The following is a 57,671-nucleotide window of genomic DNA, read 5'->3' on the forward strand; positions in this document are numbered from 1 at the left end:
CCCTTTCGTTCGCTTGATATATGCCAATACATTCCCCGTTCATTGCAGTTATCCTGCTAGCAAGCAGCTAAATGATTCTCCCTCACTCTGAGTTAGTAGCTTGAACACAAATAAGCCCCCGACGAATCGAGGGCTTACACACACATCTATCAATTCCTACAGCTCTACCTTCTTCATCAACCCGTCTTCGCCGAAGAACAACTCGCCGAGGCAAGTCTCGCGGTGGAACCCTTTGCCTTCCGTGAACCGCGTGAGCGGTGTAACGAAACGGTGATAAGCGATCCAATATTGATCGCGTCCTGGCTCGCGCATAATGGAGTGGTGGGCGGTGCCGAGCATGTCTTTGTCTTTATTTTTCTCAAGAACCGTGTAGTGGTAGTTAACCGGCCCGTACAGACTCTCCGACGTACCGTAATTCACATGGTAGTTCTCGCTGCCCGTATCATCGCACGACCAAGTGAAGTGATATAAGCCACCGCGCTTGAGCACCGTCACGGCTTCGCGGAAATCGTGCAGGCCATCAATGTTCGCCATCGTATCTTCGATTACGCTCACCATGTCATCACCTAGTTGAACGATCGCGCCATCGCCATTGCCGAACAGCATATATGCCGTACCGTCCTCCTCGATGTAAATGGAAGGATCAATGGTCTGGCCCATCTTGATGCCCAGACGCTTCATCATCGTCATCGTGATAAGCGGCTCCGGCTCTGCACGGAACGGTCCAATCGGCGTATCCGCAACCGCAACGCCAATTGCGCTTACACCGCTTTTCTCTTTGCCGCAGAAGTAGTAATAGTATTTGCCGTTGCGCGTCGCGATCGCGGGTGCCCATGCGCTGCCAATCGCCCATGGAACATCGTCGGTTGCGAGATCCAGAATGAGACCTTCATCCTTCCAGAGGCGGCGGTCATCGGAGGAGAATACATGGAACTGCGTGCCCGACCAGCCGTTGAAGCCGTCCTTCGTCGGGTAGATGTAGTATTTGTCGCCGAACTTCGCGATGTCCGGATCCGCGAATTGTCCGGGCAGAATCTGGTGTCCATCGCCGAATGCCGCAATTAGACGCGCGCACTCTTCCGCCGTAATCGGCATGACGCCGCCGTGGCGTTTCTTCGATTTGCCCAGATCGAACTGTCCGTCTTCCAGCACGCGGAAGTCGCCGCTTGCAAGATCAGACGTAACGAGCGGCAGGTAGCCCTTGCCCTCTGCGAAGCGGTCCACGATGAGGCACCATTCTTCGCGATCATTGAACTTGAAGATCTGTGGACCTTCCACGCCAAGCAGCGCTTCCAGAACGGGAGCGTTCACGTTCGTGAAAGCCTCTTTATCCAGAGAAGTGCCTCGTTCAACGCGAATGTTCTTCGTCGTTTCATCTTTGGAATAACGATAGTACGCGCCATTGCTCTCAATGATCGTCGTATCAATGATATGATTGTCGCGCACGATATAACGTTCAGCAGGACTGAAGCTGCGGAAGTCTTTCGTTCTCGAGCTGTAGATCTTATGCTTGCGCTCGCTCTCGCCGAGATCCGTCGTTGCCGAAGCCCAGAATACGAGGAACTCGTCCGCCGCTTCATCATAAACCGTCTCAGGCGCCCACAGACAGCCAGCGCCCGGAATCGCAAGCGTAACCGACCATGGAGACGACCAATTCACCAGATCCGACGATTCCCAGACGATCATGTCGCGGCTTCCCTCGTTTACTGCGTTTCCCCAGCCTTTGCCGCTCGCAATGCGAAGATCGGTTGCGATCAGATAAAACTTGCCGTCCTTAGGCGAACGCACAACGAATGGATCCCGTACGCCTTGCTCACCTAATTCCGAACGTAGGACCGGCAGACCTGCATTGAGGTCCTTCCAGAAGAGACCGTCCTCGGAATAGGAGAAATAAACCTGCTCTCCGTCTGGCTGTTCACCGATAAAATGAACGAGAAGATATCCAGTATATGCGCTTTCATGATTGGTCAAGTAAAGTCCTCCTCAAGCGTGTTGAATGTATAACATGATCATCAGTCTATTAGGATATAGCAAAAACAATAAACAAATCTATTATATACTTCCAGCATCGCTGCAAAATATAACATTCCGTTTCCCCAATATAATAAAAAGACATATAAAACGGTTTCGAACGGACAAATAAAAACCCATCGCGGTTTATCACCGGATGGGTCTCGCAATCGATGAGAATGGACAGCTAGTACAGCGGATACTTCTGACGCAGATCCTCGCGATGTAGAACGTTGGAATCCTCGCGGATATAATGACACACATACGACCGTCGCCAGCGATCCTTGCTGCGATTTTTCCTGGAAGAATGGATAAGCAGTTCACTGAAGAATAGAATATCGCCCTTCTTCATGACGATCGGAATCTGACGACTCGTGTCCACGCCTTCCGTCTCATCCGTCCACGCTTCATGCTCCTCGATATCCTTCACCGCGCCATGCGGCAGCAATCCGAGCTTATGCGTTCCCGGCATGACCCAGAGGCAGCCCGTTTCTTCATCGATCAGATCTTCCATCGCCGTCCATGCAGCAATCATGGTCATCGGATCATTCTCAATATAATAGTAGTCTTGATGAGAGGCTTGACCTGGCGAACCCGGCTCCTTGTAAAAGTACATGCTCTGTACGCATACCGCTTCTATTCAGCCACCGAATGGATTCGCACGCACTACGCCGATGAGATCACCTTGCCCGACATCGCGGCGAAAGCAGGCGTCTCTCCCGAGCATCTGCTCCGCCTTTTCAAGAAACATGAAGGCCCGACTCCCATTCAATATGTATGGAAATACCGAATCGACCGAGCCATCGAATTGCTGATTCATACCGGTCTGAACGTGACCGAAGTGTCCGAACGCTGCGGCTTCAAGACGACTCATCATTTTGCTCGCATGATCAAACAAGAAACAGGTCGAACCGCTTCAGAGATTCGTCGCCTATCTTGGGCTGAATTGACGAAGACATGAAGAAGCTCCGATAGGTAATCTACCGGAGCTTTGCGTCTCGATGTTTGCCGTTTATATTACCACTGATTCAACAGCATGCTGCTGCCGGTATTCGAGTGGCGTGATCCCATAACGACGTTTGAAGACCTGATACAGATAGTTCGTGTTCGCGAATCCATTGCGAGTCGCGATAGATTCCACTGTATTCGTTGTTCCCGCCAGTTCGTCGCAGATCCGTTGGATTCGATATTGTTCCAAATAACCGCTGAAGGAATCTATTCCGTATTTCTTAAGAATACGCTGCAGCTGCCTGCTGCTGATCTGGATGCGATCGGCAACCTCCTGCAGCGTAAGCAGACTGCTGTAATTGGCATGGATATATTGAATCGCCATTTCATACCGATGCTCTTGAATATCTCGAGACGGCATAAGCTGCTGTCCTTTGGAATTTACAGTAGCCTTCGCAGCTCGGATCAGAATCTGGATCAAACATTGACGTATGGTCGTATACGCACCCAATTCACCGGACTGCCATGCGAGATAGGCTTGAAGAAAGCAGGGCATCGCTTCGTACTGATCCAGCATAGGCCGATGCGGAAAATCGATAAGCGTCTGTACGCAGGCCTCCGCTTCTTTCCTCTCCCACTCCGAACTGCCGCCCGACATGCTCGCGGCTTCTGAATCAACCAGCCGCAGGATCTCCACGCGCAAGCTCAGCTCATCCATACCATGCCGTGCATCTGCTGTCTGTTGATGGACAACGCCTGGCCCGGTCAGGTAGAACATGCCAGTACTTAACTTAAACGTCTGATCGACAATCGTTACCGTGCCTTTGCCCCGCGGGACAAAATGAAACTCGAATTCCGCATGCTTATGGAATTTGATGAACAGCCCTGGCTTAAATGTCGCCAGATGCCAGTTCAATACGCGGATCTCATAACATCCCCACGTAAAATGCAAATCGAGCAGTTCAAGCGCATTCATCTTCTCGGCCATAATCGCATACGGATAGGGCTGCGACACTGGATTTGGACTAGCTGAGTTCATCGATTCGAACAGCTCTGCTGCCGGCGACGGAACGATTCGATGCTTCCATCAGCATGGTCAGTTCTCTTGCCATCTGGATGTTCGCCTCTCCGATCGTATCGTTCTGAATATGCTGTATCCATTGCTGAAAAGCAGAGATATGATCCGCTTCCTTCTCCGCTTCCGCCCACGCTAGATCGCCCGTTTTATTGCTCCGATACACAATTCGATCATCCGGCGTGCCATACAAAAGCGAGCCTTCCGTTCCATGCACTTCTATTGTGAACGGAGAATGAGCATTGATGAATCCTGCCTCCACGATCCCAATCCCGCCGTCAGCCGTAGTCAGAACAGCCACCGCATTGTCCTCTACTTCCTTGCCGGTCACATAGCCGTATGCGGCTTGTACCTGTACCGGCATGCCGAGGAACAACCTTGCCAAGTACATCGGATGACAGCCAAGATCGATCAGCGCTCCTCCGCCGCATTGCTCCTTGTTATAGAAATGCGCAGGGAGCCAGTCGGCTGTAGCGCCATTATGGGATAAGCGGGTACGCACCTGTGTAACCTGACCAAGCAGTCCGTCACGAACAATGCGTTCGATTGCAGTCGTATAGCCATGATTCAATCTTGGCAGCGATACGATCAGTTTGACGCCTGCTTGCTCGACGGCAGCAATAATCTCATCGGCTTCTTGCGTCGTAAGCGCTAACACTTTTTCCGTAAAAATATGCTTACCCGCCTTAGCCGCCTTAATAATGATCCGATGATGTTCGTTCGTAGGCGTATCCACAACTACGCCATCGATATCCGCTCTAGCAAGCAGCTCATCTAAGTTTGCGATAAAAGGAACGCCCAGCTTCGCTGCTGCTTCTTCCCCTCTCGCCGGCTGCTCGTCCCACACAGCGACGACTTCAGTATCCGGATGCTGCTGCACTTCCTTCGTATAATCCCAAGCATGAACATGCCAATAGCTGAGCATTGCGACTCTGATCATGGACCTGCACTCCCCATTCTATTATCACTATAGATTTAAGACTTGTTTTTACGTTAGCACACCAAACGATTGACGAACACTAGAACATCAGGACATCGATCCTATAATATTACGACATTCCGCATAACATTTCAGTCTACATATTGACGCGTCACAACAGTCAAACCTATATTATGGACAGAATGATAACTTCTATAATAAAGGAGAACAATCATGACCGAAACGTTGCGAATCGGAATTATCGGCTGCGGCGGAATTGCCAACGGCAAGCATCTGCCGGCACTGAGCAAGAACAAATATGTTGAGCTTGTCGCTTTCTGCGACATCATTGAAGAGCGCGCGGAGGAAGCGAAACAGAAGTACGGCAGCGAAGACGCTAAAGTGTATACCGATTATCGCAAACTGATCCAAGATGCCTCGATTGATGTCGTGCATGTGCTGACGCCTAACGACTCGCATTCTTACATATCGATCGATTCTCTTGAAGCAGGCAAACATGTCATGTGCGAGAAGCCAATGGCGAAGACCGCTGCCGAGGGCAGGGCAATGTTGGAAGCGGCTAAGCGTACGGGACTAAAGCTGTCCATCGGCTATAATAACCGCTTCCGCCCCGACAGCCAATATCTCAAACAAGTATGCGTGCAAGGTGAGCTGGGTGAAATCTATTATGCAAAGGCGCATGCCATTCGCCGACGCGCGGTTCCGACTTGGGGCGTATTCCTCGATGAAGAGAAGCAAGGCGGCGGACCGCTCATCGATATCGGCACGCATGCGCTGGACTTGACGTTGTGGATGATGGACAACTACAAGCCTGTGTCTGTTACGGGTTCCGTCTTCCATAAGCTTGGTTCCAAGGCAAATTCGGCGAATGCATGGGGACCTTGGGACCCAGCCAAATTCACGGTTGAGGATTCGGCTGTAGGTTTCATCAAGATGGCGAACGGCGCAACGATTACGCTTGAAGCAAGCTGGGCGCTCAATTCGCTTGAAGTAGATGAAGCCAAGTGTACGCTCTGCGGCACCGAAGGCGGCGCAGATATGAAGAACGGACTTAGAATCAACGGCGAGATCAACAGCCGGTTGTTCGTGAAGGAAATCGACCTCTCGGCAGGTGGCGTCGCATTCTATGACGGCGCGTCGGAACGCGATATTGACGTCGAGTGTGCCGCTTGGATCAACGCGGTGCGCAATGATACGGAGCTGGTCGTCAAACCCGAACAAGCGCTTGTCGTTACGGAAATTCTCGAAGCCATCTACCAATCTGCACGCACTGGCGAAACGGTCTATTTCGATCGTTAGTTTCTTTAATCGAAAGAACCTCAACTACGACTGCAAAGTCGAGTTGAGGTTCTTTCGTTAGGAACCGCTCGGTTCAAAGCCATTCCTAACCTCTGCTTCCACTCATTGCGTATATCCAGGTATATCCTGCAAGAAATTATCGGAGGTCATGCCGTCACGGAATATCTCCGCCTTCACCTTAACGGTAACGTCCGCCTTGACGAACTCATCGTCCCAATGCGACCTAACTTTCTTGAAAGTCTGATAATGGTTCCTCTTCAACTGTTCGCCGAAACCGAATATATCGACGCCATAATTTTTCTGCACCTTCGCAATCGTTTCTTCAACCTGGGATTTGATTTCTTTCTCGGTCAGCTTGCGAACTTGATCGTAGCCGGAGAGCTTGCTCAGACGAATGGTTGAGCATTGATTCTCGCTTATTTTGCCATCTACATCAATCTGAATGGTAACCTTCGGACGATTATTGGCATATTCGACGTTTAGACGCGTCTTCGATCGATCGATACGCACTTGAACAAAATGTTCCTTCTGGCATGGTATACTGAGCGAGGTGTGTTTGATCTTATCTTCGACCCACTTCATATTCCGGGTTTCTTCTGTATCCAGAAAACCGATAAGCCTCCCTCTTCTCAAGACGGCCGTTCCATCCGTCACGATCTCCGTCTGCGTATCGACACTCTTGCCGACCTCTACCGTATGCGATTTCTTTGACGGTTGATCGATTGTAATGGAAGACATCACAGGCTGTCGGCCTTCCGACGTAATATCTCCAATGAATTGCTTCAGCGTTGTGTCGGGAGACTCTCCCCAATTATTGTCTACCGAATCGATAGCGAAGCGAATCTTGACAGCAGATACTTGGGTGTCAGGAAAATACAGCTTGGCAAATTCCGAAGCCGGAACCTTGTGAGCCGCCACTAGCTGAATATCGTTCCGAATATCCTTCATCGTTTCGAGAAATTCAATAAACAAAAGGCCATGATCCGTTGCAAGCAGCTTCGAATCCATAATAAGCAGCATCATATGACTCAGCTCAAGTTCGCGAGAAGTTTTCTGCTCGATACGACTGAACACCTCGTCCATCGTGTTTCCTTCTGCATCGAAGGTAAGGGTTGGCGCATTCCCTTTCCCTTTGCTGGACGTGAATTCGAGCGAATTAATGACCTGCAGATAGACGTGATAGTTCGCATGTTCGCCGGTTGTCACCGACATGCTGCTAACGATCACGTATTGGCTCGCCGAACGCATATCCCAGCACCCCGTCAAGACCAAGCCAATCGCGCCAAGCCATAGCGCAATACCCCACAATCGTACAGCGCGGCTGATCATTTCGAAGACCCCTTGCTGATGTGCGAAGTTCGCACCAGCATATCTTGTTGCCCTTTCAATCGAAACGGAGCAAACGGCGTAAGGTACGGGATGCCGAACGAATTCAAATTTACCAGATGGATGACAAGCACAGCCGTGCCCAAGAAAACGCCATAAATACCCAAAGTTAATCCGGCCAGCATAAATCCAAAGCGGATCAGCCTGACAGATGCGCTAAACTCAAAATGCGGGACAACTAACCCGCATAATTCCGAAGCAGCCACAATGATCAAAATGATGCTGGACACGATTCCCGCTTCGACTGCCGCTTGCCCTAGAATGATCGCGCCAGCAAGGGGAACGGCTTGGCCGATATTTCTCGGCACGCGAGCGCCTGCTTCCCTCAACACTTCGAATACAAGCGACATCGCGATGAGCATGAATCCCGTCGGAAACGGCGAACCTTGCTCTTGTCCGCTTATTGAATAGAGCAGGCTGGTCGGAATCATCTCCGCATGATAATTGATGACGCACAGATAATAAGCCGGCAAGTATAAGGACACCATGAACGCAAAGTGTCTCAATATCCGCAACGCAGTCGAAAGCAGCGACGGGAAGTAGTAATCGCCGGCAGATATAAAAAACTGTCCATATACAGCCGGTCCGACAAGAACGAACGGACTTCCGTTCACAAAGACCAAACAGCTGCCACCCACCAACATTGATGCTGCAGTGTCGGGTCTCTCGACATCCAGTATCGTCGGAAAAAACCAAGAGCCTTTATCTTTAATGGCGTCTTTGATATTGCCAGAGTCAAATACCCCTTTGATCCGAACGTTGGACAAGCGCGATCGGAACGTTGAGACAAGCGAAGGCTTAGCCGCATTGTCCAAATAAACCAAATAAATCTGCGTACCTGTCTCAGCGCCCGCTGTAAAGGTTTCCACACGGAGAAGCGGATTACGCAGACGCCGGCGAATCAACGATAGATTCGTCTCTATCGCTTCGGTGAACGCGTCATCGGAACCGCGATTGACTCGCTGCGTCTTCGCCTCTTCGAGCGATCGGACCGCCATTCCCCCAATTTCAATGCACAGCACTTGATCAACGCCATCCGCAATAAGGAGCGCGTCTCCGGTCAGCAGCCGTTCGACGGCTTCTAGCAGCGTAGTCGCATAGACGAACGGCAGCACGCCAAGCCTTTCTTGTCGCAGTTGCTCCAGCTGGTCTCGCGTAATGGATCCAGCTTCCGCTGTCATCTCTTCCGTAAGCGGAAGAAGCAGCTTCTCTGCCATCGTCTTCGTATCTGCCATTGTTGTGAGCGTGCATACTATTCCGCTAGCAATGCCGATACGAAGCGACGTAAACTGCAGATCAACCGAGTTGCCGAACAGCTCGCGCAATTGTAACAGCGTTTGCTCCGGATCTGTACTTAGTGTGGAATTAAACCGACTCTCTTGCTTGCGTTCATGCCATTCTGTTTTACTCATGTGAGCCTCCTTCTTACCGCTGTCGAGCACTTTTCACGCCGAGAATCACCAACATGACGAGCGGGATGCCAAGCTGCATGGGAAGATGTACGACATACGGCGATAGCTCCAGCCCTTCAATGCTATGCTCCGCGAACGAAGTCGCGATTCTGATCGACAGAATCGCTACAAGGCATGCGACAGGAAATACAGATTCGCGATATGGAATTCGAACCAGATGCTCCACTCCCTTAAGCGCCCCGAATAGGAATAGAGAAGCTTTCACAAGAATAGTGATGAACATGACGAACACAACCATCATTTCCATCCGTTCGAAGAAATAGCCGAAAGCAATGTCCCTTATCGTAAGCAAGTAAGGAAAATTCGTTCGCTCCTTCATTTTCTCGCCTAATGTGATCGTCTCGAGAACGGCTGTGCCTACCAGAATCATTCCGGACAATCCGATAGCACCCATGGACATGAAACCCACTCGTTTAGCTGGCGCTGCATACCGAATGAATACGAGAATGACGATCAATTCGCCGAATGGAAACGTAAGCAGCGTCGGGAAGATCGATGTGACGACCGGTTCTATGCCGTCCCCTAGAATAGGCTTTAAATTGTTGAATTCATAATCGCGGTCTATCAACAGCAGCACGCATAGCACGAAGAGAATACCCATAATAATCGGGAATAATAGCTCTGCCGTGCGAACAATGGTGCTTAAGCCAAGTCCGATCATATAAGCGGAGACCAACATAAATGAGAATGCAAGCACTTCGATCGGTGTGTGATCCAGCACGGCACTTGCTAATAACTCAAGGAAATCGCGTAATACGCGTGCAGCAACGTAGAGGAAATAGATAACATACAGAAGAATGACGACGCTCCCGAGCCAGCGTCCGAACGACAATTGGACAAGCTCGAATAGATCGGACTCCGGCCGTCTTGCTTGCAGCAGCCGATATATAGCGAATATGCCCATTCCGAATATAGTGGCTGCAGCGATCGAGATCCAGGCATCCTGCTTCGCCGAATGTCCGACATTCATTACGATGGCGCTTCCCAGTTCGAACAACACAATAAGGGCGAATAACTGCCATGGAGAGATGGTTAACTTTGTTTTCATTCCCCTGCCTCCGCGCGAGTATGAACCCGATTCGTCCGCGTGCGCCAATCCTTCCAAATGCAATAAGCCAAGCCGATGCCATAAATGCCTATTTGAAAATAAGTGTTGCTGATATTCAACACTGCGAAGTCTTTCTTCCCGAGGCCAATAAAATCGATCAGAAAGATGAACGCGAACATTGCGCAAGTTAATGATAAGAAAACAGCCGTAAACATTTCGTTTGCCCACCTCCAAGCGAAAAAATGATGTTTGTGACAGTGTTCCACTCCAGATCCTAAAATATGTATAAATAGAATGTTGTTCCACTTGCCGTTCTGTGCCCCAAACAAAAAAAGAAGCATCCACCTTCGAATGCTTCTTGCTAGTTAATTGCGTACTATCTTATCCAATGCATCAGCTATGCACATCAGTAGCAATGCATCTGAATTACTTATTGACCTTTACAACCATTATTGAGCTTTCCGTCACACCGGCTTCGTTAATAAGCTCAACACGATATTCGTAAGTGCCCTTCGCGCGGCCCGTAATAACGGTTGCTGCGGTTTGTGCTGCAGGCGTCTTCGCCGTCAGCGATTGCGTATCAATGAGTACGCCGTTCTCATACAGCTTGTAGCTCGTGGCGTTTGTTCCCCACCACATGTTAGTCGTTACTGTATAATCACCGTTTCCATCCCAGTTGTCATTGGAAAGCGCCGGTTTGCCTGGCGATGCGTCCTTCACTGTAACCGTCAATGGTGAACACGCTGTCGTTCCCCATGAGTTAATCAGCTCGCAAGTATACGTATACTTGCCGTTCGCCTTGCCGCTAACGGATGCAACCGCAGTCTGGGCTGTCGGCGAATTGTCCGTCAGCTTCTTCGTATCGATGAGTACACCGTTCTCGTACAGCTTATAAGTGGAACCATTATAGCCGTACCACATATTCATCGTAATATTGTAGCTTCCGTCCAAGAGGCCCGTATCATAGCCGTTGTCGCTCGAGAGCACTGGTTTGCCAGGAGCACCCATCGCTTTCTCTTCCGCTTGCGCAGCCGTATATTGAATGCGCGGTGCAGAAGGAAGCGTCATGCCTGCTCCGAGGTAGAAACTTGTATGCGGCGGTTGATTATAACCGCTGTTCTGCCATGCAACTCCCAAGCGATATACCGGATCTTGCATCAGTGTACGAATCCGATAATCCGTCCTATCCGCTGTCGTATAGACTCGCATTTCGGAGCTGTCCGCCGAACGCCAGATGACTTCTTCGCGCCAGTCGCCGAACAGATCGGCTTGCAGCATAGGATTGCCCTTCGTCGAGTTATTCGACAGCGTGCCCGTTGCCGTGAAGATGTTCTCCGTTGTTTTCGTTTCATAGTTCCACTTGTCGATCTTGCCGACGCCGGATTTAACCGTCGTATCCCACTTGTGGTCGAGCAGCTCGCGGAGCGGATCGCCATCCCACCAAATCGCGAAGTTCGTCGATGATGGAATATTCGTGCTGATAAGCTCGCCTTGTGCGTTGTACAAGCCAGTAAGCTGGACCTGCTGCTCGTCTGTCACCGTTGTTGCCCACATTTCTTCACCGATGTAGTTCGGATCAAGATCGGCCGACAAGCCGCGGCCCGTATCGATGCCTGTACGCACACCCCAAATGATCTCGCCGGTAGCCGCGTCATGCATCTCCAAGCCATAAGCAGAGTCGGTATGCTCATGGACGTCGAACACTTCAAGGCCTGGACGCGTTGGATCAAGGTCGCCGAAATGCATCGCATCGCCATGCCCTAAGCCCGTCGTGTAGATCGCTTCGCCATTATCGTCAATCGTGAGCGACCCGAACATAATCTCATCTTTGCCGTCCCGATCCACATCGCCGACCGACATATTATGATTGCCTTGCGCGGTGTAGATGCTGCCGTTCTCAACCTCATTCGTGTCGAACTTCCAACGCTTCGCCAGCTTGCCATTCGCGAAGTCGAAGGCAGCAATAACGGTACGTGTATAATAGCCGCGGCTGAAAATTACGCTTGGATGTTCGCCATCCAAGTACGCCACCGACGCAAGGAAACGGTCTACGCGATTGCCATAAGCATCTCCCCATGCGCTTACATCGCCGCGCGGCGGATCATAATAGACCGTCGACACCGCCCCGCCTGTCAAACCGTTGAACACCGTCAAGAATTCATCGCCCAACAGCACATAACCCGAGCTGTTGCGATAGTCCTTCGAAGCATCGCCAATTACTTTGCCTTGGCCGTCAATCGTGCCGTCGGCCGTTTTCAGTACAACCTCTGCTTTGCCATCGCCATCCAGGTCATACACCATGAACGGGGAATAGTGGGCGCCCGCGCGGATGTTCGGACCAAGATTGACGCGCCATAGACGCGTGCCATCCATTCGGTATGCATCCATATAGACGATGCCTGTGTAGCCAGCCTGCGAGTTGTCCTTCGCATTGGAAGGCGACCACAGCATCACAATCTCATATTGGCCATCGCCATCCAGGTCGCCAACGCTTGCATCGCCAGCGCTGTACGTGTAAGGTTGTCCATCCTTCGTATACGCATCAGCCGGTTTCTGCAGCGGGATCGACAAGTACTGCTTCGACCATACGCCGAACGCCTTCGTTGCAGGGTTCTCTACGTTATTCAACACCTGTGTGATCCGGTATTGCGACTGCTCCGTACCGCCTGCATCGAGATAGTTCGTGCTGCTCGTAATCGGGGTCGCATTAAGCTTCACGCCGTCACGATAGACGTTGAACGCAATCGTGTCAGGATCAAGTCCAAGCATGCGCCATCCGATATATACGCCGTCCTGCTGCTTCACAGCAACCGGACTGCGATCCAAATATTCCATATTGCGATAGAGCGTCGTCACGGCTTGCGTAATAAGGACGCTCGACTGTGCCGAGATGCCGCCTGCATTAATCGATGCTACTTTGTAGTAGTAAGGAACGGTCGTCAGTACCGTCGTATCGGTGTAATTCCATTCCTTCGTTTTGCCAATCAGCTTGAATGGTCCATCGGCCTTGGATGCGCGATATACGTTGTAGGCTCTTGCCTTATCCGAACCTGTCCACTCGATCGTCACGCTGTTCTTGCCAATCGACTGTACCTTCAGGTCGCTTGGTACTGGCGCAAGCGCTACCGCCGGATCAATCGTCGAGATGGAGAGCTCATTCGAAGCTACAGACTCGAATCCCGTATTATCTACCGCAGTTACGGTATAAACATACTGCTGTCCTACATCGCCTGTCGTATCGCGGAACGTCGTCGTTCCCGATATTTCGCCGAGCAGTTCAGCAGTTGAAGCATCTGCTGCCTTGCGATAGACTCGGTATGTCGCAGCGCCGTCAATTCCTGTCCAAGACAGCTGCGTCTCTACTGGATCGCGATCAACTTGAAGCTCGTCCAGCTTCAGTGCTGTTGGCGCCAGCAGGATCGGCGTAATTTCAAGACCATTCAAATGTGCGGTCTGGCCGCTGATGATAAAGTTCATTTGGCCGTCTTTCACCGCGACATTGTTGTACACTTTCTCCGCAATGTTTTCTTTGCCCGAGGAGATCGTGCCGTAATCTTTGCCTTCAATAACGACATTCGTGCGGGTAGAACCAATCCAGTCACCTGTATACGATTTGACAGAATAGTAGCCATTCGGCAGATCGACCTTAAACTCATACGAAGCGCCGAAGTACGCCACGAAGTCTCGGCGCAGAGCATCTGTAGCTGAACCGCGGTCGCGATCGATCATGCCCGTGCTATTCGTGAGACCGTAACCCCGTTCAGGCGTATACAACACGCTTCGCGTCACTTCTGTATAGCCTTCTGCAACCGGAGCGCCTACCGGGCCAAAATCGTATTTGTACTTCGCTGACTTCGTATCAATCGTGACCTCATCCGAAGGAACCGATTCGCCGGCGCCGTTCACGCCCGTTACGCGAACCGTATACGACTGACCTTCCGACATGCCGCCCATCGTGAAGCCGGCAACCGTTGCTGTGCCTACCATTTGGTAAGAAGACTCGGGATCGGAAGCGAGTTTACGATAGATTTTGTAAATATCAGCTGCATCATCGGCATTCCACTTCAGCACCGCACCTGCGTTGCTGACGCTGCCTGCGGCCAACCCTTCAATCTTCGCAGGTGCATGGGCCGGGAGCTCGGCTTCCTTAACCGACTGCGCTAGCGGCAGGTCCAGCTGCTGGATACCACCTGCTAGCAAGCGTGCAAGCTGAATAGCGCCGTATTCTTGGAAGTGTGTATTGTCGGCTGAACCGGTTGGGAACGCTTGGTACACGCCTGGATCCGTATAGAGGAATACGGACGTCGTCGCTGCATAACCGATCGAATTGTAGTAGTCGATGCTAAGCGCGCTAAGGTCTACCAACGCGACGTGTTTGTCAGCCGCAGCTTCCTTCATCGCTTGAACATATTCAGGGAAGCTGACATTGAACTTGCCTGCATCGGCGTTATAGTCGCGGCGGCCCATCGGCGTTACTAGAATCGGAATCGCTCCGCGCTGCAGCGCGCCTTCGACGTAGTAATTCTCAAGATAGCTCTTATAATCGGCCGGCGATGCATAACGCTCCGGAATGCTGATCGTCGCATCGTTATGACCGAATTGAACGAGGAAATAGTCGCCTGGCTTCAGTGCGCGCAGCACATTATCCAGTCGTCCCTCGGTAATGAAGTTCTTCGTGCTGCGGCCGCCAATTGCTTGGTTGCTGAATGCTACATCGTTATTGAAGTATCTTGGCAGCATCTGGCCCCAGCCTGCTTGCGGCTCCCAATAAGGATCGTACGTCTGAACGGTAGAGTCGCCGGCGATATAGACGGTTGGGATTTCACTTGGCTGACGGTCTGGCAGTCTCGTAATGACGATGGCGTTAATCTTCGCTGCCGTACCGCTGAAGTTGAAGTTCAGTTGGCCGTCAACAAGCGCGATCGCAAACTCCATCTCTAGATATTGTCCAGCCGTCTTCGCGGTTTGCTGCACCTTCTGAATGTTCTCTACATTGATCGCGACATCCGTTGCATCGGATGCGTCACCTGCCACGATGGAGACCGTATAGTCACCATTCGGAAGATCGACATTAAATGATGTATCCTTCACCAACGCGAAGTCCGAGCGAATCGGATCCGATGTGCCGCGGTCTGACGTCGTTACTTTGGAAGCATCTGCAAAGCCGTACTTGAGCGATGATGTATACTTATTCGCTGCGGTAACGCGAATATAGCCGTCTGCCAACTCGCCGTTACCAAAGTCGAACCGTTGAACGCCGCCCTCAGGCAGTTCTGCTGGCGGTATGTAGATGGCACTCGATACGGTCGCCGAAGCAGCCGACTCGCCTGCGTCATTCACAGCAATAATCTGATAATAATTACGTTTGGACGTATCTGCGCTCGTATCCGTGTAGGTCGGGGCCGTCGTCTGCCCAATGTCTGCGAACGTTCCATCTGCTGCATCCGAACGAAGCACCCGATAGCCCGACGCTCCATCCGTTACGCCCCAGCTCAATTGAACAGAGCCAGCGCCGACCTCGTCGACTGTCACATTAGCCGGCGTTGCCGGAGGCTGAGGCGCCGGAATTTCAGTTACGTTCGCTGGTGCGCTAAGTACCGACTCCAGCCCGTTTGCGCCAACTGCAGTTACATAATAAGAATAACTGCTGCCTATTGTAACCGTATTATCACTATACGAAGTACCCGCTGCTTGTCCGACCAATGTCGGCATGCTGTCAACGCTGCTGCTGCGGTATATCGAGTAGCTTGCAGCGTCTGCAACGCTGCTCCACGCAAGCGAAACGCTCGAGGACGTAAGTCCGATGACTGTAAGTCCATCTGGCGCTGCCGGAAGTTGTTCAACAACCTGCTGGATAACGAGGCCGTTCAAATAACCGCCTGCGCCTGAACCAGTAACCCCGACTGTTAATTGGCCGTCGCTCACTGTTGTCCGGTAAGTGGCCGAAGTGACAGCCTGCCTTGAGCTAATCGTGCCTGCCGCTGTCCCCTCAAGCGTAAAAGTCGTCTTCGTCGTAGACGTTCCTGCCAACAGATCGCCGGAATAAGCCGTCACATCATATTGGCCATTCGGCAAATCCACCTTGAATGTATAAGACGTGCCAAGTATGAAATCGTTCGTCAAGTCATCGCCGCCCGAACGATTACGAGATGCAACCGCCACGTCGAGACCGTACCCTAACTCCGGCGTATAGAGCAGCGATTCCGACACTCTCGTATATTCACTCAGAACCGGACTTGACGCTGTGCCGAAATCGAACTTTTTCACGATCGGATCAACAGCCGCTGCATATGCAGACTGCACGCCGCTAATCGGCAAGCCCGAGACGAACGTCGAGCACACAAGCGCCGCTGCTAGAAACGATTTGAATCCTTGTTTTCTCAATGAAACAGAGCTTAGAGGTAAGTTACCAGTCAAGCTGTGTTTGAATGGCATATTATTGAATTCCCCGCTTTCCTATTGTCTTCCATTCGTCGAATGCTTGATGAACGTATCAACCGAAGGCTGAATGTGATGCAACCGCTTACAAGAACATCGAACATTGAGGCCAATGATGCCATCCTCTGGTCTCATGAGTAGAGTTCACACCACTCCTTTCGCACTCGCCCAAAATGTGGCGATGTTTCCAATTCTCGCTTCGCTATTAAAATACCACAAAAATAGAAAAAATCAAATAGAAAGACAGATATAATAATACGGAAACAGACATATTCAGTAGAAAACAAAATAAAACCAACAAAAGTCCCGATAGGTCTTCGGACTCTTGTTGGTTGGACACTTTATTCCGACTGTTTCGAGTATGCAACGAATCACCAACCGTTTCCTACTAAATGAATAATTACACCTTTTTCATAAAAAAGCTGGATCCGATCAGCACCGATACGGAGAAGCAAGATGCGACATTCCGTATTGTGAATTAGTTTTATTTCATGATCGAATATTACAAAGAGGAGACCGCATCGCGCGGTCCCCTCTTACTTTCCTTTCGCCATAACCCCACTTGTTAGAAGGATGCCTGAAATAAACATATGAATGCCCCAGCCAATAATCGGCAGCCAGCTTACCGACAAACTCAATATTGCCAAGATACTCGGAAATATAGGACCTCTGTAGACGATACCAACGATTAAAGTACTCAAATGCACAAGAAATGCGATTAACATTGGATACGGTTGATAATCCCAGATCAATATGTTCCCTATTATCGGTATTCCTAATAAAAACTCTATAATACCAGATGAAATCAATAGGGACTTAATAAGATATTTCTTCTCCATAAACTTCAACCTATCTTTGTTAATATGGTGGAGTTCAGTTTTTTTTGGGGGGGAATATTACAAATCTCTTAGCAGATTATTCGCTTCATCCACGAGGTTGTCTTTCAGCAACTCTCTATAAATGAAGTCCACCAGATTCTCATCGCTTAGCGCATGATGAAATTGAAGATCTCGAATTAAAGCAAGTTTGGTTTCCATACTACAGCCGCTTAGATATTCACTAATCTCATCTACTTTATATGTGCCGTTTTGGGTCACCGTATAAGGTTTGTGACCGCCGGAGTTTGATGTGCATCTTATTACGCCTAATCCATCTAGTGTTGGGAGCACTTTTTCTTCATGTCTCATCTGTTGAACGCTATGCAAGTATTGATACACATCTGTGATCGGTTCAATATCGAATTGTTGGATAAACATATCGAAGTAGGGCTCTAATTTAATGGATCTCTCATACAAACCTTTTTCATGTTTCCTCAGAAATTTATTGAACTGGTCTTCCCTCGAATAATATTTATACGCGTCCATCAAACATGGATCACCAACGGCAATCCATAAAGCTAACAACTCTCTAATATTTCGAGACAATATAGATATCGGTTTTTCGAAATCCATGGGAGAAACGCAAACAATATACGCGTTATCTAATGCATCGCATTGACTATAATCAGTAAGGAAACCGAGGTGGATTCCATCGACGCCTGTTCGGCCAAACGGAATGACGTCTAAGGGAGTTATCGAATATCGAAAATTGTTCAAACTAATATAGGCGCCTAATAAGCTGTCATGTTCATAAATGGATGAATATTGTTTATCCAATTCGGATAGAAACAATAGTTCTTCTGGTACCGAGTACTTTCCTATTTTATTCATTAGCATGGTTGAAAATCTCCCTCTGCTTGAAACTCCATTCATTCTTCTTCAGCTAGAGATGCTCCAATCGGTGTCATGATGCCATCCATGCTTATTGAATTCTTGTTCTTTCTATATTCAACTAAATTCTCTTCCCCTTTATTAACGGCCCACTTCAGCAATACATCTCTTTCCCCTTCGAAGGAATACAGAGGCACACTGAATCCGCAAGAAGTTTTCACGATTTCAATGTCAGAAATAATAATTTGCCTGTACCCAGGCAGCAAGTCGAAGTGAGTGACCGCTTCATCCCATTCGTCGGTGTTCGGCAATACGACTCTACCGTTCCCGTACAGTCTTAGAATTAATGGTTTGCCTTCGAATGAAACAAACATAAAGGTTAACCGATTGCTTTCCGTAAGATGAGCACTTGTTTCATTCCCGCTTCCTGTCAAATCAAGATACGCAACTTTATTAGGCGAGAGTATTCGAAAAACATCATGTCCTTTAGGCGAAATATTAACATGACCGGTAGACGCAGCCGATCCTACAAAAAACATCTTTTGCTCTTTAATAAACTGTTCATGTTCTGGCTTAATGGATTCGTATACAGTTCCCACAATGATCACCTCGTAATGTTTAGTGAAGTTACGGTATTGCAGATAACGACATCATATTCTCGATCGTTCAGTTGCATTTAATATTAATCCCGGCTTTACCAAGAAGTTTTCCCTGTTGCATGCTTATAGAACGGAGACTCTTTCTTCTCGCAGTATATCGCGATTTCATTGCCGGAAGGATCCTTTATGTACAACTCATTCATTAATCCATGGTCATGCGATTGGGTTATTTCAACTCCTAATGCTTCGAAAGTGTGACGAGCATGGTCAATGTCATCTGTTTCAAAGTGGAAATAGACATTACTGTTTTTATTGTTCACTTGGAAATGTAACGATGGAATTTGCTCCACCTGAATAAGAGCTAGTAAAGCTTCTCCGTCCTTAAAGGAAAGGCTTGCTCCCTGCCCCCAATTATCGATTAGCTGAAGTCCGAAGCATCGAGAATACCAAGTGATACTTTCTTGTAAATTCAGCACTGGGATAAATACGGCTCCAACTCTAAGTTTCATCGTTTGATTCCTCTCTATTGTTTGATAAGTTCTCAGCGAATCTGTAGTTGAACATCCGTACGTTTCATTTGTTGTCGTCTGGGTCGATATACTGTTCTAACTCATTTTCGATATCTTCATTACTTAAGTTGTAGTCATCATCCTTTATGATTCCTTGACGCCTCTCTAACTCAGTAATTCTAGATTCTAATTGCTTCGTAATAGCGTACAAATGACCAATTACGCCTGCAGCAATAACTAATAAAACCAAACTCCCAAATGGTCCGAAGAACATAGCAAATACAATTAAAAGTATGATGGCAATGATCGAAAGCGTTATGTATCTCATGATTTTGATCTTCCCTTGAGGTTTTATATGATGAGACGAATATAGGGTTAGGCGAAGTTGATCTCTTCTTGAATAGCCTTTATAGGTTTAATCAGGAGTGTGCAGTGTGGGGCATTTAACTCACAAAATTCGATCATTTTCTTGGACTTCAATAATTCCTTTTGTTGTTGATATCCATTCATAAGTCCCCATGCGATTACCAGTTTGGGTAACAATGGCTGCTTCTCAAATTTCAGTTCTAGGCTCTTGATTGGTTCTTCGATACTCAGCCCCGTTAATATTTGTCCTACTTCTACGTATGCTTCGAATGCTTCCATACTCTTCTTGGCTCCTGGGAAGGCTGATGTTGAAGCTAAGGCTTTTGCTCTTCTAGCATTTGTAAGGCCTAAGTGAATGTCATCCGTAAAATAATACATGAGACATCTAATATTATGGTTTAACGCTTGAAACATCGGTTCTTTGGCTTCCCAATCAATAGCACTTCTTCCAACATGGCTAATGTAATATGATGATTTACCTTGGCGTACTCAACGTATTTAATTGATTTCGATAGATCGTTATGTCCAACAATTTGCATAAAATATCTCTGACTATCGATTGGTATTGTTGTATCTTCTGTTCCGTGCAGAAGAAGCAGGTCTCACTGCTTCATGTGATCGAATGCTGTTATCGGATCCATTTTCTCAAACCGAGTTACCTATAACGCCCAATAGCCCGTCCTTATCACCTAACTCGTCAATCAACACATTCGCCTCTTCAACAGCCTGTGTTACGACGTTCCAATACATGGAATGCCTGCGATTATACATTCATGATTGGTGTTCATATGCTCTACATTGGGGCATATCGCTTTCTTTAATGAGCTATCACTGCTTAAGAATTCCCGCCCCGGTGCTGCAATCAGTGTTCTATTAAGAAAGACATCTTGAACCAGATTCAATCAACTATCTTTACAAAAATTGCCTGGTCACTAAGTTTAGTATTTCCTTTATGAATCTCATAATCTTTTATTATTATTGTTCCCATTCGATGTTCTCTATCAAATATAGGCATATCAATTAATTTAAAACTATTTTGATGAGGTTCTTCAAACGATGCTTTTGGTAAATGACTGGTTATATCAGGAGCAAAGTAACCTGAATCCATAAAGTATCCTGATATTTCGACCTCACCATCAAAATATGCATGTACAGTTTTTGTTTCTTTATCATAATCAATCGATCTCAAAGTGAATCCAGCAATTTCATCACCAACTTTTATCTTGGTGGGATTAAAATAAATATAGTGATCGTCTATTCTTGAATTACAACCACTCATAATTAAAATTGCAGAGAGTAAGAAAACAATCTTGCTCCACATAAAATCACTCTCATTTAGTAAATTTGAAGTTTCACAAATGTTTTCATATTCACAAGCCCTCAAATGTTGCAAGTCCCTGACTAGCTCTCATATGCTCTTGATGCATCTAACAATTTGTTGTTTTCTTCAAGATCTTCCAAAACTCTTTGAATGTCACTCACTAAATAGCTTCTAACGATTATCATATGTTTAATGAACAGTCCCGGAGGATCTATATTGCTCCTAGAGAGATTGTTCTGTAATCTTTCAGGTGTATATAATATGCTCCAACGTTTTGACCCATCATTAAAAACCATAGTTATTTCAATCCAATTCCATTCTCCTGGATCATCCCGAACTTCATCGTCAAATTTCCAATGAACTAATTTGGGCTGCTGTTTGCCTGGCATCTTCAGTACCCCGCTTCCATTACTGTAATAACGATGAGGAATTTGCTGTTACTGAGAGCTATGCTTTCACAGTCGCAACCCATACATCACCTTTATTTATCCTAAAACAGGTATCCTTTGAGCTTCCATTATTAAAGATTACTTCCTCAACAATTGCTCTATTTTTTAATTTGTCTACCTCTGTATCAGTTAGATCATCTAATGTCAGAAAATAATAATCTTCCTCTAAATAATGCCCCCATTCTAACTCGGACAAAAATTGACTACTTAGATAATACTCCTTGGGAAAATCCTTTATATTAGATGCTTTGTTAAAAGTTCTATTGTAAGACTCTAAACTTCCCCTTATCGCTACAACAACCTCAGAGTTAATAAAATTAGGATCGTACAACCATATCTGTAGATCGTAAGGTTCCTTCAATTCGTCCAGCTGCTTCTTCCAGTTCAAGCAAATCTCAGTTAATCCTTCGAACATTATCTTCCTCAACCAATGTGGCGGATTTCTTCTCGCTAGTCTGTACCAAGGATCTATCCAAATCTTCAAGTGTGTCTTTTCATTTTTTAATAATTGTTCTAGGTCCAGATGCAAGTAAGATTTTTTCCACTTATGGACATTGCGAACTCGTCTCTTCCAATTTCTAATCTTCTTCTTATTAGTAAAAAGGTTTCCCATACTGCGTCCTCCAAAGCACCCTATGCTCTTAACATAATTTTACTATACATCCCCATTATTTTATATTCATTTCTAAATCTTAGTACCCTAACGAATCAACAGAGCTTTATTAGTCAACTAACAGCTGGGTTTATCCGCTAACGAATCTCAAACACCTTATTAGTCTACATCTCAGCCACGTCTGCACATTAAACAGTCAATAGCGATATCTCGATTCGTTAGCGCGGCAGATTCCTCAATCAAGAGCTAATAGCATTTACTGCGTTCGTTATCCAATAACAAAGGGACAATAGCGTGGAAAGTTCCACACCCTCTTCCAGCGTACATACATCGATCGATTACGCTGTACACAACCACCTGGACTGGCTTTATGCTGACGAGACAAGCTATTGTGTAACTCCAAAAACCTCTCTAATCAACGGTTCCGGCAAGTTAAGATTTTCTCATAGTCATTAAAAACCGCTCAAAACCGCGCGCTTCGTAGTTTTTCTGTTTGAATCCGACAAATTTACAAGCTTGGTTTTCAGGCCTTTTGACAAGGTTTTCGGCGATCATTCGTTACAATCGGTTTAACTTATCTAGCTCCAAGATGCAGAAGCACATTCGAAAGTATGGCATCCTTTTCCCTGATAATTGATCGTTGGGATCATCCGATTTATTGCGATCCGCATCATACCCATTACGATTAGGAGTGGATATTCATGCTAAGAGAAAAGCGTAAATCACTTATTTCGTATGCGATAACCGTTATCGTCGCTTTTACCGTCGGCCTATATTTCGATGCCTTATCGAATCCTTTCGCCTTGGCCGCCTCGAAATCTGATTCAGAGCTACCTCTATCGAAGCAAGTGGCGCAATCCGCACCGCTGCTAACGATGCCGCTGCCTCATGCCGTTCAACCTCTGACTCCTCTTAAGCCTCCCGTTCAAGAGACGGCGACTCCCACCGAAGCCAAGCCGACCGAGCAGCCCGTGCTCCAATTGTCGGAACAGGCTCCTCCAACCGAAGCGAAACAAGCGATCCAAGCGCCGCCGACTATCCTTACATACGAAACAACGGCTGATTATCTGAACGTGCGGATAAACGCTTACAATAAATCTCAGATCATCAACACCGTGACTAAAGGGACCATTCTGGAAGTATCGTCCGTGACCGAGAACGGTTGGCTAAGTTTAAAAGGCGGAGGGTACGTGCATGGCGGGTACGCCAAGCCAATCACGCAAGAACAGTTAGATGAGAAGAAAGCTGCTCCACTGCAGAAGGCCGTGAATGAAGTGAAGGAAGTCAAGACGTTATCTGTCGCGACTAAGATTAATGAACCGACGTCCAAGGTCGAATCGACCTCAGGACTGACCGTCCAGCATATCGCGGCTATATTGAAAGGGACAGATCTGGAAGACCAAGGCTTGGAGAAAGCGATTTTGAAAGTGGAGCAGGAGTATGGCGTCAACGCGTATTTTACCATCGCGGTCATGAAGCTCGAGAGCGGGAACGGCAGCAGCAAACTGGCAAGAAAAAAGAATAATTTGTTCGGCCTCAACGCAAGCGGCAGCAATCCGTACAATAAGGCGCTCAGCTTCAAGTCGAAAGCAGATAGCGTGCTCAAATTCGGGGAACTGATTGCTGAGAAATACATAGACAGAGGTTATACGACCATCGACAAAGTGGCCAAAAAATATTGTCCCGCCAATTCGAAGTGGCCACGCCACGTGAAAGATATCATGGAACGTGTTCATGATCTTATATGATGTATAATGATGTGTATCCTTGAAGCCGATTGGCTTCGAGTCAGCCATCTAACCTAAGAAATCATTATATTCCTTCCAATAAACAAGGCTGCCTATCTTGTCAGGATCGTACTGACGGAGAAGCAGCCTTATGCGCGTTCGTTCTTTACTTCTTAAAGTCTTGAACCTCTAAATCTCAATCAGGTAGTAACCAAATGCGTTAATGATTTGCGTATCATTGAGGTTGTGAATTCTTACATTCCTTCCATAGTTTAAATGCTGGTGTCCGTGAAATAAATATCGGGGCTCATACTTATTGATTAGCTCTACAAAGCATTCAAAACCTCTATGACACAAATCTTCGCCATCACCAATTTTATATACTGGAGCGTGGGTAACAACGATATCTACGCCTTTGTTTCTCCATAACTTATATCTTAATTTGGATATCCTTCGTCTCATTTGCCTCTCGGAATATTGATGGTCCCCTGGACTATACCGATAACTTCCACCTAAGCCCATAATTCGAAGACCTTTATACAGCACCAGTTTATCTTCAATGCATTCACAGCCCTCTGGAGGGCTTGTTTGATATTTTGTATCATGATTGCCATGTACATACAATAAAGGAGCATTGATCATGCTCACCAGGAATGATAAGTATTCAGACTTTAGATCCCCACATGAAATGATAATGTCTACATCTTTAAATCTGTTGGGGTCAAAATAGTCCCATATGTAGTTGGATTCTTCGTCGGAGATCACCAATAATTTAGTCATATGTCCTCCTCCGGCTCTTCCTAATTCCAAGGAATCCCCAAAAACAACGGCTCATTTATTAATGATCTAATTACCCGATCACCAGTTTTAATCAACTACCATAATTTTACTACAATCTCTCATCATTGCATATTACGATCTGACGCGTAATCCTCTAACGAATCCTACATGCTCTATCAACCAGATTCCAGCGTGTGTCATCTGCTAACGAATCCCAAACCCCTTATTTGTCTACGATTCAGCCAAATCCGCTCGTTTAGCAGCTAATAGCGACAGCTAGATTCGTTAGCACGGAGATTACGCCTACTTTACCGAATAGCGCCGTTTGGGTTCGTTAACCGTCAGTCGACACAAAGAAGGGGCCGTGGAAATTTCCACGGCCCCTTCATCTATAGCCAACCAACTAGTGTGCTACAACTATAAATTTAATCGTCGTCGTCGTCGTGTAAGAAGAGCCTCTCTTCAAGCTCCCGTTTTAATTACAACGGCTGTACCCGCAGTTGCTGCAAGTTTTGCAGCCTTCTACATTCATCAGCGACGCTGATCCGCAGGAAGTACACAGGTCGCGCGAGCTAGGCTGGCCGACGTAGCCGCCATTTTGTCCCGTTGCTGGTGCCGAAACTGCGGCTTGCGGAGCCACCGCAGCCTGCTTGTGAGCTGCAGCAGAACGCACTGCCGCATACGCTTCGAATGCCGCAGCTTCCTCTGCCGCGTTCTCCGCATGCGTCTCGAGCGCCTTGGCTACTGCGTCGGCAATCGATTCGACGCGGTTAGCGCCGAAGCCGATCGCGCCGGAGCCGCCGATGCCTTTCAAGTGCTTCACGAGCAGCTTCACTTTGTTGCCATGATCGCCGTAGCGGAGGAACAACGAGCAAACGCGACCGAGTGCTTCAGCCATTGCGAAGACGTCCGAGCCGGCTTTGCCGACGTTCAGGAAGATTTCGCTTGGCGTTCCGTTCATATCGTTGATCGTAATGTACGCCATGCCGAATGGCGTGTTGACTTTATAAGTTGCACCGCGCAGCACTTGCGGACGGCGCTTATATTCTTTGTCGAACACTTGCTCTTGCTGCGGTGTTACGCTTGCGTTAAGCGTTGTGTTTAGTTGACCAACCGCCGAGCTATCCGTAACAGCCGATGCTGCTGCCGTCGCTGCAACTGCTTCATCCGCCTGTGCCACTGGTGCTGGTGCAGCAACCTCTTCTTTCTTCTCTTCCTTCGACGATGTGGACAACACTTGCACATCGCGGCTGCCGTCGCGATAGATCGTTACGCCTTTGCAGCCGAGATCGAATGCGAGCTCGTACAGCTCCTTCGTCTCTTCCACCGTGAAGTCGTTCGGCGCATTCGCCGTTTTCGAGATCGAGCTGTCTACCCAGCGCTGAATCGCTGCTTGCACGCGGATATGATCTTGGGCGGAGAGGCTCATCGACGTTACGAAATACGCCGGCAGCTCTTGACCAGGGTTCGCATCGATCCATTCCTGCGCGATCGGCACAAGCTGCTTGTCGAAGCCGAGACGGCTCTGACGATAATATTCGAAAGCGAAGTAAGGTTCGATGCCGGTCGATGTGCCAACCATCGTACCCGTGCTGCCAGTCGGTGCCTGCGTAATGATCGTTACGTTACGCACGCCATTCTTCTCGACTGCATCGCCAACCTCTGGATATTCCTCCACCATATTTTGCATAAATCCGCTCTGCAGATACAGCTCCGCATCGAATGCCTCGAACGAACCTTTCTCTGCAGCGATATCCGACGAAGCCAAATAAGATTCCCGTGCGATGAAGCCATACAATTTATCGAGGAACGCGAGCGATTCAGCAGATCCGTAACGAACGCCCAGCTTGATCATAAGCTCCGCCAGCCCCATCGTTCCGAGACCGACACGGCGTTCCTTCTTCTGATTCGCTTCATTCTCAGGGAAGTGGTAAGGCGTCTTGTCGATAACGTTATCCAAGAAACGAACCGACCAGCGCGTTACGCGGCTCAGCTCTTTCCAATCCACATCGTTCGTCGTCTCGTCGTAGAACTTCGACAGGTTGATCGCCGACAGGTTGCAGACGCCCCAAGCCGGAAGGCCTTGCTCGCCGCATGGGTTCGTACAGATGATCGGATTGAAGTACCAGCTGTTCGACATCTGGTTGTAGTATTCCATGAATACGACGCCTGGCTCTGCAGATTTCCACGCTGACTCGATAATCGTATGCCACACTTCGCGTGCACGAACCGTTTTGTAGTGAATAACCGGATGACCCGCCGATTTCCACTTCTCCAGATCGCCGTCCCACAGCTCGTCGTAACCCGGCGTCTTCGTATCTGGGAACACAAGCTCCCAATCCAAATCTTCTTTGACTGCTTTCATAAAGCCGTTGCTGACGCATACCGACAGGTTCGCGTTCGTCACTTGGCCTGGCGTTTGCTTCACCGTAATGAAATCAAGCAGATCAGGATGCCAGTCGTTGATCATAAGCATCAGCGCGCCGCGGCGGCTGCCGCCTTGCTCGATCAGGCCTGTCGTATAGCTGAATAAGCCGCCCCACGATACACTGCCGCTGGAGGAACCGTTCACGCCAGCAACGATTGCGCGACGAGGACGAAGCGAAGACAAGTTGATGCCTACACCGCCGCCGCGTGCCATAATTTCCGTCATCTCGGAGAGCGTCGCCATAATGCCGCCGCGGCTGTCCTTCGGCGAAGGAATGACGTAGCAGTTGAACAGCGTCAGCTCTTCGCTGGCACCGGCGCCAGCTGCGATGCGGCCGCCCGGCACAAGCTTCCAATCATCGAGAATGTAACGGAACTTATCCGCCCATTCCTTCTGCTTGTCAGCCTTCTCTACCGATGCCATTGCGCCTGCGAGACGATCCCACATTTCCTCCGGTGTTTTCTCGACGGTCAACGTCAGCTTCTCAACCGACGATTCCACTGTATCACCGCTGCGCAGCTTAACCGTTACACGTTTGCCTTCGCGCGCTACGACTTCGCCGACTTCCTTCGTAGGAAATTTAGGATCGTCTTTCGTTAATACGAGTACAACGTCCCCGACCTTCGTATCGTTCGTATTTGCATTCTTCCATGCATAACGATCCAAAAATATTTTCTCGCTCAGCCCTTCAAGCCGATTGCTTCCCGCTTTAACCATCCGTCCGACATCCTCCCCGAATTCGTGTTCCGCTGCCCGTATGAATCAGCTATATTGTATGAAGTCGATACCATATATTGTGTGCGAATACCATTATACTATACTAAATATAGATACACATGGCGTGTACAAGCCGATTTAACCCATTCTATGCACATTTTCGCCACCATCCTGCAATTTGCTCAAGAAAGCTCGTCCAATGTCGATATTTCACACGATATCGCACCTTGACTTTCCACCCTCTTATGAATTGCCGAAAGCAAGGCCATACTAGAGCAATCACATACCCACAACGTGGCAGGAAGGGAGCTCATCTATGCTGCAACCGAACCAACCGACGAATCCGTCACGCTCCGAACCAGCCGCGAGAGGCAAGCTGCATCCGCTCGTAGAATGGCAGTTTGACCGGTCCTGGTTCGACGAGCTGCAAGCCAGATTGAACCGCAACGGCCCATGGGATAACTGGCAGCTCTATCAATTGGCGGTAGAGGCTGAACAAGCGAAGCAGGTAACAAGCTTTGACGAGCTGCGATGTCTTCGCTGTCTCCCATCGTTAGAACCGATGCCTCACCAAATAACTACCGCCAGCAAAGTGCTTCACGAGATGGGCGGCCGGGCCATTCTGGCTGACGAAGTTGGTCTTGGCAAAACAATCGAAGCAGGACTTGTGCTCAAAGAATATATGGTCCGCGGGCTGGTGAAGCGCGCGCTCATTCTCGTGCCGGCATCGCTTGTGCTGCAATGGGTACGGGAGCTGAACCAGAAGTTCGGCATTTCCGCTGTCGCCCAGAAGAAAGAGCATACCTGGCAGTACGACATCGTGGTAGCGTCCATGGATACCGCCAAGCGGGACCCGCATCGCGAGAAGCTTCTAGCCCAAGATTACGACATGCTTATTATCGACGAAGCTCACAAGTTGAAGAATAAGAAAACAACGAACTACCAATTCGTCAATCAGATGAGCAAAAAATATTGCCTGCTCCTCACCGCAACGCCGGTGCAGAACGATCTGGACGAGCTGTATAACCTCATTACATTGCTCAAGCCCGGCCAGCTCGGCGGTCAGAGCGAATTCGCGGCGAACTTCGTCGTCGACAAACGTCTGCCGAAGAATGAGGATCAGCTCCAAGAAGCGCTGTCCGCCGTCATGATTCGTAATCGACGCGGCGATGGCGGCATCCACTTCACGAAACGGATCGTTCGCAACATCCCGCTTGCGCTGTCGCCTGAAGAGAAGGCGCTGTACGATGGCGTTACCGCCTTCGTCAAGGAGCGCGTTGTAGAGACGATTGCCGACATGGCCAGCATGCTGTCGCTCGTTACCCTGCAGCGGGAAGTATGCTCCAGCCGCGACGCCGTCTTCGTGACGCTCGTTAATTTGTTCAAGAAGACAGCCGAGGATTCCCCGCTCCGTGCGAAGATATGGGGTCTCGTCGAGAACATTCGCGCCATCACTTCCAATACGAAGGCCGAGAAAGCGATGGAGCTCATTCGTGAGATTGATGATAAAGTCATCATCTTCACGGAATATCGGGCGACGCAGGAATATTTGCTCAACTACTTCCGTTCGAATGGCTTGTACGCCGTCCCATATCGGGGCGGTATGAACCGCGGCAAGAAGGATTGGATGATGGATTTGTTCCGCGGACGTGCACAGGTGCTGATCGCAACCGAAGCTGGCGGCGAAGGGATTAATCTGCAGTTCTGCCACCATATGATCAACTTCGACCTGCCATGGAATCCGATGCGCGTCGAACAGCGGATCGGCCGTGTTCACAGGCTTGGTCAGCAGCATGATGTGCGGATCTACAACTTGTGTACGCTTGGGACGATTGAAGAGCATATTGTTTCCCTTCTGCATGAGAAAATCAACCTGTTCGAGCTTGTCATCGGCGAACTGGATCACATCCTCGAAAGGTTCGAAAAGCAGGAGCTGTCGATCGAGCAGCAGATTGCGAAGCTGGTAGCAGAAGCAGGCGACAGCACCGATCTGCAACGTCGAATCAGCGGTCTTGGCGATTCGCTCAACCGCATCCGCGATGAGGTCCAATCGGACGTCATCGAAGAGGAAGATGCACTCGGCGGGCTGCTAGATGCGGTTGGTCAAACGATCTCGATGGAGGCCAGCCAATGAACGAGCGTCAAGTGCACCGATATGTGCAGCGGTTTCTCGACGCGATGGACTGCACCATCCTTGAGAAATCGCCGGCCCACTTCAAAGTGAAACTATCGCCGGCAGCCGACCGAGCATTAACGAATCGCCCCTATTATTGGAGCTTCGTCGATCGAACCGGCGCCGATCCGGAGACGATGTCCATGTTGCTGGTCACCGACCGTGTGAAATACGATGCCGCCGAGGCTGCCGCTCTTGAACAACAGCAGCTGCAAGCGCAGCAGAAACATCAGCAGAAACCGGACGATCCTCTTGCTTCCGCAGCCGAAGCAGCGCTTGCCCGCTCCTTTGGTTTCGTCCATGGCGAGGTCAATACGATTCGTATGCCGCGGGAAGAAATGCATTTTGGCTCGCGCAGATTGGATCAGCTGTTCGATGCGAGCCAAGCCGCAGGCAGCTATGTCTATCTGTTCCAAGAGCCTGAACGCAAGCATCTGATGCCTTATGATTCGACGCCGTATACGGCGTGGCTCGGCGTCAACCTGAAGGTGGAATTCGCCAGCGACCGCAAGCGTGAAGAGCTGTATTCCTTTGGTGTGTCGCTTGCATCCGGACAATGCGTCGAGCGATTCCACGACCGTCTGCTGGAGCTGAAGATGACGCCGAAGCTGCCGCCGAACGTCCATATTACGAAGAATGGACTGTCTCTTGGCAAAGCGCTTTCGACCATCGAGCAGACGATCGAGCGCAAGCTGAAGGGCCAGGATTACAGCTGGGCAGCGCAAGCTCGTGAACGGCTGGATGAGGAGCTGGAGCGGATCCAGAATTATTATGAGCCGCTCATTGCTTCAGCGCTTGAAGAGAATAAACCGTCGATTGCTGAGCAATACGAGAAGCGGCAAGCCGAAATTCGTTGGCAGTACGAGCCTCGCGTGACAGCGTCCGCCATCAACTGCGGCATTTTTCACCTGGCTGGCATCGATTAAGCTATATTCGCTAAACGGCTGACGGGTTTCGCAGCTTTACGGCAAAAATAGAACCAATGCCGCTTACTTCCGCGCGACAGCTTCCAACAGCGTTCTCGGAAGCTTGTCCACTACAATGAGAAGGAACGTAAGCGGCTTCATATGAAGTGAAAGGCGGAGATACTATGCGGTTTCGTCATACGAAGAAGCTGTTCGTTATCGTGGCATGCGCTGCTTTGCTGCCAAGTACGGCAAGCCTCGCAATCGCCTCGGCTGATCAGCAGGCTTTCCCTGTTCAATCGTCGCAGCCGATCAAGCCTCAAACACCGGAAGAGAAGAAACGCTTATCCGATCAAATCCAGACCTGGATGGACGAGCTTGCCAAGCAGCAGCCGTTCGCCGCATGGTCCGGCGCTGAATTTACGGTCGAGCCGCTTGGGCCAGGCACCCATTCCTGGTATGTATCGATTACAGCGGGCGGCAATAAAGTTGGATATATGATCGTTCATGCAACGGAAAGCGGCGGGTTCTCACTTGGCGAATATGGCGCCGGCAATCGGCCGCTGTTCGATTCCGAAACGTTGAAGCTGTCCCTTATGCGGCAAGGGGTTATCGCTCAAGGAAGTACGGATAAAGAAACAGCCTCCTTCCATGCGGAGCGGCTTTATGTTAGCGGCGTGCTTGCGGTTTGGAGGATTGTGACTGCGGATCGAGAGGTGCTGTTTGCAGACGCTGCGACCGGGGATATTTTGCCAACAACCGATTCAACATGGCGCAGTACCACGAAAGTCGTACAGAAAGCCGCAGCAGCGCCATTCCCCATCTCTGCGGGCATTCGGTCTAAAGTGTATCGCGACCATTACGGATCGTCGTTCGACATCTATGCCGAGCTGCCTTGGCTGACGAACACGGCCATGAAGGTCAAATATGTCGAGCAGTTAACGAAACCACTCGAAGCGAATACGCCCATCCGCTATGTGGCCGAGCTGTATGATCATACCGCTACTTTCGTATGGGGAGTTGTAGGCTACCAACAATGGTCGAACAACGCATTGTATTTGGCGCTCGAAGAGCCCGATCCTGAAGGAACCGGGCGCAGCAGCGAGCTTCGTTATATTGGGTTATCTGATCTGTCCCCTGCGGGCAGCTTCTATCGATGAGTTTGTGCTTTAGATTGCCCTTGGTTGTGCTTATGTTCCGCATGCCGGCTCTTCCATCCGTTCATCCAGAACATGATCGATAAAGGTGCAATGCCGAACCAACGTGTCATCCAAGGCTCTCGCATCGCCTTCGCATCCTGCCGAAGCTGACGGCGCTGCTCGCGTTGTTCTGCCGGCTGGTCGACATAAGCGACAATTTGCTTGCCAACAAATTTGAAGAATTCATCGCGTTTATCTGCCATGTCCGTTCCCTCTCCCTTAATCAGTGTGCGATTGCTGACATTATCATTGTGCCCCGCTCCGCCTATCTATAATCATGAATGACTTTCCTTCTGATGAGCCACGATAACAGTATGATGGTTCATGCAGGAAGGAGTCCCTTAATGAGACACTATAGACATCGTATCCCTCATCCGTCAGCCCGGCGACTCGCCTTTGCCTGCTTATCATGTGCTGTTATTGGCTGGCTGCTTGTTGGCAGCACGCCGGCAGCTGATGCGGATGCTGACCAGGATCGGAGCTTTGAAACGCCAGATCAACGAATTACACCTGCCAACTCCGATAAGCAGACTGGCACGGAAGAGGCGGAGGCCCCTCCCCGCTACAAACGCGCGCTTCCGTCTGCTGTCGTACTGATCGATGCGGGACATGGCGGTATCGATGGCGGGACGACCAGCGGATCGATCCTCGAGAAGGATATCAATTTGGCTGTAGCCCAGAAGCTTTATTTGCTGCTGCGCAGCCAAGGCATTACCGCTGTGCTTAACCGCACAGGCGATTATGCGCTAAGCGAAGATAACCGTTGGCATGTCACCCGTTCGCGCCATCGCCGCGATCTATCCCAGCGCAAAGGGCTGTCGGAAGAAATCGAGACGACGTTATTCGTCAGCCTGCACGTGAATTCGGCCAAATCCCGTTCCAAACGAGGCCCTCTTGTACTGCATCAAACGAATGGCGAGAGCGCCCTTCTCGCTTACTGCATTCAAGACGCTCTCAACCAGCTCCAACAGACGAATGATCTGCCTAGACAAGGTCAGCCTTATTACTTGCTGCGGTCCGTCAAACAGCCTGCCGTCATCGTGGAGATGGGCTTTCTGTCGAATGCAGCAGATCGAAGCATGCTGACGAATCGGAGTGCACAGACGAAGCTTGCGGTTACGATAGCTGCTGGTTTACGGCAATATTTGCTGATCGCCGGTGCGCCGAACAAGCTCGGAGAGCTTGACGATAACCGCATTCTCTCGGAGTGAAGGCGTAGAGGATAGCAGCACAGCCGCTGTCTTCTTGCCCGATGGCCCAACATGGCCGATCGCGACACATTTCTCATGATCCACTAGATGCTTGCGCAGGATGCCGATTTGCTTGGAGATATGTGCGACGGAATAGACATCGTCCAGGAAAACATCATTAGAGACGAGTGGCACATTCAGCTCCGTTGCTACCTTAGGAATGACGGTCTTGAACGTCGTACGGCTATCGAGGAAAAATAACCCGCGCTCCTTGCACACCTGCAAGACGATGCGCATAACCCGCTCGTCGGCGGTTACCTTCGAGCCCATATGGTTGTTCATCCCGACGGCAAAGGGTACATTATCAATGGCGGCCTCGACCCGTTTCCTGATCTCATCGTCGGATAGGTCAGTCGTAATGGCGCCGGGGCCAAGCCATTCCTTCTTCCCGCGATTAGGCTCCATCGGCATGTGCACGATAACGTCATGACCAAGCTTATGCGCAGTCTCTGCATCAGCCTTCGTCGTCGGCATGAAAGGCATGACTGCGACGGTGAACGGAAAAGGCAGCTTCATCATCTCTGCCGTGCCCGTCATCCCATTGCCGAAATCATCGATGACAATCGCGATCCGTTTCGAAGCGGCATTCGACTCATTCGAAGCAGGTACAGGGTTAGGCTGTATTTGCGCCATTGTTGATGTATGGCTCGTAAGATTAGGAGCCGGCGCGAACGCCAACAATACGAATGTACCGATTGTTGCAAACGCAATACGCAGTTTTAGTCGCTTCCGCTTCTTAGTGGGCCGTTGTGGTGCATATCCTGCTTGAGGTACTGCCTTATCGCTTAACAATCGATTGCGAAATTTCATCATTAAGGCACCGCCTTCTGTCTCAAAGTAAGTTCATTGTGTGTGCCTTTCATGAGAAATATGTACTGACAGCAGGCTGTAAATCCAGGCTGCTATCCGCTTCGCACTTAGAAAACCTCGTCATGGCCTATTCGGGTCTACTGTCTGAAAATACAAAATTTTATTCGGTCGTTGACTTCACTTTATCGGACATGCTATATTAGTTTTCATCAGTTCATTTGTGCGGTCATGGCGGAATTGGCAGACGCGCTAGATTCAGGTTCTAGTGGTGTAACAACCGTGGAGGTTCAAGTCCTCTTGACCGCACCATCTATAAGAGGTTCCAGCGCATGAGCTGGAACTTTTTTTATTACCTTAGGAGGTGGATCGCTGATGGAATGCCGTATCGGATGTGCTGCTTGCTGCATTGCCATAACGATCAGTTCTCCAATTCCAGGAATGCCGAGCGGCAAGCCCGCTGGCGTACCTTGCGTTCAATTAACAGCGGATAACAAGTGCAAGCTGTTCGGCAAACCCGAACGCCCTGCCGTTTGCGGCGGATTCACCGCGGCGGAGTATACGTGCGGAGAGACGAACGAAGAGGCGTTCAGCATCCTTCGCATGCTGGAGGAATGGACGAAGCCGTCTTCTGCGTCGGATAATAAATAAACTGTCCCAATAACGTGTATGCGACACGGCTGGACTGGTTCATTAGATAGCAAATGGAAACGAAAATGATTTTTGAACAAAGAAACAGCTTATTCGACAATGTGGTCAACCTCCCACTAGGCCGAATAAGCTGTTTCTTTTTAACTCAACGATTCTCGCTCTTGAAGAACGCCAGCACTTCATACCAGCTGTTAACGCGGATGAAGCCGGTTTCGTCTCGGTTGTGCGGTGCGGTGAACAATAGTCCTTGGCCGCGGAATCCTCGGAAATTTCTCGAGTTGTCGTCGATTAAGTAATCAGCGTTAATGATGCTTTTGTCCCCGCAGAACACATAATTCATCGGCGAGATGAAAGAAAAATGCTCGCGCAGCCATTCATACTTCCCATGGAACGAGGTCGGATGCTCCATTGCTGCTGTCGTAATATAAATCTCATAATCCTTGCTCAGCTCACGGATCACTTCTTGGCTTCCTTCTACAACGCTTAAGTCACGGAAGAAATTGTCCTCGTCAATAATAGCCGTAATTTCGGCGGCCATATGCGGCCGTAAGTTCCGAAGTCTCGTCCCTTGCAGTTCCTCAATCGTCAATGAATCCTGAAACTTGTGATTGAATAGGCGTAGATGCTTCGACGAGAAATCAGCCATCACTTCGTCCATGTCGATCGCGATTTTTTTCATTTCTATCACCTCATATCTCTATGTATGGTTTGTTGCCCTCTCCACAGGACCGGCCAACCGATGCCATCTCCTATTCTATCTAAAAATACGAATAAATGTAATAGCCCGAAATTAACGTTGACTTATATTGCTGATCAGTGATATGATCTTCCTTGTGGACATCAACAAATTGCGGTCATGGCGGAATTGGCAGACGCGCTAGATTCAGGTTCTAGTGGTGTAACAACCGTGGAGGTTCAAGTCCTCTTGACCGCACCATCTTTGCATAACAGTGACAAGCTCATGAATTGCTGACTCAGCAAATCGTGAGCTTTTTTAGATGTTCACCTATTTATTTTGGATATAATCAAAAAGAAAAGCCGTTCAGCAGCCGGGTGTTCCGGACCGCTTGAACGGCTTTCGCGATTAATGCTTCTTACGGAAATTCACGATGAAGAACATAGCCAGTACGAGTACGATCAGCAGCGAGCCTGTCGTAATGGCATCTTTCGTGCTGCCTTGGTTAACATTCGTAACCGTATTGCCGCCGAAGCCGCCAGGTCCGCCAAAACCGCCGCCGAAGTTTGCACCATCTGGTGGCGCCATACCGCCGAATTCGCCGCCAAAACCGCCCTGCATGCCTTGCCCGCCATCTTGCGGGAATTGCCCTTCCTGAGGGAATTGTCCGCCTTGTCCGCCTTGTCCGCCATCCGGCGGAGCTTGGCCATCCATACCGCCATTGCCGGCGTTTGGCGCTGCTTGACTATTCTGGTCGGTCGTGTCCGCGTCCACTGCGACAGTCTGAATATTCAGTCCGCTATTGTTCGCGTCTAATGAAGCGGTTGTGATTGTTGGCGAATTGCTGACATCCGCTTGCGCTGCCTTGAGGTTCTGCGCCCCATCACCGCCTTGTGCGGCAGGCGCATTGCCCTGTGCATTGTTACCGTCTTGCGCATTGTTGCCTTCTTGCACCGCTGCATTATTAGCCCCATTCGCAGCCATGTTGTTGCCTCCCCTTCTGCCTCCTCCGAAGCCGCCGAAGCCGCCGCCATTGCCTGAACCATCGCCGGACGACTTAATCGTGCCGTCCAGCTGTCCTTGCACATTCGCAACTCGGCTCGACGTGAACGTCAGCAGCGACTGTACACCTTGCTCGAACTGCTCATAGGTGTAGAACGCAGTAGGGTCCGCTTTCACTTCGTCAGCGATCAGCTCCTGCAGCTGCTTCACACGCGCTTGGAACGTTTCGTCATTCAAATAGTTGTCGATCATGCTTTGAATCATCTCATGGTATTGAGCCTTGTATGTTTCGTTGCTCAATAGCTTCGCGACAAGCGGTCGTTCTTCTACGCTGCCATCGGTAGGCTCATCGATCATATTGGAGGTGTTGCTGCTCTCTCCTCCGCCTCCACCGCCGCCTCCGAACATGCCGCCAAGTCCGCTGAACGCCATGTTGTAATCCCACGGAAGAATGGAGAATATCCCGTTATTCTCGTACAAATAGTAGTTTTGCTTATTGCCGCCAATGTAGCTGTCGGTATTGACCGTCACAGCATTTAGCGCGATATAGCCGAGCGCGTCCTCGACGTCGATGACGCTCTCGATATCCGTACCCTCATTGAGCTTTTTGATCATATCGACGAGCACATTGCCATTCGATTTTTCCGATTTGCGCTCAAGACCCGGGTAGTCCGTTTCTTCATCGCCTCGGTAGATCAGATCACTGCCGTTGCCCATGATGCCTTTATACAGCGCGCCGTAGGAATTGCCGAAGTTGCGATTCAGGTAGGACTCGCCGACCTGCTCGACAGCCAAGTACAGCCCTCTAAGCTCACCGTTTACGTAGACATTGACGTAAGAGTATTCAGGTGTGGGCAATCCCATCGACTTCGCAAGCTCATACGTGAGAAACTCCCGCATATACGTTGCATCGCTGTAGTTGTTGTTTAGATTGATCTTCGAGATGCCTTGCAGCGTCTGACTCGAAATATATTCATCGAACGACAGCTTGAAGCTGTAACGGTCCGAATCCTGCATCTGCACAACCGCACGAAGCGACAAGTTACCCTTCGTACGCACGCCTACATTCTCAAGCTTAATGCCGTTGTATTCGACCGTTGCGGTCTTGAATTCCTCGGCCGAAGCATTGTCCAGCATATTCTGGAAGTCGTCTGGATCGAGCGTAATTTTCACATCGACGACCTTGTCCTTGACGAATACGCTCTTCTCCAGCTGTTCGGTAGTTGCCGCAGCCGAGACTCCGCCCGTCACCGCGGAGTTGTCGGAGCTCCGATGCCATTCATCGAACAATAGTGCTGCGATCAACGCAGCCACCATACATGCGACGAGAATCGGAACAGCGGTTTTCGATTTCATCAGGCACCGCCGATTAAGATACGTAATCGCCGCTGTAGCTGATGAGCACCGCACTCTTCACGCCTCGAAGGCTCGAAATCGCGTTAACGAAGCCGCTTTCCTTCTCTTTCACGCGCACTTCCAGCGTCAGCTCAATGTTGCCCGGCGTTACTGTTTTTTGTTTCACATTGTAACGTTTCACTTTGCCATGCACTTGCTCCATAAGCGTCTTCTCGCTGTCATCGCCATCGCAGTTGACAACGAGCAGATAAGGCGTTTCGAAAGTCGATTTCTTGATAAAAATAAACATAATGAGACCGATAATAACCGAACCTGCAATCGCGAGCGAGAAGAAGCCTGCGCCTGTTACGATACCTGCTGCCGCTGCCCAGAATAGGAAGATCAGATCAGTCGGATCTTTAATTGGCGTACGGAAGCGGACGATACTGAGCGCGCCGACCATGCCGAGCGACAGGACAAGGTTCGAGTTGATCGCAATAATAACCATCGACGTAACAAGTGTCATCCCGATAAGCGAGACGTTAAAGCTTTTGGAGTACAACACCCCGCTGAATATCCGCTTGTACAGCAAGAAGATGAAGAAACCAATCAGGAATGAAATTGCCATCGTGATGATGATTTTGGACAGGTCGATATCATTGACGAAGTTGTCCGTAATCGAGTTCTTAATAATGTCGGAGAACGTTTGCGTATCCCCGTTATCAGCGGCTGCTGCCACCGTTGTTGTCGTCGTTGCTGCCATTATTATTGATCCTCCCATGAGTTAAGTTTCAGAAACTTGCGGCACATGACATATTTGGAGGCTGACTGCCGAATTAAGCCTTCCAACTGCAGCGCATCTCGAATATGGTAAGGCAAATACTCGTCGAACTTCACCTCGAGTATAATGAGGTTTTCATCAAGCGTGCTGACCGTGCTCAGATTCGGGTTGAATAGATCGGTCGAATATAAACCCGTCCTCAGCTGCTTATCGAACGTAATTCGCACATTGCCATGCACGTTTACGTATGGCTCACGCACATAGTCGACAATGACTTTGGGCCTTAGCAGACGCTGCGTCATCTCCTTGTACAGCTCCGCTCGCAGCGGCTTCGAAGGAACATTCAAGCATTCGTAATTACCTGCGATGATGGCATCCGCTTCCGCTCTAGTCAGCGAGTCTTTCACCTTCGCGATGTACTCGTCCTTCTTGATTTTCTTCTCAAAATGAATGATCGAATCCGATGCGTTATAAATGCGAATTCGGTATTTGCTCCGATCACGCAAACCGCCCTGCTTATCCGCCAGCGCCTTGTTCTCCGCATCGTCGAAGTAGAGGCTGCGAATATGGTACTCTCCTGTAGGACCCGCATGCTTATCTCTTGCCATGAAACCGCTTAGACGTTGACGAATGATGAAGTACTGATGGAAGTTCACATAGTATTTGAGTTCATGACGGAATTTCAAACGCTGTGCCTGCACGGGCGCTGTCTCAACTGCCAGCGAGTTGTTCGTGTTTCCCTTGCGCTCCAGCTCAGATTCGTGCATTCCTTCGTAGCGCAGTTGTTCGATCGTTGTCATCGATGTCACCTCATTCCATTCGCTTGTTGTGTCCTTGATGTGTTTCATTATAGGTGCGCATCTTGAAAATACTCTTATCGCTAGCTGAATAAACGCTGAAAAGTTTACAATGCATTAACAAATCATTTGATTATGACCCTTCATACATGCGATAGTAAGCTTCAATACTTATTGCTAGGAGGCAGATGCTTTGCGAATGATGCTTCAAACCATTTCAATAGCCGTCGTTATCATTCTGCTGCTTGTTATCTTATACGTCCTTCAGCAGCAACGGACAACTCGCCCAGCAATCCCTTATTCGATCGTAACTACATTCAATGGCGATCCAACGGAAGCCCGTGCTTTCGCTTGGACGACCGATGATTCGGAAGCCGGATCGATCCTTCAGCTCGTACCCGGCACCGATGCAGCGGCGTTGAATACGGATGCAGCGCTAACGTTTCAAGGCCGGACCACACTTCTCGAGATCGATGGCACGATACTTGGTTCCCATAAAGTCGAGGCAGAAGGCCTTACGCCTGGCACCACCTATACGTACCGCGTAGGCAGCGGCGAAGCTGACGGTTGGAGTTCTCCTGCACAATTTACGACAGCAGAACAAGGCGACTCGAGTACCGGCGCCAAGCTGAGCGCCTTCACCTTCTTGAACTTGACCGATTCTCAAGGTGTAACCGAACAAGATTTCAAGCTATGGGGCAGCACGCTTAATAAAGCGTTCGAGCTGTACCCGGATGCGCGATTCGTCATTCATAATGGCGATTTCACAGAGGACGCCAATAATTCGGACAGCTGGCGCTATCTGTTCGAGCAGGCAATGCCCTGGGCGGCCAGTATCCCGTTAATGCCCGTAGTGGGTAACAATGATGTATGGAAGAAGGAAGGTGCGACACCGCTCACTGCCCGCTTCAATGTGCCCGACAATGGTGCTGCTGGTGTGACGGGCAACTATTCGTTTGACTATGGGACGGTGCATGTAGCCGTATTGAATACAGAGGAAGAGATTAGCACGCAGACCAACTGGTTGGATGCCGATCTCGCGAAGACGGAGCAGCCGTGGCTGATCGTTGCGATTCATCGGCCTATGTATGGAGGCAGTACGTATAAGAAAATCAAGGAATGGGCGGACATCATCGACCGTTATAAGGTGGATCTCGTGTTACAGGGTCATAATCACGAATATTCCCGCTCCTATCCACTCCGAGATGGCAAAGTAACTGGAGCAGCCGATAAGCCAGTACCCAATCACACAGGTACCGTCTATGTGGTGACGAACACTTCAGGTCCGAAGTTTAATGAGAAGAAGGACGATCAGTTCTACCATGCGGTTCATTTGCAAAATAATAAACAGATGTTCGCTGCGATTACGGTGGAGGTCAATAAATTGACCTATACCGCCTACACAGCGGATGGTGAAGAGATCGATCAATTTGCGGTGCAGCATTAGGGGCTTCGCCCCTAATAACCCCTTATTTTAATTGCCTTCAAAAGATTTTACTTAAAGAGTTTCTACCCACCCAAACCCTCCCTGCAAGGGAGGGCCCCAAAGGTCGTGTGACCTCTGGACTCCTCACAAGGACAATATCTAGGTATGGATGAACGGGCGCCCGCTCTTGCCACCTTGCGGCAAAGCTCCTGTTCGCTGTGCCTAGATACGGCCCCCACGTCCGCATACTTATTTCGAACGTGCCCCTCTGTCACCGCCCATTGACGATACTTTCGAGTAGTTGCTGGACCCCGAATAAGGTGTGGGATGAACGATTGAGCGTGTAAGCTTTCTCCGAGAATGGAACCGAGCGCCTCTGATAGGCACAGCTTTTGTTTGCACAAAAAAAAGGTTGAGCAGCATGCGCTGCTCAACCTTTACTGTTTAATGATGTTGATTCGCCCTTATTCACCGCTCATAACATCGGGGACGCTGCGGTCGTCGGCTGCACGCTCGAGCGTATAGTCTCGACTCAGCTTCACGACACGTTTGTTCACCTTGCGCAGTACTAGGCTCGAATCATCCCATGCTACAATAATGCCGTACACATCGTTCGCAGCCAAGCCGTCACGTACAACGCGGACCGGCTCGCCGGATTGACGGAACGCATCCAGCTGCTCTTCCGTTATCATGACGCTCTTCGCTCCTTGCAAGATCGAGATCGACGATTATCCAATATTGTCGACATGCTCCTTGGAATCATTCGTCTCATACCATTCGTCCAGCACACGAGAGGACATGACTCGCTTCGCAATGTAATCCTTCTGGTGATCCAAGAACTGTTCACGCCATTCCAACCCAAGCTCTTCAGCGAGATTAACAATCGTCAGCAGTTCAGACCAAGCGACATAACGCTTATACCAGAAAAATTGCGGATGCTCAATCATATATGGATATAGATCATCGAATTCCGTGTGCTTGCAATCGAGCGCACGCTCGAAATGCGTCTTCGCAGCTACAAGCTTCTGATTCATAAAGTCGTTCGTCATAATCTCCATCGTCTAGTGCCCCCTCTCGTACTCTTACGAAATAATTATAAGCGATTTCTATCAGGTAAGAAAAGAGTACAGCACAAGTTCCCAATAACCATTTTGGGCAAAAGATTGTGCTATTCGAACGAAATCGATCCGTTCGACAGCGAGGAGATGCGAACGAGCGATTCTACGCGATAGCCTTGCTCCCGCAGCGCTTTCGCTCCTGCTTGGAACGACTTCTCGACGACGATGCCGATGCCGGCAAGCTTCGCGCCGGAACGCTCTACGATTTTGACCAATCCGCGCGCCGCATCACCGTTCGCTATAATGTCATCAATGAATAGCACCCGATCTGTTTCGCTCAGCATCGAACGCGAGACGAGCAGGTCGGTTACGATCCCCTTCGTAAACGACGGCACACGCTCTACATAAGCGTCCGGATCATTAATGAGCGTCTTCTTCCGTCTTGCGAACACAAGCGGCACCCCAAGCTCATGAGCGGTTGCGAATGCTACCGGAATGCCGGACGATTCAACGGTAATCACTTTCGTAATTTGCGATTCTGCGTATAAGCGCGCGAACTCGCGCCCCATTTCCATCGTCAGCACCGGATCCACTTGATGGTTCAATATCGTATCGAGGTTCACTACGTCCGTCGACCTGACCGAAGCATCCTCTAATATGCGTTGTTTTAATTTGTCCATAGTCAAGCTCCTTTCCGAAAAACCCTTTCCGATAACTTACCATATAACGAATATGCGGCGCAACCGTTCTGATCATCATTCCTTGAACTGTCCGTAACCTTTCCTGACAATTTCACGTTATATCTATATACACCCATTTCCAATCTCTGATAGGATAGAAGTACCTGGGACGAACGGAGGCGATTGCGATGAAATACGCATGGAAGAAATCTATACTGGCGGTGACGCTGACTGTGACGCTTGCTGGCTGCTCATTGACATCGGGCCCTACAGAGGACGAGCAAGTTGTCGGCAACGATCCGGTGGCTGCTGGACAGATCAACACGAATAACGGCGGTCCGAATCAAGCGGTGAACAGCAATGCCGATTGGAACGGCGCAACCGACAGCGGAACGCTGGAGGCCACTGGCGCTGCGAAGCCCAAGCCGAAGCAGCAAGAGCCCAAATGGGACAAGGCAAAGCCGACGCTCGCCGGCATCTCGCTGAGCTTGCCGAGGGCAGATGTGAAGAAGAAGCTTGGTACACCATCAGACAGCTATACGCAGGACAGCGATACGGGCAAAATTGATATTTTGGAATACGAAGGTCTCACCATCGGATTCGGCAGCGCAGATCAAGGCATGCTGTTCATCGAAGTCTATGCGCAGGACGTTGTCACCGGTTTGAACGGGGTCCGTGTCGGCGATTCCGAAGAAACAGCGGTGAAAGCGCTCGGCAAGCCTGATTCGCAATCGACCTACCTGCTCACTTACAAGACCGAGAACTCGCTGCTCAAGCTGGACCTCGATCCGGACAGTCATGAAATTTTGTCCATCAAACTGTTTACAGAAGTTTAATCTACATACAACCTTAGGCTAGCCGATACAACAACCTGTCATGCCTGTCCGTCCGCCGTCATACCTTGTCATAGAGGGGAACGGAAACGGGGGACGGATCAAATGTGGAAACGAACCGGCGTCGTGCTGCAAGTGGCGTTTACTTATATGGGAACCGTTGTAGGCGCGGGCTTTGCGACAGGACAAGAAATATTGCAGTTTTTCACTCGATTCGGCTATTGGGGCTCCATCACGATTACACTTTCAACCGTATTGTTCATCTGGCTTGGCGCCAAAATGATGCTGATCAGCTCCGACATCAAAGCTGCCTCTTATGAGGATTTGAACAAAACCTTATTCGGCGAGCGGCTCGGGAGCTGGATCAGCATCTTTATGATGCTCATTTTGCTAGGCGTAACCGCTGTGATGCTCGCTGGAGCCGGATCGATTTTCGAGGAAAATTGGAACTTCTCCTATCAGTCCGGATTGCTCATTACGATCGTCGGCTGCTTCTTCCTGCTTCGCAAAGGAATGAACGCGATTCTAGCCGTCAACAGCGTCGTCGTGCCGATGATGCTGCTGTTCACAGGTATCGTCATGTACGATACGTTTACGACGCCAGAGTCAAGTCGTTGGCTCACGCTGCAGACCGATGATCCGCTGTTCGCCGCTTGGAGCGCTCCGCTCTTATATGCCGCGTTCAATCTGTCCATGGCACAAGCCGTGCTCGTTCCGCTCGGTGCGTCCATTCAGGATCGCCGAGCAATCAAGACAGGCTCACTTGTAGGCGGAATCGGCATCGGCTTCATGCTGCTCGCTGGGCACATTGCCCTCTCCCTTCATATGCCGGGCATTCAGCAGTTCGCCATCCCGATGGGCGGCATTGCCAGACAGCTCGGGCATACGGCCCAATGGATTTATATTTTCCTCATCTTCGCCGAAATTTTCACCACACTCATCGCTGATATCTACGGACTAACGCTGCAAATTCGCCAGCGTGTCAAATGGCCTGTTTCCATTATCACGATCATCATCCTATTGTTCTGCTATCTGGCAGGTCAGATCGGATTCGGTCCGCTGGTATCTACGCTGTATCCGATATTCGGCATGATCAGCCTAGGCTGGCTCGTCCTTATTATCCGACATCGCAGAATGCAGCCAGAGCCTCGGCCGAGGGATCCCAACAACAAACAATAGCTAAGCAATTAATTAGTCAGCAAAAAAAGGGTGAACAGATTCGATATCTGTTCACCCTTTCTCTATACCCCCGCCCTAAAACGAATGGTCATCGTCCTCTAATGGCTGCGGCGACAAACTTACATAAACCTCTTTCAGCTGGGACACGACGCGAGTCAGCGAATACGCACGTTTCGCTTTATCCCATGCTGTACGCGCAAGATTATACCGATAGCTCGGGTCAACGATCATCTTCTCCATCGCCTCAGCAAGCGCGTCTACATCCTCTGCCGGTACCAGCAGGCCGTTCACTTCGTTCTCGATCTGCTCGCCAATGCCGCCAACATTCGTCCCTACAAGCGCTAATAAGCAAAGCGCAGCTTCAGCGAATACGGAACCGAATGATTCAGCCCTCGACGGAAGAACGAATACGTCGAAGAACGGCATGAATTCTTCCGGATGAAGCATATAGCCATAAAAAATAATTTCATCGTATAAGTCCAGCTCTACGGCAAGCTGCTCCAATTCTGCACGCATCGGACCGTCCCCGATGATGTGGAGCACGAACGGATGACCCTCCTGCTTCAGCTTCGCACAAGCTCGCAGCAGAATGTCGAGCCCTTTGGCCGGAACGAGGCGGCAGACGGTAATGAACTGCGTCACCTGATTATCATGGGCAATCGGACGGAAACGCTTCTCATCAAATCCGTTCGGAATGACGATAACATTGTCAGGATGGTTGAGATAAGGCGTCATATATTGACGGAATGATTCCGATACCGTTAGCAATCGATCAACCTTGTGCTCCAGCTCACCGTAGATGGCTGTCAAGAATTGATGCTCTTCGCTGCCTTCTTGAATTCGGCCATTGAGGATGAGTTCCCGCTCAAAGCTGGAGTGAATGGTCATAACGATCGGCGTATCTGGAAACAACTGCTTCATCACTAACGCGGCGATTGGGTGATGCGCATGAATCATATCATAGGAACGTTTGATGCGCATTCGCGTCCACCAGACGTAATCGCGGTAGGTTTGCAAATATTTGTCCACGATTGGATTGCCGGCAAATGCAGCAGCGTCGAACGTGTCAAAATGAACCTCTTCGTGACCCTTGTTACGAACTCGCTTCGGCAGCGAGAACAGCTCCATCGTCCAGCCAGCACGATTGAAACGTTCCTGAATGTATGGCACCATCGAGGAGACACCGCCCGGCTGCTCCGGAGGAAAGAATAATGCTTGTAAAATATTCAAGGCAACTGCCCCCTAACCTGGAAACTAGAAACATAAGCTGCCTACGGTCCTTCGACATCATCTGACTTTCGTCTCTAGGCGGTATGCCTTAAACATGATATACTAGAACATATGTTTCTGTAAATAAGACTCATCTACCGAATTCATTCGAGAATGAGCGCGGCAAACAATATGTAACTCTATTAAACTGGTGGTATCGTACATATGACGATCGTCAATTGGCTAACCGGTTCAACCGGAATGATTCTCTCCTCTGCATGCGTCATCGTAATTGTAATACTCATGTTGTTCATGTCGGCGAAGCTTCATCAGAGCTATCGAAGATACAAGGTTTATGGATGGCTGATCGCTGGATTATTGCTCGTATGCAGCCAGTATATCATCCGACTGTACACGGCTTCTTCAGAGTCCGACGCTTCACCTTGGGCTTACTTATCGGCTTCCATTGTTCAGATCGTGTCATTCATCATTATAAACTTTGTTTTCATTAAATTATATACCCGACCTTCTGGAAGATTGATTGGATGGGCTTTTATCTCGATGCTCGCTGCGCCATTCCTATTGACCGGCATCCAGCTGTACTTCGACGGCAGCTTGCTCGAGCAGCCTGTCGACGGTTCCAGCCTGCAGGTGCTCACACTTGATTTCTATGCGCTCATTATTAACTTTCTCATTCTGGTCGACACGCGCGGCATTACCTTAAACCGCAAGTTCGTCCTTAGTCTCGGCATTTATTTCTTCTATCAATTGGCAAGCGTTGCAGACGGATATGTGTTTCATGGAGAGAAGCCGTTTATTGTAATGCTGACTTATTATGTGCCTTTGATCTATTTTACGCTGTTGTTCCTTATGTTGTTCGAATGGGTTATTGAACGCATGCTCGACATTCATCAATCGTCCATTACAGATGGCTTGACCTCATTGTATAATCGCAAACATTTCATTAGCCGATGCGAGAAATGGCTGCGTGAACACGGTGTCATCTCGATAATTTTTTGCGATATCGATAATTTCAAGAAGCTTAATGATACACAAGGTCATCACGCCGCAGACATTATACTGAAGAAGGTCGCGGATATTATCAAGGAAGAATCGAACGGCATCGGCACGGCCGGCCGATATGGCGGTGAAGAGCTGCTGGCCGCTGTACGCGGCAATGTGAAAAGTAACGCTGCAGACGTAGCCGAGACCATCCGCCGCCGAGTAGAGACGGAGACAGGCGTTACGATTAGTGTCGGCGTCAGTACATCAAGCTCGGGACAGACCGTCCTAGACGTCGTCAAAGAAGCGGACGAAGCGATGTATACCTCGAAGACGACTGGCAAGAACAAAGTTTCCGTCGTCGCTAAGTCGAATCGTTCCAAGTCACGGCGCAGTAAAGCTGCTGGCGAAGCCTAATTCATCATCTACTCTCCTTATAACGACAGAAGGCTGCTCACGAAACGCTTCAAGCGCGTCGTGAGCAGCCTTTATTTTGGACGAATGTCAAATCAATGTTCAATGGCATACGGGATCGGATCGCGATGACCCGCTTCCTTGAAGCCCTTCAAGCGCAGCTTGCAGCTGTCGCACTCTCCGCATGCGTCCGCTTCGCCATTGTAGCAGCTTGTCGTGAGTTCATAAGGCACGCCCATTCGCGTACCTTCCCGCACGATGTCCGCCTTAGAGAGTGAGATCAGCGGCGTCTCAATCGTAATTGGCTTGCCTTCCACACCAACCTTCGTTGCGAGCGCCATTGCTTCCTGCACCTTGGCAATAAAGTCAGGACGGCAATCCGGGTAACCGCTGTAATCAAGTGCATTCACACCGATGTAGATGGCTTCTGCTCCAACTGCTTCTGCGAAGGACGTTGCGATCGCCAAGAACATAAAGTTGCGTCCTGGTACATACGTAACCGGAATGTCGCTGCCCGCTTCCTCCGCATCCTTCCCTTCAATGCCCGTACTAGTGGGTACCGCAATGGTATGGTCGGTCAACGCACTGTTGCCGATCCCGCGCAGGAAATCAAGCTTTATTACCTTGTATCTGTCGCTAACGCCGTAGAAATCAGCGACTTGCTGCGATTTCTCCAGCTCGATTCGATGCCGTTGTCCGTAATCGAACGTGATCGGATACAGTTCATAACCTGCTTCCTTGGCGTACCCCATACAAGTCGTGCTGTCTAAGCCGCCGCTTAGTATAATGACTGCTTTTTTCGTATCGCTCATGGCGTTATCCGCCCTTTCTATTAGACGCCGCGCTTCGCCGGGTCCCATATAATTTTGTGCAGCTGCATATTCAGCTTAACATGCGACAATCCCGCTTCAAGCATCCGCTCCACCAGCTTAGCTGGCGGCATGCTTTCCCATACGGGACTAAACATCGGCAGCGCTTTCGTTGGATACCGATTCAGCGTCTCAACCGCAAAGTCGAAATCGCGATCCGTCGCAATGACGAATTTCACTTCATCCTGCGGACGAAGCAGCGCAAAGTTCGAATGATCCATACGCTCATTCTCGCCCGAATCGGGCAGCTTGTAATCCATGACGTAACGAACATTATCAGCTTGTACTTTGTCTAAGAATGGAGCTAGTCCAATCGCGCCGTTCGTCTCGACATGCACATCGACAATGCCATCAATGTCGGCAAGCGCCTGCAGCAGCCGCGCCGACTTATCGCCGTACAGAAGCGGCTCCCCGCCAGTGAAACAGATATGCTTGGATTTGTAGCTGCGCACCTGTTCGACGATCTCGCGAATCGAGAGCGTGAATTCGGATTTGGCCGGGGGATAGCTATACGTAGTGTCGCACCACGTACACCTTAGGTTGCAGCCGAACAAACGCACAAAAACGGTCGGAAACCCGGCACGCGTGCCTTCGCCTTCGACCGTTTCGAATATTTCTACCATTGGAAGCTTCTGATCGAGCGGGTCGCGCTCGCCCTGATGCAAGTCTATGCTACTCATGGTCTGCCTCCATCCATTGGCGCGTGATAGAAGCGAAGCTTGTCGGCGTTTCCCACAGCCGCACTTCCTCCACACGTACTCTCGGATAAAGACCTTCTTCAACGAGCGCCTCATGCACCTGCTCATACATCCAGACGACCATATTCTCAGCGGTCGTGTTCATAGGTGGCAGTACTTCATTCAAATATCGATGGTCGAGCGGCCCGATAATACGAGCCTGCGCAATTCGCTTCATATCCGAGAAGTCAATGCTGATGCCTCGTTCATCCGGCACACCAGACATCATCAACTGGACTTTGTACGTATGCCCGTGCAAATTCATGCACTTGCCATCGTAATTATGAAGGTGATGCGCGCTATCAAACGTAAATTCTTTGGATAATAGCACTCTTCGGTTATGATAACGCAGTTGATTGGCTTGAATGTCCTCACCAAGGACCTGCACTTTTCTTGGAATCTCGTAATTCATTACAGCACCTCATTGTTCGCAATACGCCTATTATAGCATGGGGGCATGGCCCCTACAATGAGACATGCCCCCATCTATAACAAGTAGATTCTAGAGGAAGTTTAAAAAGCCCGCTTTTGATCACGATGAAGCACAGGAAGCGTAGTCGACATCAGGTGCTGAAAACCGGTCTTTTTGAACACGAACTTACTTGAGGAAGTTCAAAAAGTCCGCTTTAGATCACGAAGCAGCACGAGAAGTTTAGGCCAACAATCGGCCTGATAACACCGTAATCGCCTGCCCGATCAGCATGACGCGATCCTCTTCCACGCGAACGGTCAAGCTTCCTCCGCGGGCTGAAGCTTGGTAAGCTCGGAGTTCATCCTTGCGGAGCCGCTTCGCCCAGTATGGGGCTAGTGCGCAATGAGCCGAGCCTGTCACAGGGTCCTCATCAACCCCGATTGCTGGGAAGAATGCTCGGGATACAAAATCATAACTGCTCGTCGCTTTCGATCGACTCGTCACAATAACGCCCCTTGTCTGGAGCGTTCGCAGCAGCGCCAGATCCGGCTGCAGTCCCCTGACGGTTGCTTCATCATCGGCTTCCACCAAATAATCGAGGCGATTGCTGCCGACAAATCGCGGGATGAACCCGAGCGCTTCGATGAGCTCTTCTGGAGGTGACAGCGGACTGACTGGCTCCGAAGGAAAATCCAGACGTATGCCGCCATTATCTCGATATGCGGTAATAACTCCGCTCTTCGTCTCGAACCGAGCTGCTTCTTGCTCACCGATCCGACCTGTCTCATACAGAATGTGAGCGGCGGCTAACGTTGCATGACCACATAGATCGACCTCAACGCGTGGTGTAAACCATCTCAACTCATACATGCCATCCTCGAGCGGACGAAGGAAGGCCGTCTCAGACAAATTCATTTCTGCTGCTACGCGCAGCATCCAGTCCCGTGACGGCTGGACGTCTAATAAACACACGGCAGCGGGATTACCGCTGAAGGGCGTAGCCGTGAATGCATCGACGATCCATATCGGAATGGAACTGCCAGGCTGTTGAATCGAAGCGTATGAACTCATCAATCTTCCTCCTTGATAAGAAACATCTTCAGCCTCTAGCTGATCGCGCAGTGTTACCGAACTGTCGCTGACTTCGCTGCGAGCTGTTCCTTCTCTTTCTTTGCTTTCCGATTAACGAGCACGATGCCGCAGCATACTGCCGTTAGCGAGGCGATGACCGCGATACCGACTTCTTCACGCAGGAAGAGCGCCGACATAATAACGCCGAATACCGGAGTGAGGAACAGGAACGAGGCGGTCGAACCAACAGAATTGTATTTCATCACATAATTCCACAAGACGAAGCCCGCAGAGGAAATAAGGGCAGAATAGAACAACAGTACGATTGCCTTAGTCGTCCATTGAAAAGGTGCGAATCCTTCGGCGATTCCTCCGATGAGGATAAGCGCAAGGCCGCCAATTACCATTTGATATCCATTCACATACGCAACCGGAAACTTCGATACCGACCGCTTCGATAACAAGTTGCCATAACCAGCGAAGAGCGCAGCTCCAAGCAACAGGAGTTCACCCTGTCCGAAAGCATTGTGCCAGCCGAGCTCTACCCCCTTCGGAATAGCCAGCAGCAGCAGACCTGCAAGCCCAAGCAGCAGTCCTCCCGCTTTGCGACGGTTTATCCGATCGGTCGGGTCCGCGAAATGTACAAAAATAATAGAGAAGAACGTAATGGTCCCTGAGATTACAGCACCGAATACGCCTGAGCTGTGCGATAAGCCCGTGTAGAAAAACATGTACTGCAGGACGGTCTGCACGAGCGCAAGCGTCAGAACCGCTCGAGTCGATCCCGATCTAAATTTGAGCGGTTCCTTAATTGCGATCATAAATAAAAAAATGAGCAATCCGGCAAGCGTGAAACGATAACCGGCGAACAACAGCTGTTCAAACCAATCCGTCCCATCGATACCGAGTTCCTCATAGCTGCTTTTAAGTGTTGGATAAGCACTCCCCCACAGCAGCGTTGCGCCGACTGAGCCGGCGACAATGCCGAGCGGGTGTGTGAAAAACGATTTAGCATTCATTAGACGATATCAAGACCTTTATTCTGTATTCGAACTTTCGGTTAACGGGATCAGCAGATCGACCGTCACTTCTTCCAAATGCTCGTCGAGGTAAAAAATTTCAAGCGACACGGCCGTATCCTGCTTGGCGAGCTTATGCTCCGTCATCCAAGACGTCAGCTGATCGTAGCCCTCTCCGATCCGCTTATTCGTACAAGTGACCATCGCATATTTGCGCTCTGGAATTGTGAACTGCACCATGCCCGGCGGTACATGCTTAAGATGATTCACTTCATAGCACGCCCAATAGGTAGCAAACACTTCATTGCCAAAATAAGGACTGTACAATGCGGAGGAAAGTTCCGCCCCGTTAAGTTCATGTCTCCTAGCGAGAAATTCGCCCTGCAAGCGGATCGATTCATCCGGAAACGTCGAATAGGGTCCGCAGTAGCTTATTCCGACCAAATGGATGGCGGGCTTCGCAATGATCGAGCAGTTATCCAAGGCGCACTCCTCCTTGCAATCAGAAATGGTGAACACCGGCGGCTTCGCACTGTAGCCGTGTCCTTAGTGTATCATGTTTTACTAGGGCAAGGGTATACGATTGTTTCGACAATCCGGGTCATTTACAGCAATTTCGCATATGCAGGCACCACGACAGGATGCCCTCCTATCTAGTCATTATGCAGATTTGACAAAAAAAGAGCGATACATCGGAAGTAAGTTCCGTATCGCCCTTATCCATTATTCAATTGCTATGCAGGATCATTTCGTTGTTGTGACAACACCGTGTTCGCCTCTATAGCCTCGAGCAGTTCATGAATCGGCATCTCCGCCATCGAACTCAGCATTCCATCATAACCTACCGTTTCGAACGGAAAAGCGCGAGTAGCGGGATTCGGGACAACGATGCAGCGTATGCCGGCCTGTTTGGCCGCCTTCAGGCCGTTCAAGGAATCCTCGAACGCTATCGCTTCGTCGGCATTTATTTGCAGCTCATTTAATGCTTTCAGATAGAGCGCAGGATCTGGCTTCACGTGCTCGACCTTATCTCCCGTCATGATTAGATCATAATAACCATCTAGTTCAAATCGCCGGATATAAGGGTCAATCCATGCCCTTTCGGAGCTGGATACAATCGCAATACGCAAACCTAATGACTTTGCTTCATCCAGATAAGCCCTAACGCCAGGACGAAGTTCGAGCTGACCCGTTTTATTGGTATATATCGCATCAACCATCCGCTTCAGCTCTTCGCGGGAGCGATCCACCCCTCGATTCATCAATTCTTGGTACGGATCGAACGAGGCGAATGTCGTGCCGATACACTGGGCATATTGTTCCAGAGAAAGCTCCTGCCCATGATCGCGGTACAACTCGACAAAGGCCTCATACCACAGCGTCTCTGTATCAACGGTCAATCCGTCAAAATCGAACAATAACGCACGAATCGTCATAGCTTCCCTTCGCCCCTATCCAATCGAACCAAATTTGTTCAGCGGCCATACACGGAACAATACGCGGCCATCGATATCTGCGTAACTCACAGCACCGAAAACTCGGCTGTCTTCGCTGCGTTCCCGGTTGTCTCCTAACACAAACACGTGGTCATCCGGCACCATATAAGGCGTCTTGAAGTTGTTCGGATAAGACTGTCCTTTGGTATAAGGCTCATCAAGCTTCACGTCGTTAACGAAGACTGCGCCATCACGAAAATCGATCGTCTCGCCAGGCAACGCAATGACGCGCTTAACGAGATTCCGATGTTCTTCCTTGCTGTTAATAATTACAATTTCGCCCCGCTTCGGTTCCGTAATATGATAGGACAGCTTGTCTTCGAATAGACGCTGGCCTTCTACAAGCGTATTCTGCATCGAGATATTAAACACTTGCACTTGAGCAAAAGCGTAGTTCTGAATCAGCAGAGACAGAATGACAGCGACAGCAATCGCTGTCAGCCATTCACGAAGCTCTCTCGTCCATTTCTTAGGACGTTTGGTTTCGGTCTGATTTTCCAACAATTCCACTCTCCCGACTGATCTCGTGAATCGTAATTTCAGATGCCCGTTTCGCCTGGTCGGCGAGCCGATCGACTTGACGAAGCAACTCCGATAACTGCTTGGACGAGTATGCAATAAATCCTAACTGGTCTAAATGATGCTGGATCGGATATGGCGAACGATGGTAATGGATGCCGAAATTCCGGAAAGTGCCGCCTGCAGCGATATAGCAGCGCACCGCTTCTCTTCGGAGCAGCCAATGCACGGTATGGATTTCGCTGCCAGCCGATAGCATCCTCTCTACTTTTCGAGCAATCTGCATGTCCATAACCGGCTCAAGGCCGCTAATCGAACCATTCTGCTCTCGCAAATAATGCCGGTAATTCGCCAACGACATCAATGAACCATCGATCGGCACGGCATTCTCCTGAGCACAAATACTACGGAACGCTGTATAGGTTTCAGGCTCTTCCGTCTGAATAATCGATAGCACGCGGCCATTCGAACAGGCACCATGACGCATCCAGGCGACGCTCGACGTTGCTGCCATCCAAGCTGCTTGAACAGCTAAAGATGCGCCAAGCAGATCGTCATTGCGGATGCAGCTGTCCAAACACTGCAAATAATGCTGAACTTGCTCTTGTGATTGAACCAGCATCTTCCTGCGCCCCTCGGCGCTCTCGAAGTACTCAAGCGCTGCAGGCTTAAGCGAATCGAATGCGCCATGAGGATCGTAGACGATGCGTGCTTCGCGCAAAAATCGGTGTGCCCACGGCTTCGAACGCATGACGCCGCTGCCTTCCCATGACTGAATATTGAGATGGATCGTAACGCCATCATATAAGACATTCGAACAATTCCATTTGCAGTCGATAGAAGAAACTACGATATACAGATTAAGATTACTGTACGCGTCGGCATCTCCTCTTCCAACTGATCCGCCTGCATACGCAAACACCCAATCCGATTGCTTATTTGAAACGATATACTCCCTAGCGGTATTCATTAACCGCTCTGTATGAGTCATGACGCTGATCCGCCCTTCCAATTACCAGTGATAGCTCAACCAATGAACAGGTATAAATACCTATTCATTTTAGTCTAAACGATCAGGCAGGCAGTGACGGATAAAGTTTCTCTAAAATTTTAAAAAAGGTGCCTCTCACCAGAACGATTATCCCATCGGGAAACCTAATTAGGAAATACTTTCATAGGTTCTACCGTTGTTGACGATAAGAAGGAACATTCCAGACCGCATAGCCGCTGCTAGTAATTTCAACTCCGTTCAACTGCTGACCGTAGGCACAGCCGCCATCGATTCCAATTTTATCGCCGGTGAACCAGACAGATGGTTGTCCATGCAGCTCGACCGCTCTTGTATGGCCGAACACCACCTTGCGATCCAATCCTGTAGGAACGCCCCAGAATGGTTCTTTGACATACATGAATTCATGTTCCGGCTGCAACCGCCAATTATCCCGATAATCCGGATGTATCCCTGCATGTACATAGAGATGACGTTCGTCCTCCGCAAACAAAGGGAGATTGCTCAAAAATGAAATATGGTTCTCATATTTGTCGTTCAACCGTTCACGCAGCCGTTCGATATTACGCACACTAACCTCAAGGCCAGGTGTCCAATCTGAAATATCGACCGTCTCATCCAAGTAGCTGGATGCTGTCGCAAGTCCGCCATGCGTCAGAAATTTATGAATCGTCTGATCATCGCCAACTCTTGCAAGATCGACAAGACGCTGGTCGTGATTGCCTCGCAACGCTATCGCCCCATTATGTACGAGCTCCATTACCCTCTTGACGGTGCCGCTCGAGTTCGGTCCACGGTCAACATAATCTCCGAGCAGCATGAGCCGATCACGATCCGGCTTATATTTCATTCGAGCCAACAGCTCATTCAACTCTTCGACACATCCGTGTATATCACTGATCGCAATTGTTCGCTGCATAACTAGAACTCCTTCCTACTGCTTCATATAGTTCCTGTCCCTAAAAAGCGCTTGTTATTGCAGGTTCAAGCAGCCAATCGACTAATTCCTGAACCGTATTCACGATAACCGCAGGCTCGCAAGCGGCCAATTCCTCCAGAGTGCCATAACCGTAAGCAACACCAATTGAGGCTATCTGATTATTCGAGGCGCCAATAAGATCATGTTTGCGGTCCCCGATCATAATCGCGTCTACGGCAGCAATGCCTTGTTCCTGTAGAACATGAGCAATAATCTCGGATTTATCCGATCGAGTGCCATCCAAGAAGCTGCCTGCGACAGACTTGAAGCATGACATAATATCGAAGTGATGCAAAATTCGCTCAGCGAAAACAGTCGGCTTAGATGTGGCGACATGAAGCGTGCAGCCTGCTTCCATCAATTTCAATAGCGACTCCTTCATCGCCGGATACAGCTCGTTCTCGAAGATGCCATGCTCGCTGAAATACTCACGATAGTAAGCAACCGCTTCCGTCACCTGCTCTTCGGTGAAGCCGTATTTCTCACGGAACGACACTTGCAGCGGCGGTCCGATGAACGATTTCAACGCATCGCATTCCTCCTCGATACCGAACTTATGGAGCGAGTACTGAACCGACTTCGTAATGCCAACACCTGGATCGGTAAGCGTACCGTCCAAGTCGAATAGAATATGATTGTATCGCATGATAGAAACCTCTTCCTTAATATCAGATAAAAGTTTTCATTACGCTGTGTTAGAATTGTGACACCATCAGCGCATTGCCTTCACAATCACGGAAACTGAACGATTGATGTTCGTCGCTGTACGTCTGAATCGGCTCAACCTGTACGCCTCTTCGTTTCAATACGCCATGAATATAGGCGATGTTATCCGTACTGAAGGTGAAGGCCGCTCTGGCATAAGGAACGCAATTATCGTCGCGGAATAGATGCATGACATAACTATCATCGATCATCAACTCTGCGAAATCGTTCTCGTCATAAGCGCCCAGCTCGAAACCCAGCTTACTGCAGTACCACTCGCTTGCTTCCTTCAGCTGTTTCACATATACCATTACGCCAATAATGTTATTCTCCACCAACGCAGGCATCGTCTTCTTCGCTCCTTAGGTAAGGTTCGTTCATCATTGTTATTCGAAATTTATAATGAAGCCGGTTTTAACGCCTTTCACGAAACCGACGCCTTCATAAAATTGATGGACCTCATCCCGCTTCGAACCAGTCATAAGCATGACCTTGTAGCAGCCTCGTTCTCGTGCAGACTCGATTGCTTGCTGAAGCACCGCATGACCGTAACCGCGACGTCGCTGGTCTGCGCGAGTGACAACATTTTCAATCAACGCATACGACCTGCCTCCCCGCGTCAAATTATCGACAATCACGAGCGTGCAGGAGGCAGCAAGCTTCCCCTCAGACTCCACGACCCAAATCTCCAAACCTGGATTAGCCAACATCCTCCTCCACTGTTCATTAAGCCGATCGCCACGTTCCAGCGGAGCATCTTGCTTGTGCAAATCGGTATATAACTGAAGCAAATCTTCTAGTTCATGAGCTTGAATCTTTCTTATCATTGGTTTCATCGATGAGACCCTCCTAGAAAGCATCAGTCCTCTAAGACATGCAGTTTGGGCCATTGCCTCTGCCATTGCTTCTTGTACATACGCCCCAAGTAATACGCGTGATCCTTAAATCTTGGGCTTCTGCGCAGCACGACGTGGAATAAATCTGCAAGTCCATATGGCGCAGCAATCTGCAGCTCATCTGCATCGTCTAATCGGACGCCAACAGCCGTTGCCGTCTCCGGCCACAAGCTCATCGCATCTGCCGATGATTCGTAAGGCGCATCGCCATTGCGGATATGCATCCGAGCTTGATTTTTGACCGACCATTTCGAGTTGCCGGTTTGCTGCTTCAGCAGCAGCTCCAGTTCCTTCTCTCTTGCCTCGGAACAATCCGATGGATCGTAATAAATCACGTCGATATCATCGTGACGGTCACCGGGCTCAAACCCATGAAGTTCGTCCCACACGCAACTTCGAATGTAGCCAGCAGCGATATACCAGTCGGGAAGCCTAAGCGCCTTCACCAGCCTTAAATCGCTCATAATACCATGATGACGAGTAATAATCTGTCGAAGCCGAGCTTCAAATGAAGTCTCTATACCAGGCTGCATTCATTACCTCCGGATCGAATTTTGTACAAAAGCCTTATTGCGGCCAAGAGATTAGATTAATCTATCTTAATATAATCTTCCATTTTTTGAAACAAAAAAACCGACCGCTGAGGTCGGTGCTAGAACGAAGTTTCATACTTGCTAGGACTTAACCCATAATGCCGCCTGAACAACTCTGCAAAATGGTTATAGTTATTAAACCCAACATCCAGAGC

General features: G+C 49.5%; 55 protein-coding genes, 2 tRNA genes and 1 pseudogene (1 of these 58 cut by a window edge). 14 read left to right on the forward strand and 44 right to left on the reverse strand.

The window, feature by feature from the left end; genetic code table 11:
• Positions 1–156 precede the first annotated feature (156 nt).
• Both SBI19_RS05475 and SBI19_RS05480 read right to left on the reverse strand, forming a co-directional pair.
• Positions 157–1,971: a glycoside hydrolase family 43 protein gene (locus SBI19_RS05475; protein ID WP_317965740.1), complete on the reverse strand. Its 1,815-nt coding sequence runs from the start codon at positions 1,969–1,971 to the stop codon at positions 157–159.
• A 226-nt stretch (positions 1,972–2,197) separates the two neighbouring features.
• Positions 2,198–2,647, reverse strand: a pseudogene (locus tag SBI19_RS05480) (phytanoyl-CoA dioxygenase family protein); the annotation flags it as partial.
• On the opposite strand from SBI19_RS05480, the gene SBI19_RS05485 reads away from it, so the two are divergent.
• Positions 2,582–2,971 (forward strand): AraC family transcriptional regulator, encoded by a 390-nt coding sequence (locus SBI19_RS05485; protein WP_317965742.1) that lies wholly within the window; start codon positions 2,582–2,584, stop codon positions 2,969–2,971. The pseudogene SBI19_RS05480 and the gene SBI19_RS05485 sit on opposite strands and share 66 nt — an antisense overlap.
• Positions 2,972–3,022: 51 nt before the next feature.
• On the opposite strand, the gene SBI19_RS05490 is transcribed toward SBI19_RS05485, so the two are convergent.
• Positions 3,023–3,997, reverse strand: a complete 975-nt coding sequence (locus SBI19_RS05490; RefSeq protein WP_317965744.1) for an AraC family transcriptional regulator — start codon at positions 3,995–3,997, stop codon at positions 3,023–3,025.
• Entirely contained in the window at positions 3,984–4,973 is a 990-nt protein-coding gene (locus SBI19_RS05495; protein WP_317965746.1) for a Gfo/Idh/MocA family protein, read from the reverse strand. The genes SBI19_RS05490 and SBI19_RS05495 overlap by 14 nt, the downstream gene beginning before the upstream one ends.
• Before the next feature lie 213 nt (positions 4,974–5,186).
• On the opposite strand from SBI19_RS05495, the gene SBI19_RS05500 reads away from it, so the two are divergent.
• A complete protein-coding gene (locus SBI19_RS05500) occupies positions 5,187–6,272 on the forward strand; it encodes a Gfo/Idh/MocA family protein (protein ID WP_317965748.1) in 1,086 nt (361 codons plus the stop codon).
• 102 nt (positions 6,273–6,374) lie between these two features.
• On the opposite strand, the gene SBI19_RS05505 is transcribed toward SBI19_RS05500, so the two are convergent.
• The 13 genes from SBI19_RS05505 to SBI19_RS05565 form a co-directional block, all read right to left on the reverse strand.
• A complete protein-coding gene (locus SBI19_RS05505; protein WP_317965750.1) occupies positions 6,375–7,601 on the reverse strand; it encodes a Ger(x)C family spore germination protein in 1,227 nt (408 codons plus the stop codon).
• Entirely contained in the window at positions 7,598–9,070 is a 1,473-nt protein-coding gene (locus tag SBI19_RS05510; RefSeq protein ID WP_317965752.1) for a spore germination protein, read from the reverse strand. Before SBI19_RS05510 ends, SBI19_RS05505 begins: the two co-directional genes overlap by 4 nt.
• Before the next feature lie 13 nt (positions 9,071–9,083).
• The gene (locus SBI19_RS05515; RefSeq protein ID WP_317965754.1) at positions 9,084–10,178 is read right to left on the reverse strand and encodes a GerAB/ArcD/ProY family transporter; all 1,095 of its coding nucleotides are present in this window, start codon (positions 10,176–10,178) and stop codon (positions 9,084–9,086) included.
• Entirely contained in the window at positions 10,175–10,393 is a 219-nt protein-coding gene (locus SBI19_RS05520) for a hypothetical protein (protein WP_317965756.1), read from the reverse strand. The genes SBI19_RS05515 and SBI19_RS05520 overlap by 4 nt, the downstream gene beginning before the upstream one ends.
• A 211-nt stretch (positions 10,394–10,604) precedes the next feature.
• Positions 10,605–16,562, reverse strand: a complete 5,958-nt coding sequence (locus SBI19_RS05525; protein WP_483312246.1) for a rhamnogalacturonan lyase family protein — start codon at positions 16,560–16,562, stop codon at positions 10,605–10,607.
• A gap of 950 nt (positions 16,563–17,512) precedes the next feature.
• Positions 17,513–18,331, reverse strand: a complete 819-nt coding sequence (locus tag SBI19_RS05530; RefSeq protein ID WP_317965760.1) for a hypothetical protein — start codon at positions 18,329–18,331, stop codon at positions 17,513–17,515.
• Positions 18,332–18,363: 32 nt separating this feature from the next.
• Entirely contained in the window at positions 18,364–18,924 is a 561-nt protein-coding gene (locus SBI19_RS05535) for a pyridoxamine 5'-phosphate oxidase family protein (protein ID WP_317965762.1), read from the reverse strand.
• A 95-nt stretch (positions 18,925–19,019) separates the two neighbouring features.
• Entirely contained in the window at positions 19,020–19,433 is a 414-nt protein-coding gene (locus SBI19_RS05540; RefSeq protein WP_317965764.1) for a VOC family protein, read from the reverse strand.
• Between the two features lie 64 nt (positions 19,434–19,497).
• A complete protein-coding gene (locus SBI19_RS05545; RefSeq protein ID WP_317965766.1) occupies positions 19,498–19,761 on the reverse strand; it encodes a hypothetical protein in 264 nt (87 codons plus the stop codon).
• Positions 19,762–19,808: 47 nt separating this feature from the next.
• Positions 19,809–20,213, reverse strand: a complete 405-nt coding sequence (locus SBI19_RS05550; RefSeq protein ID WP_317965768.1) for a hypothetical protein — start codon at positions 20,211–20,213, stop codon at positions 19,809–19,811.
• A gap of 484 nt (positions 20,214–20,697) precedes the next feature.
• Positions 20,698–21,120 (reverse strand): hypothetical protein, encoded by a 423-nt coding sequence (locus SBI19_RS05555; RefSeq protein ID WP_317965770.1) that lies wholly within the window; start codon positions 21,118–21,120, stop codon positions 20,698–20,700.
• Between the two features lie 80 nt (positions 21,121–21,200).
• Positions 21,201–21,509, reverse strand: coding sequence for a hypothetical protein (locus tag SBI19_RS05560; protein WP_317965772.1), 309 nt, complete (start codon positions 21,507–21,509; stop codon positions 21,201–21,203).
• 58 nt (positions 21,510–21,567) lie between these two features.
• Complete coding sequence (locus SBI19_RS05565) at positions 21,568–22,182, reverse strand: hypothetical protein (protein WP_317965774.1); 615 nt, start codon at positions 22,180–22,182, stop codon at positions 21,568–21,570.
• Positions 22,183–22,883: 701 nt separating this feature from the next.
• Between SBI19_RS05565 and SBI19_RS05570 the strand changes: the two genes are divergently transcribed.
• Complete coding sequence (locus tag SBI19_RS05570) at positions 22,884–23,930, forward strand: glucosaminidase domain-containing protein (protein ID WP_317965776.1); 1,047 nt, start codon at positions 22,884–22,886, stop codon at positions 23,928–23,930.
• A gap of 168 nt (positions 23,931–24,098) precedes the next feature.
• On the opposite strand, the gene SBI19_RS05575 is transcribed toward SBI19_RS05570, so the two are convergent.
• Both SBI19_RS05575 and SBI19_RS05580 read right to left on the reverse strand, forming a co-directional pair.
• Complete coding sequence (locus SBI19_RS05575; RefSeq protein ID WP_317965778.1) at positions 24,099–24,689, reverse strand: metallophosphoesterase family protein; 591 nt, start codon at positions 24,687–24,689, stop codon at positions 24,099–24,101.
• A 475-nt stretch (positions 24,690–25,164) separates the two neighbouring features.
• Entirely contained in the window at positions 25,165–27,834 is a 2,670-nt protein-coding gene (locus tag SBI19_RS05580; protein ID WP_317965780.1) for an adenosylcobalamin-dependent ribonucleoside-diphosphate reductase, read from the reverse strand.
• Between the two features lie 316 nt (positions 27,835–28,150).
• On the opposite strand from SBI19_RS05580, the gene SBI19_RS05585 reads away from it, so the two are divergent.
• The 3 genes from SBI19_RS05585 to SBI19_RS05595 all read left to right on the forward strand — a co-directional run bounded on the left by SBI19_RS05585 (position 28,151) and on the right by SBI19_RS05595 (position 32,072).
• The gene (locus tag SBI19_RS05585; RefSeq protein WP_317965782.1) at positions 28,151–29,968 is read left to right on the forward strand and encodes a DEAD/DEAH box helicase; all 1,818 of its coding nucleotides are present in this window, start codon (positions 28,151–28,153) and stop codon (positions 29,966–29,968) included.
• The gene (locus SBI19_RS05590) at positions 29,965–30,933 is read left to right on the forward strand and encodes a YqhG family protein (protein WP_317965785.1); all 969 of its coding nucleotides are present in this window, start codon (positions 29,965–29,967) and stop codon (positions 30,931–30,933) included. Before SBI19_RS05585 ends, SBI19_RS05590 begins: the two co-directional genes overlap by 4 nt.
• A gap of 164 nt (positions 30,934–31,097) precedes the next feature.
• Positions 31,098–32,072, forward strand: coding sequence for a hypothetical protein (locus SBI19_RS05595; protein ID WP_317965787.1), 975 nt, complete (start codon positions 31,098–31,100; stop codon positions 32,070–32,072).
• On the opposite strand, the gene SBI19_RS05600 is transcribed toward SBI19_RS05595, so the two are convergent.
• On the reverse strand, positions 32,063–32,314 hold the full coding sequence (locus SBI19_RS05600) for a YqzE family protein (protein WP_317965789.1): 252 nt from the start codon (positions 32,312–32,314) through the stop codon (positions 32,063–32,065). The two genes, SBI19_RS05595 and SBI19_RS05600, sit on opposite strands and share 10 nt — an antisense overlap.
• A gap of 141 nt (positions 32,315–32,455) precedes the next feature.
• Between SBI19_RS05600 and SBI19_RS05605 the strand changes: the two genes are divergently transcribed.
• Positions 32,456–33,322, forward strand: a complete 867-nt coding sequence (locus SBI19_RS05605; RefSeq protein WP_317965791.1) for an N-acetylmuramoyl-L-alanine amidase family protein — start codon at positions 32,456–32,458, stop codon at positions 33,320–33,322.
• Here SBI19_RS05605 and SBI19_RS05610 read toward each other — a convergent pair.
• Positions 33,245–33,994, reverse strand: coding sequence for a divergent polysaccharide deacetylase family protein (locus SBI19_RS05610; protein ID WP_317965878.1), 750 nt, complete (start codon positions 33,992–33,994; stop codon positions 33,245–33,247). The two genes, SBI19_RS05605 and SBI19_RS05610, sit on opposite strands and share 78 nt — an antisense overlap.
• Positions 33,995–34,393: 399 nt before the next feature.
• Between SBI19_RS05610 and SBI19_RS05615 the strand changes: the two genes are divergently transcribed.
• Both SBI19_RS05615 and SBI19_RS05620 read left to right on the forward strand, forming a co-directional pair.
• Positions 34,394–34,480 (forward strand) — tRNA-Leu (locus SBI19_RS05615).
• A gap of 63 nt (positions 34,481–34,543) precedes the next feature.
• On the forward strand, positions 34,544–34,819 hold the full coding sequence (locus SBI19_RS05620; protein ID WP_317965793.1) for a YkgJ family cysteine cluster protein: 276 nt from the start codon (positions 34,544–34,546) through the stop codon (positions 34,817–34,819).
• A gap of 145 nt (positions 34,820–34,964) precedes the next feature.
• On the opposite strand, the gene SBI19_RS05625 is transcribed toward SBI19_RS05620, so the two are convergent.
• On the reverse strand, positions 34,965–35,498 hold the full coding sequence (locus tag SBI19_RS05625; protein WP_317965795.1) for a 5' nucleotidase, NT5C type: 534 nt from the start codon (positions 35,496–35,498) through the stop codon (positions 34,965–34,967).
• A gap of 171 nt (positions 35,499–35,669) precedes the next feature.
• Between SBI19_RS05625 and SBI19_RS05630 the strand changes: the two genes are divergently transcribed.
• Positions 35,670–35,756, forward strand: a tRNA-Leu gene (locus SBI19_RS05630).
• A gap of 147 nt (positions 35,757–35,903) precedes the next feature.
• Here SBI19_RS05630 and SBI19_RS05635 read toward each other — a convergent pair.
• The 3 genes from SBI19_RS05635 to SBI19_RS05645 are packed head-to-tail and all read right to left on the reverse strand — an operon-like array spanning position 35,904 to position 39,461.
• On the reverse strand, positions 35,904–37,853 hold the full coding sequence (locus tag SBI19_RS05635) for a CotH kinase family protein (RefSeq protein WP_317965797.1): 1,950 nt from the start codon (positions 37,851–37,853) through the stop codon (positions 35,904–35,906).
• Between the two features lie 13 nt (positions 37,854–37,866).
• Positions 37,867–38,595, reverse strand: coding sequence for a DUF4956 domain-containing protein (locus SBI19_RS05640; RefSeq protein WP_317965799.1), 729 nt, complete (start codon positions 38,593–38,595; stop codon positions 37,867–37,869).
• 2 nt (positions 38,596–38,597) lie between these two features.
• Positions 38,598–39,461 (reverse strand): polyphosphate polymerase domain-containing protein, encoded by an 864-nt coding sequence (locus SBI19_RS05645; protein ID WP_317965801.1) that lies wholly within the window; start codon positions 39,459–39,461, stop codon positions 38,598–38,600.
• A 148-nt stretch (positions 39,462–39,609) separates the two neighbouring features.
• Here SBI19_RS05645 and SBI19_RS05650 point away from each other — a divergent pair, with 148 nt between their 5' ends.
• A complete protein-coding gene (locus SBI19_RS05650; RefSeq protein ID WP_317965879.1) occupies positions 39,610–40,857 on the forward strand; it encodes a purple acid phosphatase family protein in 1,248 nt (415 codons plus the stop codon).
• A 443-nt stretch (positions 40,858–41,300) separates the two neighbouring features.
• Here SBI19_RS05650 and SBI19_RS05655 read toward each other — a convergent pair whose 3' ends face one another.
• The 3 genes from SBI19_RS05655 to SBI19_RS05665 form a co-directional block, all read right to left on the reverse strand.
• Positions 41,301–41,528 (reverse strand): hypothetical protein, encoded by a 228-nt coding sequence (locus tag SBI19_RS05655; protein WP_317965803.1) that lies wholly within the window; start codon positions 41,526–41,528, stop codon positions 41,301–41,303.
• A 36-nt stretch (positions 41,529–41,564) separates the two neighbouring features.
• Positions 41,565–41,894 (reverse strand): hypothetical protein, encoded by a 330-nt coding sequence (locus tag SBI19_RS05660; RefSeq protein ID WP_317965805.1) that lies wholly within the window; start codon positions 41,892–41,894, stop codon positions 41,565–41,567.
• Between the two features lie 110 nt (positions 41,895–42,004).
• Positions 42,005–42,574: a xanthine phosphoribosyltransferase gene (locus tag SBI19_RS05665; protein WP_317965807.1), complete on the reverse strand. Its 570-nt coding sequence runs from the start codon at positions 42,572–42,574 to the stop codon at positions 42,005–42,007.
• 188 nt (positions 42,575–42,762) lie between these two features.
• Here SBI19_RS05665 and SBI19_RS05670 point away from each other — a divergent pair, with 188 nt between their 5' ends.
• Positions 42,763–43,410, forward strand: a complete 648-nt coding sequence (locus SBI19_RS05670; RefSeq protein ID WP_317965809.1) for a hypothetical protein — start codon at positions 42,763–42,765, stop codon at positions 43,408–43,410.
• Positions 43,411–43,512: 102 nt separating this feature from the next.
• Positions 43,513–44,586 (forward strand): YkvI family membrane protein, encoded by a 1,074-nt coding sequence (locus SBI19_RS05675; protein WP_317965810.1) that lies wholly within the window; start codon positions 43,513–43,515, stop codon positions 44,584–44,586.
• Between the two features lie 75 nt (positions 44,587–44,661).
• On the opposite strand, the gene SBI19_RS05680 is transcribed toward SBI19_RS05675, so the two are convergent.
• On the reverse strand, positions 44,662–45,816 hold the full coding sequence (locus SBI19_RS05680; RefSeq protein WP_317965811.1) for a glycosyltransferase family 4 protein: 1,155 nt from the start codon (positions 45,814–45,816) through the stop codon (positions 44,662–44,664).
• Positions 45,817–46,020: 204 nt separating this feature from the next.
• Here SBI19_RS05680 and SBI19_RS05685 point away from each other — a divergent pair, with 204 nt between their 5' ends.
• Positions 46,021–47,214, forward strand: coding sequence for a GGDEF domain-containing protein (locus tag SBI19_RS05685; RefSeq protein ID WP_317965812.1), 1,194 nt, complete (start codon positions 46,021–46,023; stop codon positions 47,212–47,214).
• A gap of 92 nt (positions 47,215–47,306) precedes the next feature.
• Here SBI19_RS05685 and queC read toward each other — a convergent pair whose 3' ends face one another.
• The 15 genes from queC to SBI19_RS05760 form a co-directional block, all read right to left on the reverse strand.
• Entirely contained in the window at positions 47,307–48,023 is a 717-nt protein-coding gene (gene queC / locus SBI19_RS05690; protein WP_317965814.1) for a 7-cyano-7-deazaguanine synthase QueC, read from the reverse strand.
• A gap of 20 nt (positions 48,024–48,043) precedes the next feature.
• Positions 48,044–48,760, reverse strand: a complete 717-nt coding sequence (locus tag SBI19_RS05695; protein WP_317965816.1) for a 7-carboxy-7-deazaguanine synthase QueE — start codon at positions 48,758–48,760, stop codon at positions 48,044–48,046.
• Positions 48,753–49,229: a 6-carboxytetrahydropterin synthase QueD gene (queD, locus tag SBI19_RS05700; RefSeq protein WP_317965818.1), complete on the reverse strand. Its 477-nt coding sequence runs from the start codon at positions 49,227–49,229 to the stop codon at positions 48,753–48,755. Before queD ends, SBI19_RS05695 begins: the two co-directional genes overlap by 8 nt.
• Before the next feature lie 240 nt (positions 49,230–49,469).
• On the reverse strand, positions 49,470–50,300 hold the full coding sequence (locus tag SBI19_RS05705) for a PhzF family phenazine biosynthesis protein (protein WP_317965820.1): 831 nt from the start codon (positions 50,298–50,300) through the stop codon (positions 49,470–49,472).
• A 53-nt stretch (positions 50,301–50,353) separates the two neighbouring features.
• On the reverse strand, positions 50,354–51,319 hold the full coding sequence (locus tag SBI19_RS05710) for a DMT family transporter (protein WP_317965822.1): 966 nt from the start codon (positions 51,317–51,319) through the stop codon (positions 50,354–50,356).
• 18 nt (positions 51,320–51,337) lie between these two features.
• A complete protein-coding gene (locus tag SBI19_RS05715; RefSeq protein ID WP_317965824.1) occupies positions 51,338–51,802 on the reverse strand; it encodes a GyrI-like domain-containing protein in 465 nt (154 codons plus the stop codon).
• Positions 51,803–52,053: 251 nt separating this feature from the next.
• A complete protein-coding gene (locus tag SBI19_RS05720) occupies positions 52,054–52,755 on the reverse strand; it encodes an HAD family hydrolase (protein WP_317965826.1) in 702 nt (233 codons plus the stop codon).
• A gap of 15 nt (positions 52,756–52,770) precedes the next feature.
• Positions 52,771–53,316: a signal peptidase I gene (gene lepB, locus SBI19_RS05725; RefSeq protein ID WP_317965828.1), complete on the reverse strand. Its 546-nt coding sequence runs from the start codon at positions 53,314–53,316 to the stop codon at positions 52,771–52,773.
• Positions 53,285–54,325 (reverse strand): hypothetical protein, encoded by a 1,041-nt coding sequence (locus tag SBI19_RS05730; RefSeq protein ID WP_317965830.1) that lies wholly within the window; start codon positions 54,323–54,325, stop codon positions 53,285–53,287. Before SBI19_RS05730 ends, lepB begins: the two co-directional genes overlap by 32 nt.
• A 190-nt stretch (positions 54,326–54,515) precedes the next feature.
• The gene (locus SBI19_RS05735) at positions 54,516–55,262 is read right to left on the reverse strand and encodes a metallophosphoesterase family protein (protein ID WP_317965832.1); all 747 of its coding nucleotides are present in this window, start codon (positions 55,260–55,262) and stop codon (positions 54,516–54,518) included.
• Positions 55,263–55,302: 40 nt separating this feature from the next.
• Positions 55,303–55,968, reverse strand: coding sequence for an HAD family hydrolase (locus tag SBI19_RS05740; protein WP_317965834.1), 666 nt, complete (start codon positions 55,966–55,968; stop codon positions 55,303–55,305).
• Positions 55,969–56,017: 49 nt separating this feature from the next.
• Positions 56,018–56,374, reverse strand: a complete 357-nt coding sequence (locus SBI19_RS05745) for a VOC family protein (RefSeq protein ID WP_317965836.1) — start codon at positions 56,372–56,374, stop codon at positions 56,018–56,020.
• Positions 56,375–56,413: 39 nt separating this feature from the next.
• Positions 56,414–56,863, reverse strand: coding sequence for a GNAT family N-acetyltransferase (locus SBI19_RS05750; protein WP_317965838.1), 450 nt, complete (start codon positions 56,861–56,863; stop codon positions 56,414–56,416).
• 23 nt (positions 56,864–56,886) lie between these two features.
• Positions 56,887–57,456 carry a nucleotidyltransferase family protein gene (locus SBI19_RS05755; RefSeq protein WP_317965840.1) on the reverse strand — a complete coding sequence of 190 codons (570 nt, stop codon included), beginning with the start codon at positions 57,454–57,456 and terminating at the stop codon, positions 56,887–56,889.
• Positions 57,457–57,575: 119 nt separating this feature from the next.
• Positions 57,576–57,671, reverse strand: partial view of a helix-turn-helix domain-containing protein gene (locus SBI19_RS05760; protein WP_317965842.1) — the 3' end only. Its footprint extends 714 nt past the window's final position; the window shows 96 of its 810 coding nt (coding positions 715–810); its start codon lies beyond the right edge, outside the window; it ends in the stop codon at positions 57,576–57,578.

Origin of the sequence: Paenibacillus sp. CCS19, from assembly GCF_033239625.1 — a bacterium.
In the GTDB taxonomy this organism is placed as follows: domain Bacteria; phylum Bacillota; class Bacilli; order Paenibacillales; family Paenibacillaceae; genus Paenibacillus_T.

What these genes read in the sequence shown, in the direction of transcription:
- SBI19_RS05485 (WP_317965742.1), top strand. Translation starts at nt 2,582, where the DNA reads ATGAGAGGCTTGACCTGGCGAACCCGGCTCCTTGTAAAAGTACATGCT.
- SBI19_RS05490 (WP_317965744.1), bottom strand. Translation starts at nt 3,997, where the DNA reads ATGAACTCAGCTAGTCCAAATCCAGTGTCGCAGCCCTATCCGTATGCG.
- SBI19_RS05495 (WP_317965746.1), bottom strand. Translation starts at nt 4,973, where the DNA reads ATGATCAGAGTCGCAATGCTCAGCTATTGGCATGTTCATGCTTGGGAT.
- SBI19_RS05500 (WP_317965748.1), top strand. Translation starts at nt 5,187, where the DNA reads ATGACCGAAACGTTGCGAATCGGAATTATCGGCTGCGGCGGAATTGCC.
- SBI19_RS05505 (WP_317965750.1), bottom strand. Translation starts at nt 7,601, where the DNA reads ATGATCAGCCGCGCTGTACGATTGTGGGGTATTGCGCTATGGCTTGGC.
- SBI19_RS05510 (WP_317965752.1), bottom strand. Translation starts at nt 9,070, where the DNA reads ATGAGTAAAACAGAATGGCATGAACGCAAGCAAGAGAGTCGGTTTAAT.
- SBI19_RS05515 (WP_317965754.1), bottom strand. Translation starts at nt 10,178, where the DNA reads ATGAAAACAAAGTTAACCATCTCTCCATGGCAGTTATTCGCCCTTATT.
- SBI19_RS05520 (WP_317965756.1), bottom strand. Translation starts at nt 10,393, where the DNA reads ATGTTTACGGCTGTTTTCTTATCATTAACTTGCGCAATGTTCGCGTTC.
- SBI19_RS05530 (WP_317965760.1), bottom strand. Translation starts at nt 18,331, where the DNA reads ATGCTAATGAATAAAATAGGAAAGTACTCGGTACCAGAAGAACTATTG.
- SBI19_RS05540 (WP_317965764.1), bottom strand. Translation starts at nt 19,433, where the DNA reads ATGAAACTTAGAGTTGGAGCCGTATTTATCCCAGTGCTGAATTTACAA.
- SBI19_RS05545 (WP_317965766.1), bottom strand. Translation starts at nt 19,761, where the DNA reads ATGAGATACATAACGCTTTCGATCATTGCCATCATACTTTTAATTGTA.
- SBI19_RS05550 (WP_317965768.1), bottom strand. Translation starts at nt 20,213, where the DNA reads ATGTTTCAAGCGTTAAACCATAATATTAGATGTCTCATGTATTATTTT.
- SBI19_RS05555 (WP_317965770.1), bottom strand. Translation starts at nt 21,120, where the DNA reads ATGTGGAGCAAGATTGTTTTCTTACTCTCTGCAATTTTAATTATGAGT.
- SBI19_RS05560 (WP_317965772.1), bottom strand. Translation starts at nt 21,509, where the DNA reads ATGCCAGGCAAACAGCAGCCCAAATTAGTTCATTGGAAATTTGACGAT.
- SBI19_RS05565 (WP_317965774.1), bottom strand. Translation starts at nt 22,182, where the DNA reads ATGGGAAACCTTTTTACTAATAAGAAGAAGATTAGAAATTGGAAGAGA.
- SBI19_RS05570 (WP_317965776.1), top strand. Translation starts at nt 22,884, where the DNA reads ATGCTAAGAGAAAAGCGTAAATCACTTATTTCGTATGCGATAACCGTT.
- SBI19_RS05575 (WP_317965778.1), bottom strand. Translation starts at nt 24,689, where the DNA reads ATGACTAAATTATTGGTGATCTCCGACGAAGAATCCAACTACATATGG.
- SBI19_RS05580 (WP_317965780.1), bottom strand. Translation starts at nt 27,834, where the DNA reads ATGGTTAAAGCGGGAAGCAATCGGCTTGAAGGGCTGAGCGAGAAAATA.
- SBI19_RS05585 (WP_317965782.1), top strand. Translation starts at nt 28,151, where the DNA reads ATGCTGCAACCGAACCAACCGACGAATCCGTCACGCTCCGAACCAGCC.
- SBI19_RS05590 (WP_317965785.1), top strand. Translation starts at nt 29,965, where the DNA reads ATGAACGAGCGTCAAGTGCACCGATATGTGCAGCGGTTTCTCGACGCG.
- SBI19_RS05595 (WP_317965787.1), top strand. Translation starts at nt 31,098, where the DNA reads ATGCGGTTTCGTCATACGAAGAAGCTGTTCGTTATCGTGGCATGCGCT.
- SBI19_RS05600 (WP_317965789.1), bottom strand. Translation starts at nt 32,314, where the DNA reads ATGGCAGATAAACGCGATGAATTCTTCAAATTTGTTGGCAAGCAAATT.
- SBI19_RS05605 (WP_317965791.1), top strand. Translation starts at nt 32,456, where the DNA reads ATGAGACACTATAGACATCGTATCCCTCATCCGTCAGCCCGGCGACTC.
- SBI19_RS05610 (WP_317965878.1), bottom strand. Translation starts at nt 33,994, where the DNA reads ATGGCGCAAATACAGCCTAACCCTGTACCTGCTTCGAATGAGTCGAAT.
- SBI19_RS05620 (WP_317965793.1), top strand. Translation starts at nt 34,544, where the DNA reads ATGGAATGCCGTATCGGATGTGCTGCTTGCTGCATTGCCATAACGATC.
- SBI19_RS05625 (WP_317965795.1), bottom strand. Translation starts at nt 35,498, where the DNA reads ATGAAAAAAATCGCGATCGACATGGACGAAGTGATGGCTGATTTCTCG.
- SBI19_RS05635 (WP_317965797.1), bottom strand. Translation starts at nt 37,853, where the DNA reads ATGAAATCGAAAACCGCTGTTCCGATTCTCGTCGCATGTATGGTGGCT.
- SBI19_RS05640 (WP_317965799.1), bottom strand. Translation starts at nt 38,595, where the DNA reads ATGGCAGCAACGACGACAACAACGGTGGCAGCAGCCGCTGATAACGGG.
- SBI19_RS05645 (WP_317965801.1), bottom strand. Translation starts at nt 39,461, where the DNA reads ATGAAACACATCAAGGACACAACAAGCGAATGGAATGAGGTGACATCG.
- SBI19_RS05650 (WP_317965879.1), top strand. Translation starts at nt 39,610, where the DNA reads ATGATGCTTCAAACCATTTCAATAGCCGTCGTTATCATTCTGCTGCTT.
- SBI19_RS05655 (WP_317965803.1), bottom strand. Translation starts at nt 41,528, where the DNA reads ATGATAACGGAAGAGCAGCTGGATGCGTTCCGTCAATCCGGCGAGCCG.
- SBI19_RS05660 (WP_317965805.1), bottom strand. Translation starts at nt 41,894, where the DNA reads ATGGAGATTATGACGAACGACTTTATGAATCAGAAGCTTGTAGCTGCG.
- SBI19_RS05665 (WP_317965807.1), bottom strand. Translation starts at nt 42,574, where the DNA reads ATGGACAAATTAAAACAACGCATATTAGAGGATGCTTCGGTCAGGTCG.
- SBI19_RS05670 (WP_317965809.1), top strand. Translation starts at nt 42,763, where the DNA reads ATGAAATACGCATGGAAGAAATCTATACTGGCGGTGACGCTGACTGTG.
- SBI19_RS05675 (WP_317965810.1), top strand. Translation starts at nt 43,513, where the DNA reads ATGTGGAAACGAACCGGCGTCGTGCTGCAAGTGGCGTTTACTTATATG.
- SBI19_RS05685 (WP_317965812.1), top strand. Translation starts at nt 46,021, where the DNA reads ATGACGATCGTCAATTGGCTAACCGGTTCAACCGGAATGATTCTCTCC.
- queC (WP_317965814.1), bottom strand. Translation starts at nt 48,023, where the DNA reads ATGAGCGATACGAAAAAAGCAGTCATTATACTAAGCGGCGGCTTAGAC.
- SBI19_RS05695 (WP_317965816.1), bottom strand. Translation starts at nt 48,760, where the DNA reads ATGAGTAGCATAGACTTGCATCAGGGCGAGCGCGACCCGCTCGATCAG.
- queD (WP_317965818.1), bottom strand. Translation starts at nt 49,229, where the DNA reads ATGAATTACGAGATTCCAAGAAAAGTGCAGGTCCTTGGTGAGGACATT.
- SBI19_RS05705 (WP_317965820.1), bottom strand. Translation starts at nt 50,300, where the DNA reads ATGAGTTCATACGCTTCGATTCAACAGCCTGGCAGTTCCATTCCGATA.
- SBI19_RS05710 (WP_317965822.1), bottom strand. Translation starts at nt 51,319, where the DNA reads ATGAATGCTAAATCGTTTTTCACACACCCGCTCGGCATTGTCGCCGGC.
- SBI19_RS05720 (WP_317965826.1), bottom strand. Translation starts at nt 52,755, where the DNA reads ATGACGATTCGTGCGTTATTGTTCGATTTTGACGGATTGACCGTTGAT.
- SBI19_RS05730 (WP_317965830.1), bottom strand. Translation starts at nt 54,325, where the DNA reads ATGACTCATACAGAGCGGTTAATGAATACCGCTAGGGAGTATATCGTT.
- SBI19_RS05735 (WP_317965832.1), bottom strand. Translation starts at nt 55,262, where the DNA reads ATGCAGCGAACAATTGCGATCAGTGATATACACGGATGTGTCGAAGAG.
- SBI19_RS05740 (WP_317965834.1), bottom strand. Translation starts at nt 55,968, where the DNA reads ATGCGATACAATCATATTCTATTCGACTTGGACGGTACGCTTACCGAT.
- SBI19_RS05745 (WP_317965836.1), bottom strand. Translation starts at nt 56,374, where the DNA reads ATGCCTGCGTTGGTGGAGAATAACATTATTGGCGTAATGGTATATGTG.
- SBI19_RS05750 (WP_317965838.1), bottom strand. Translation starts at nt 56,863, where the DNA reads ATGAAACCAATGATAAGAAAGATTCAAGCTCATGAACTAGAAGATTTG.
- SBI19_RS05755 (WP_317965840.1), bottom strand. Translation starts at nt 57,456, where the DNA reads ATGCAGCCTGGTATAGAGACTTCATTTGAAGCTCGGCTTCGACAGATT.